This is a genomic window from Halolactibacillus halophilus, from assembly GCF_900115605.1.
GTDB classification, from domain to species: domain Bacteria; phylum Bacillota; class Bacilli; order Bacillales; family Amphibacillaceae; genus Halolactibacillus; species Halolactibacillus halophilus.
On the sequence record NZ_FOXC01000025.1, the window covers coordinates 1 to 40,952 of the forward strand.

At 35.8% G+C, this 40,952-nt stretch carries 58 protein-coding genes, 14 tRNA genes, 1 rRNA gene and 3 pseudogenes; 67 read left to right on the forward strand and 9 right to left on the reverse strand.

Annotation, left to right across the window (positions count from 1 at the left end):
- Positions 1 to 214: 214 nt before the first annotated feature.
- From rrf to BM098_RS09080, 15 genes are all read left to right on the forward strand, one after another.
- Positions 215 to 329: ribosomal RNA gene (gene rrf, locus BM098_RS09010) — 5S ribosomal RNA — on the forward strand.
- An 11-nt stretch (positions 330 to 340) separates the two neighbouring features.
- Positions 341 to 415, forward strand: a tRNA-Asn gene (locus BM098_RS09015).
- Between the two features lie 4 nt (positions 416 to 419).
- A tRNA-Ser gene (locus BM098_RS09020) sits at positions 420 to 512 on the forward strand.
- A gap of 18 nt (positions 513 to 530) precedes the next feature.
- A tRNA-Glu gene (locus BM098_RS09025) sits at positions 531 to 605 on the forward strand.
- Positions 606 to 614: 9 nt separating this feature from the next.
- Positions 615 to 690: transfer RNA gene (locus BM098_RS09030), tRNA-Val, on the forward strand.
- A gap of 19 nt (positions 691 to 709) precedes the next feature.
- Positions 710 to 786, forward strand: a tRNA-Met gene (locus tag BM098_RS09035).
- An 11-nt stretch (positions 787 to 797) separates the two neighbouring features.
- Positions 798 to 874, forward strand: a tRNA-Asp gene (locus BM098_RS09040).
- Between the two features lie 25 nt (positions 875 to 899).
- A tRNA-Phe gene (locus BM098_RS09045) sits at positions 900 to 975 on the forward strand.
- A 7-nt stretch (positions 976 to 982) separates the two neighbouring features.
- Positions 983 to 1,068, forward strand: a tRNA-Tyr gene (locus BM098_RS09050).
- Between the two features lie 31 nt (positions 1,069 to 1,099).
- Positions 1,100 to 1,170 (forward strand) — tRNA-Trp (locus BM098_RS09055).
- A gap of 21 nt (positions 1,171 to 1,191) precedes the next feature.
- A tRNA-His gene (locus tag BM098_RS09060) sits at positions 1,192 to 1,267 on the forward strand.
- A 32-nt stretch (positions 1,268 to 1,299) separates the two neighbouring features.
- Positions 1,300 to 1,374: transfer RNA gene (locus BM098_RS09065), tRNA-Gln, on the forward strand.
- 5 nt (positions 1,375 to 1,379) lie between these two features.
- Positions 1,380 to 1,454 (forward strand) — tRNA-Gly (locus BM098_RS09070).
- A gap of 18 nt (positions 1,455 to 1,472) precedes the next feature.
- Positions 1,473 to 1,546, forward strand: a tRNA-Cys gene (locus BM098_RS09075).
- A 6-nt stretch (positions 1,547 to 1,552) separates the two neighbouring features.
- A tRNA-Leu gene (locus BM098_RS09080) sits at positions 1,553 to 1,636 on the forward strand.
- 144 nt (positions 1,637 to 1,780) lie between these two features.
- Here the strand turns inward: BM098_RS09080 and BM098_RS09085 are convergent.
- The 4 genes from BM098_RS09085 to BM098_RS09100 all read right to left on the reverse strand — a co-directional run bounded on the left by BM098_RS09085 (position 1,781) and on the right by BM098_RS09100 (position 4,463).
- Positions 1,781 to 2,878, reverse strand: a complete 1,098-nt coding sequence (locus tag BM098_RS09085) for a tyrosine-type recombinase/integrase (RefSeq protein WP_089832578.1) — start codon at positions 2,876 to 2,878, stop codon at positions 1,781 to 1,783.
- On the reverse strand, positions 2,871 to 3,353 hold the full coding sequence (locus tag BM098_RS09090; RefSeq protein WP_234987467.1) for an ImmA/IrrE family metallo-endopeptidase: 483 nt from the start codon (positions 3,351 to 3,353) through the stop codon (positions 2,871 to 2,873). The genes BM098_RS09085 and BM098_RS09090 overlap by 8 nt, the downstream gene beginning before the upstream one ends.
- Before the next feature lie 83 nt (positions 3,354 to 3,436).
- Complete coding sequence (locus BM098_RS09095) at positions 3,437 to 4,141, reverse strand: restriction endonuclease (RefSeq protein ID WP_159430155.1); 705 nt, start codon at positions 4,139 to 4,141, stop codon at positions 3,437 to 3,439.
- Between the two features lies 1 nt (position 4,142).
- Positions 4,143 to 4,463, reverse strand: a complete 321-nt coding sequence (locus tag BM098_RS09100) for a helix-turn-helix domain-containing protein (protein ID WP_089832582.1) — start codon at positions 4,461 to 4,463, stop codon at positions 4,143 to 4,145.
- 154 nt (positions 4,464 to 4,617) lie between these two features.
- Here BM098_RS09100 and BM098_RS09105 point away from each other — a divergent pair, with 154 nt between their 5' ends.
- The 34 genes and pseudogenes from BM098_RS09105 to BM098_RS13995 all read left to right on the forward strand — a co-directional run bounded on the left by BM098_RS09105 (position 4,618) and on the right by BM098_RS13995 (position 20,908).
- Positions 4,618 to 4,839 carry a helix-turn-helix transcriptional regulator gene (locus tag BM098_RS09105; protein ID WP_089832584.1) on the forward strand — a complete coding sequence of 74 codons (222 nt, stop codon included), beginning with the start codon at positions 4,618 to 4,620 and terminating at the stop codon, positions 4,837 to 4,839.
- A 12-nt stretch (positions 4,840 to 4,851) separates the two neighbouring features.
- A complete protein-coding gene (locus tag BM098_RS09110) occupies positions 4,852 to 5,178 on the forward strand; it encodes a DUF771 domain-containing protein (RefSeq protein WP_089832586.1) in 327 nt (108 codons plus the stop codon).
- Positions 5,179 to 5,181: 3 nt separating this feature from the next.
- Positions 5,182 to 5,409 carry a hypothetical protein gene (locus BM098_RS09115; protein WP_089832588.1) on the forward strand — a complete coding sequence of 76 codons (228 nt, stop codon included), beginning with the start codon at positions 5,182 to 5,184 and terminating at the stop codon, positions 5,407 to 5,409.
- A gap of 1 nt (position 5,410) precedes the next feature.
- Complete coding sequence (locus BM098_RS09120; RefSeq protein ID WP_089832590.1) at positions 5,411 to 6,361, forward strand: DnaD domain protein; 951 nt, start codon at positions 5,411 to 5,413, stop codon at positions 6,359 to 6,361.
- 9 nt (positions 6,362 to 6,370) lie between these two features.
- Entirely contained in the window at positions 6,371 to 7,174 is an 804-nt protein-coding gene (locus BM098_RS09125) for an ATP-binding protein (RefSeq protein WP_089832592.1), read from the forward strand.
- Between the two features lie 205 nt (positions 7,175 to 7,379).
- Complete coding sequence (locus tag BM098_RS09130; protein WP_089832595.1) at positions 7,380 to 7,760, forward strand: hypothetical protein; 381 nt, start codon at positions 7,380 to 7,382, stop codon at positions 7,758 to 7,760.
- A gap of 4 nt (positions 7,761 to 7,764) precedes the next feature.
- Positions 7,765 to 7,983 (forward strand): hypothetical protein, encoded by a 219-nt coding sequence (locus BM098_RS09135; RefSeq protein ID WP_089832597.1) that lies wholly within the window; start codon positions 7,765 to 7,767, stop codon positions 7,981 to 7,983.
- A complete protein-coding gene (locus BM098_RS09140) occupies positions 7,980 to 8,315 on the forward strand; it encodes a hypothetical protein (RefSeq protein ID WP_089832599.1) in 336 nt (111 codons plus the stop codon). Before BM098_RS09135 ends, BM098_RS09140 begins: the two co-directional genes overlap by 4 nt.
- Positions 8,312 to 8,449, forward strand: a complete 138-nt coding sequence (locus BM098_RS13460; protein ID WP_159430156.1) for a hypothetical protein — start codon at positions 8,312 to 8,314, stop codon at positions 8,447 to 8,449. The genes BM098_RS09140 and BM098_RS13460 overlap by 4 nt, the downstream gene beginning before the upstream one ends.
- Positions 8,450 to 8,459: 10 nt before the next feature.
- The gene (locus BM098_RS09145; RefSeq protein ID WP_089832602.1) at positions 8,460 to 8,747 is read left to right on the forward strand and encodes a hypothetical protein; all 288 of its coding nucleotides are present in this window, start codon (positions 8,460 to 8,462) and stop codon (positions 8,745 to 8,747) included.
- A gap of 358 nt (positions 8,748 to 9,105) precedes the next feature.
- Positions 9,106 to 9,438 (forward strand): hypothetical protein, encoded by a 333-nt coding sequence (locus BM098_RS09150; protein WP_089832604.1) that lies wholly within the window; start codon positions 9,106 to 9,108, stop codon positions 9,436 to 9,438.
- A gap of 3 nt (positions 9,439 to 9,441) precedes the next feature.
- Positions 9,442 to 9,579 carry a hypothetical protein gene (locus BM098_RS13465; RefSeq protein WP_159430157.1) on the forward strand — a complete coding sequence of 46 codons (138 nt, stop codon included), beginning with the start codon at positions 9,442 to 9,444 and terminating at the stop codon, positions 9,577 to 9,579.
- On the forward strand, positions 9,570 to 9,701 hold the full coding sequence (locus BM098_RS13865; protein ID WP_261766442.1) for a hypothetical protein: 132 nt from the start codon (positions 9,570 to 9,572) through the stop codon (positions 9,699 to 9,701). The genes BM098_RS13465 and BM098_RS13865 overlap by 10 nt, the downstream gene beginning before the upstream one ends.
- Positions 9,702 to 9,713: 12 nt before the next feature.
- The gene (locus BM098_RS09155) at positions 9,714 to 9,872 is read left to right on the forward strand and encodes a PTS ascorbate transporter subunit IIC (RefSeq protein ID WP_089832606.1); all 159 of its coding nucleotides are present in this window, start codon (positions 9,714 to 9,716) and stop codon (positions 9,870 to 9,872) included.
- A 2-nt stretch (positions 9,873 to 9,874) separates the two neighbouring features.
- A complete protein-coding gene (locus BM098_RS09160) occupies positions 9,875 to 10,075 on the forward strand; it encodes a hypothetical protein (RefSeq protein WP_089832609.1) in 201 nt (66 codons plus the stop codon).
- Between the two features lie 85 nt (positions 10,076 to 10,160).
- The gene (locus tag BM098_RS09165; RefSeq protein ID WP_234987468.1) at positions 10,161 to 10,328 is read left to right on the forward strand and encodes a hypothetical protein; all 168 of its coding nucleotides are present in this window, start codon (positions 10,161 to 10,163) and stop codon (positions 10,326 to 10,328) included.
- Between the two features lie 76 nt (positions 10,329 to 10,404).
- Positions 10,405 to 11,544: a hypothetical protein gene (locus BM098_RS09170; RefSeq protein WP_089832613.1), complete on the forward strand. Its 1,140-nt coding sequence runs from the start codon at positions 10,405 to 10,407 to the stop codon at positions 11,542 to 11,544.
- Between the two features lie 17 nt (positions 11,545 to 11,561).
- Positions 11,562 to 13,115, forward strand: a complete 1,554-nt coding sequence (locus BM098_RS09175; RefSeq protein WP_089832615.1) for a fibronectin type III domain-containing protein — start codon at positions 11,562 to 11,564, stop codon at positions 13,113 to 13,115.
- A 157-nt stretch (positions 13,116 to 13,272) separates the two neighbouring features.
- Positions 13,273 to 13,722 carry a hypothetical protein gene (locus tag BM098_RS09180; protein WP_089832617.1) on the forward strand — a complete coding sequence of 150 codons (450 nt, stop codon included), beginning with the start codon at positions 13,273 to 13,275 and terminating at the stop codon, positions 13,720 to 13,722.
- 7 nt (positions 13,723 to 13,729) lie between these two features.
- Positions 13,730 to 14,005, forward strand: a complete 276-nt coding sequence (locus tag BM098_RS09185) for a hypothetical protein (protein ID WP_307725240.1) — start codon at positions 13,730 to 13,732, stop codon at positions 14,003 to 14,005.
- 24 nt (positions 14,006 to 14,029) lie between these two features.
- Positions 14,030 to 14,191, forward strand: a complete 162-nt coding sequence (locus tag BM098_RS13595) for a hypothetical protein (protein WP_186819692.1) — start codon at positions 14,030 to 14,032, stop codon at positions 14,189 to 14,191.
- Entirely contained in the window at positions 14,178 to 14,567 is a 390-nt protein-coding gene (locus BM098_RS09190) for a hypothetical protein (protein ID WP_089832620.1), read from the forward strand. The genes BM098_RS13595 and BM098_RS09190 overlap by 14 nt, the downstream gene beginning before the upstream one ends.
- A 97-nt stretch (positions 14,568 to 14,664) precedes the next feature.
- Positions 14,665 to 15,018, forward strand: coding sequence for a hypothetical protein (locus tag BM098_RS09195; protein ID WP_062323314.1), 354 nt, complete (start codon positions 14,665 to 14,667; stop codon positions 15,016 to 15,018).
- The gene (locus BM098_RS09200; protein WP_089832623.1) at positions 15,018 to 15,662 is read left to right on the forward strand and encodes a zonular occludens toxin domain-containing protein; all 645 of its coding nucleotides are present in this window, start codon (positions 15,018 to 15,020) and stop codon (positions 15,660 to 15,662) included. Before BM098_RS09195 ends, BM098_RS09200 begins: the two co-directional genes overlap by 1 nt.
- Positions 15,634 to 15,999 (forward strand): hypothetical protein, encoded by a 366-nt coding sequence (locus BM098_RS09205; protein WP_089832625.1) that lies wholly within the window; start codon positions 15,634 to 15,636, stop codon positions 15,997 to 15,999. The genes BM098_RS09200 and BM098_RS09205 overlap by 29 nt, the downstream gene beginning before the upstream one ends.
- The gene (locus BM098_RS09210; RefSeq protein ID WP_089832627.1) at positions 15,971 to 16,240 is read left to right on the forward strand and encodes a hypothetical protein; all 270 of its coding nucleotides are present in this window, start codon (positions 15,971 to 15,973) and stop codon (positions 16,238 to 16,240) included. Before BM098_RS09205 ends, BM098_RS09210 begins: the two co-directional genes overlap by 29 nt.
- 2 nt (positions 16,241 to 16,242) lie before the next feature.
- Positions 16,243 to 16,608, forward strand: a complete 366-nt coding sequence (locus tag BM098_RS09215) for a hypothetical protein (protein ID WP_089832629.1) — start codon at positions 16,243 to 16,245, stop codon at positions 16,606 to 16,608.
- Position 16,609: 1 nt separating this feature from the next.
- Positions 16,610 to 17,329 (forward strand): M23 family metallopeptidase, encoded by a 720-nt coding sequence (locus BM098_RS09220; protein ID WP_234987469.1) that lies wholly within the window; start codon positions 16,610 to 16,612, stop codon positions 17,327 to 17,329.
- Positions 17,330 to 17,341: 12 nt separating this feature from the next.
- Positions 17,342 to 17,485 carry a hypothetical protein gene (locus tag BM098_RS13600; RefSeq protein WP_186819691.1) on the forward strand — a complete coding sequence of 48 codons (144 nt, stop codon included), beginning with the start codon at positions 17,342 to 17,344 and terminating at the stop codon, positions 17,483 to 17,485.
- 147 nt (positions 17,486 to 17,632) lie between these two features.
- A complete protein-coding gene (locus BM098_RS09225; RefSeq protein ID WP_089832633.1) occupies positions 17,633 to 18,172 on the forward strand; it encodes a recombinase family protein in 540 nt (179 codons plus the stop codon).
- Between the two features lie 216 nt (positions 18,173 to 18,388).
- Positions 18,389 to 18,946, forward strand: a pseudogene (locus BM098_RS09230) (ATP-binding protein); the annotation flags it as partial.
- A gap of 78 nt (positions 18,947 to 19,024) precedes the next feature.
- Positions 19,025 to 19,231 (forward strand): annotated as a pseudogene (locus BM098_RS09235) (transposase); the annotation flags it as partial.
- 970 nt (positions 19,232 to 20,201) lie between these two features.
- Entirely contained in the window at positions 20,202 to 20,603 is a 402-nt protein-coding gene (locus BM098_RS13755; protein ID WP_261766443.1) for a transposase, read from the forward strand.
- Complete coding sequence (locus BM098_RS13995; RefSeq protein WP_089832636.1) at positions 20,603 to 20,908, forward strand: hypothetical protein; 306 nt, start codon at positions 20,603 to 20,605, stop codon at positions 20,906 to 20,908. The genes BM098_RS13755 and BM098_RS13995 overlap by 1 nt, the downstream gene beginning before the upstream one ends.
- Positions 20,909 to 20,943: 35 nt before the next feature.
- Here BM098_RS13995 and BM098_RS13760 read toward each other — a convergent pair.
- Positions 20,944 to 21,084, reverse strand: a pseudogene (locus BM098_RS13760) (cupin domain-containing protein); the annotation flags it as partial.
- 82 nt (positions 21,085 to 21,166) lie between these two features.
- Between BM098_RS13760 and BM098_RS09250 the strand changes: the two are divergent.
- The 3 genes from BM098_RS09250 to BM098_RS09260 all read left to right on the forward strand — a co-directional run bounded on the left by BM098_RS09250 (position 21,167) and on the right by BM098_RS09260 (position 23,758).
- Positions 21,167 to 22,174 carry a tetratricopeptide repeat protein gene (locus tag BM098_RS09250; protein WP_089832677.1) on the forward strand — a complete coding sequence of 336 codons (1,008 nt, stop codon included), beginning with the start codon at positions 21,167 to 21,169 and terminating at the stop codon, positions 22,172 to 22,174.
- A 52-nt stretch (positions 22,175 to 22,226) separates the two neighbouring features.
- Positions 22,227 to 22,817: a hypothetical protein gene (locus tag BM098_RS09255; protein WP_089832638.1), complete on the forward strand. Its 591-nt coding sequence runs from the start codon at positions 22,227 to 22,229 to the stop codon at positions 22,815 to 22,817.
- Positions 22,818 to 23,122: 305 nt separating this feature from the next.
- Positions 23,123 to 23,758, forward strand: a complete 636-nt coding sequence (locus BM098_RS09260; RefSeq protein WP_089832640.1) for an ECF transporter S component — start codon at positions 23,123 to 23,125, stop codon at positions 23,756 to 23,758.
- Positions 23,759 to 23,854: 96 nt separating this feature from the next.
- Here BM098_RS09260 and BM098_RS09265 read toward each other — a convergent pair whose 3' ends face one another.
- Positions 23,855 to 24,667, reverse strand: a complete 813-nt coding sequence (locus BM098_RS09265; protein ID WP_089832679.1) for a Cof-type HAD-IIB family hydrolase — start codon at positions 24,665 to 24,667, stop codon at positions 23,855 to 23,857.
- Positions 24,668 to 24,895: 228 nt separating this feature from the next.
- Between BM098_RS09265 and BM098_RS09270 the strand changes: the two genes are divergently transcribed.
- Complete coding sequence (locus BM098_RS09270; protein ID WP_089832642.1) at positions 24,896 to 25,771, forward strand: radical SAM/SPASM domain-containing protein; 876 nt, start codon at positions 24,896 to 24,898, stop codon at positions 25,769 to 25,771.
- A gap of 45 nt (positions 25,772 to 25,816) precedes the next feature.
- Positions 25,817 to 26,503, forward strand: a complete 687-nt coding sequence (locus tag BM098_RS09275; protein ID WP_234987471.1) for an SDR family oxidoreductase — start codon at positions 25,817 to 25,819, stop codon at positions 26,501 to 26,503.
- Positions 26,504 to 26,589: 86 nt separating this feature from the next.
- On the opposite strand, the gene BM098_RS09280 is transcribed toward BM098_RS09275, so the two are convergent.
- A complete protein-coding gene (locus BM098_RS09280) occupies positions 26,590 to 26,832 on the reverse strand; it encodes a hypothetical protein (protein WP_089832646.1) in 243 nt (80 codons plus the stop codon).
- 236 nt (positions 26,833 to 27,068) lie between these two features.
- Here BM098_RS09280 and BM098_RS09285 point away from each other — a divergent pair, with 236 nt between their 5' ends.
- The 13 genes from BM098_RS09285 (at position 27,069) to hpf (ending at position 37,545) form a co-directional block, all read left to right on the forward strand.
- A complete protein-coding gene (locus tag BM098_RS09285; protein WP_089832647.1) occupies positions 27,069 to 27,740 on the forward strand; it encodes a response regulator transcription factor in 672 nt (223 codons plus the stop codon).
- Positions 27,740 to 29,059 carry a sensor histidine kinase gene (locus BM098_RS09290; protein WP_089832649.1) on the forward strand — a complete coding sequence of 440 codons (1,320 nt, stop codon included), beginning with the start codon at positions 27,740 to 27,742 and terminating at the stop codon, positions 29,057 to 29,059. The genes BM098_RS09285 and BM098_RS09290 overlap by 1 nt, the downstream gene beginning before the upstream one ends.
- Before the next feature lie 49 nt (positions 29,060 to 29,108).
- A complete protein-coding gene (locus BM098_RS13470) occupies positions 29,109 to 29,279 on the forward strand; it encodes a hypothetical protein (RefSeq protein ID WP_234987472.1) in 171 nt (56 codons plus the stop codon).
- A 17-nt stretch (positions 29,280 to 29,296) separates the two neighbouring features.
- Positions 29,297 to 29,962, forward strand: a complete 666-nt coding sequence (locus BM098_RS09295) for a zinc metallopeptidase (RefSeq protein WP_234987473.1) — start codon at positions 29,297 to 29,299, stop codon at positions 29,960 to 29,962.
- Positions 29,963 to 30,150: 188 nt separating this feature from the next.
- Positions 30,151 to 30,828: a cobalamin B12-binding domain-containing protein gene (locus BM098_RS09300; protein ID WP_089832653.1), complete on the forward strand. Its 678-nt coding sequence runs from the start codon at positions 30,151 to 30,153 to the stop codon at positions 30,826 to 30,828.
- Between the two features lie 86 nt (positions 30,829 to 30,914).
- Positions 30,915 to 31,826, forward strand: a complete 912-nt coding sequence (locus BM098_RS09305) for a GGDEF domain-containing protein (protein WP_089832654.1) — start codon at positions 30,915 to 30,917, stop codon at positions 31,824 to 31,826.
- Positions 31,827 to 32,117: 291 nt separating this feature from the next.
- Positions 32,118 to 33,212, forward strand: a complete 1,095-nt coding sequence (locus BM098_RS09310; protein ID WP_089832656.1) for an ABC transporter permease — start codon at positions 32,118 to 32,120, stop codon at positions 33,210 to 33,212.
- Positions 33,212 to 33,892: an ABC transporter ATP-binding protein gene (locus BM098_RS09315; protein WP_089832658.1), complete on the forward strand. Its 681-nt coding sequence runs from the start codon at positions 33,212 to 33,214 to the stop codon at positions 33,890 to 33,892. Before BM098_RS09310 ends, BM098_RS09315 begins: the two co-directional genes overlap by 1 nt.
- Before the next feature lie 156 nt (positions 33,893 to 34,048).
- Complete coding sequence (gene flaG / locus BM098_RS09320; RefSeq protein WP_234987474.1) at positions 34,049 to 34,459, forward strand: flagellar protein FlaG; 411 nt, start codon at positions 34,049 to 34,051, stop codon at positions 34,457 to 34,459.
- 14 nt (positions 34,460 to 34,473) lie between these two features.
- Positions 34,474 to 35,985, forward strand: a complete 1,512-nt coding sequence (locus tag BM098_RS09325) for a flagellar hook-associated protein 2 (protein WP_089832662.1) — start codon at positions 34,474 to 34,476, stop codon at positions 35,983 to 35,985.
- 40 nt (positions 35,986 to 36,025) lie between these two features.
- Positions 36,026 to 36,421: a flagellar export chaperone FliS gene (gene fliS / locus BM098_RS09330; protein WP_089832664.1), complete on the forward strand. Its 396-nt coding sequence runs from the start codon at positions 36,026 to 36,028 to the stop codon at positions 36,419 to 36,421.
- On the forward strand, positions 36,421 to 36,774 hold the full coding sequence (locus tag BM098_RS09335) for a flagellar protein FliT (RefSeq protein ID WP_089832666.1): 354 nt from the start codon (positions 36,421 to 36,423) through the stop codon (positions 36,772 to 36,774). Before fliS ends, BM098_RS09335 begins: the two co-directional genes overlap by 1 nt.
- Positions 36,775 to 36,990: 216 nt before the next feature.
- Positions 36,991 to 37,545 (forward strand): ribosome hibernation-promoting factor, HPF/YfiA family, encoded by a 555-nt coding sequence (gene hpf / locus BM098_RS09340; protein WP_089832668.1) that lies wholly within the window; start codon positions 36,991 to 36,993, stop codon positions 37,543 to 37,545.
- A 489-nt stretch (positions 37,546 to 38,034) separates the two neighbouring features.
- On the opposite strand, the gene BM098_RS09345 is transcribed toward hpf, so the two are convergent.
- A complete protein-coding gene (locus tag BM098_RS09345) occupies positions 38,035 to 38,826 on the reverse strand; it encodes an aspartate dehydrogenase domain-containing protein (protein ID WP_089832670.1) in 792 nt (263 codons plus the stop codon).
- Between the two features lie 117 nt (positions 38,827 to 38,943).
- On the reverse strand, positions 38,944 to 39,744 hold the full coding sequence (proC, locus tag BM098_RS09350) for a pyrroline-5-carboxylate reductase (protein WP_089832672.1): 801 nt from the start codon (positions 39,742 to 39,744) through the stop codon (positions 38,944 to 38,946).
- Positions 39,745 to 40,952: the final 1,208 nt, after the last annotated feature.

Genomic DNA, 40,952 nt, shown 5'->3' on the forward strand with positions numbered 1-40,952 from the left:
TGACATGTGCAGCTGACGAATACTAATCGATCGAGGACTTAACTAAATTTTTGTTTGATGATTGTTTACTTCTTATCTAGTTTTCAGGGTATAATTTTTCGTGAGAAAAAAATATAAAAAAGTTAATTTTTTATAAAAAACACTTGCAAAACTCTGAAAAACATAATATAATATATCTTGTCCTTGTGACAAACAAAGACAAAGCGATAAAAGATCTAGTGACAATAGCGAAGAGGTCACACCTGTTCCCATGCCGAACACAGTAGTTAAGCTCTTCAGCGCCGATGGTAGTTGGGCTTAAGCCCCGCGAGAGTAGGACGTCGCTAGGCATACTATCCATTCCACAGTAGCTCAGTGGTAGAGCAATCGGCTGTTAACCGATCGGTCGTAGGTTCGAATCCTACCTGTGGAGCCAAAATGGAGAGCTGTCCGAGTGGCCGAAGGAGCACGATTGGAAATCGTGTAGGCGGCGTTAAACCGTCTCGAGGGTTCAAATCCCTCGCTCTCCGCCAGATAACTTTTACACTTATGGCCCGTTGGTCAAGCGGTTAAGACACCGCCCTTTCACGGCGGTAACACGGGTTCGAATCCCGTACGGGTCACCATTATATGTTGGAGGATTAGCTCAGCTGGGAGAGCACCTGCCTTACAAGCAGGGGGTCGCAGGTTCGAGCCCTGCATCCTCCACCATTTACAAACTTTATATCGTCGCGGGGTGGAGCAGTCTGGTAGCTCGTCGGGCTCATAACCCGAAGGTCATAGGTTCAAATCCTATCCCCGCAACCAAAAATTAATATGGTCCGGTAGTTCAGTTGGTTAGAATGCCTGCCTGTCACGCAGGAGGTCGCGGGTTCGAGTCCCGTCCGGACCGCCACTTAATTTATTAAGTGCCCATAAATGGCTCGGTAGCTCAGTTGGTAGAGCAACGGATTGAAGCTCCGTGTGTCGGCGGTTCGACTCCGTCCCGAGCCACCATTTATTTGGAGGGATAGCGAAGTTGGCCAAACGCGGCGGACTGTAAATCCGCTCCCATCGGGTTCGTAGGTTCGAGTCCTACTCCCTCCACCATTTTTTTTAAGAAAAAAATCAGTAATAATATAGGGGTATAGTTTAATGGTAGAACAGAGGTCTCCAAAACCTCCGGTGTGGGTTCAACTCCTACTACCCCTGCTTTATAAAAATTATATTATGGCGGTCGTGGTGAAGTGGTTAACACATCGGATTGTGGTTCCGACATGCGTGGGTTCGATCCCCACCGGTCGCCCCATTTTTGTTTATAAAGATTTAATTATATATTGTTGGGCTATAGCCAAGCGGTAAGGCAACGGTTTTTGGTTCCGTCATGCGTTGGTTCGAATCCAGCTAGCCCAGCCATTCTTGCGAAAGTAGTTCAGTGGTAGAACATCACCTTGCCAAGGTGGGGGTCGCGGGTTCGAATCCCGTCTTTCGCTCCATTTTTTTATTTGGAGAACGGCGGTATAGCCAAGTGGTAAGGCAGAGGTCTGCAAAACCTTCATCACCGGTTCAAATCCGGTTACCGCCTCCATAATATGCCGGTGTGGCGGAATTGGCAGACGCGCGGGACTCAAAATCCCGTTCTTTCACGAGAGTGTCGGTTCGACCCCGACCACCGGTACTTTAGCGTTATTTTAAGTTAATTTAAAAAATATCAAAACCCTTAGAAATGTTGTTATATCAACGTTCCTAAGGGTTTTTAATTTTGTGGCGTTGACATAGAATATCATACGTTTTTAAAATTTACTACACATTTACTACACATTTAGTATATGTTAATTGCTATTTTTTCATCTTCTTCTCTTAGTTCTTTCATCAGGTGCGCATATCGTTTATATGTGATTTCAGTTCCTGCATGTCCCAAGCGTTCACTTACATAAATGATTGACGTTTTCTTATAGATCAGTGCGCTTGCGTGTGTATGTCTTAGTTCATGTGCAGTAATTTGTTTCTTGATTCCTGCAACTATTAAAGCCTTTTTCAATGTTTTATTGATGATCGTATTGCTAATCACTCTATATTTTGATTTCACACTGAAAAAGACTAATCTATTAATATTATCGGGCATCTTCATAAATAGTTTTTTAAATTCACGCATCACGTCAGCATCAATCTTTATTGTTCTCACTGATTGTTTATTTTTCGTTTTCCCGAATCCTTCAGTCATTTTGTTAGAGTAGCCCCACACTTTATTAATACTTATCGTATTACTATCAAAATCAAAATCATTTCTTGTTAGTCCTACAAGTTCTTCAAAGCGCATACCTGACACCAATAAAAGCAAAACGCCATAATAACTTAAACCTCTATTAAGATTTTTCATAAGTGTTTTATATAGTTTTTCGCTATCTTCAAACTCTAAATATTTTTCGCTTTTATCCTTAGACTGTTTTCCCGTCAAAATGACTTTATCCGCAAAGTTGATTCTAATTATTTCATCTTCAACAGCATGATCAACAGATGCTTTAATATGTCCATGAACTTTTGAAATGGTTTCTTTAGCATACTTCTTTCCGTATTCATTTAAAAATACCTGATAATCTTTTCTTTTTATTTCTTGTATTGTTGTCACTTCACCAAAATGTTCTTTGATATATCTAAGACTATCCTTGTAGTGGTTTAACGTTTGTTTTGATACGTTTGTCTTATATATACTATACCAATCTTCAAAATACTTTGAAAAGGCTATATGTTCATTTTTGATACGTTGACCAGTATTTAATTTGTATTCAATTTCATCAGCCGCAACCTTTGCTTCATGTTTTGTTTTAAATCCTGCTTTTCTTATTGGTTTGTATTTACCGTCAACATAACGACTAATAATGTATTGCCAACTAGCCCCACGCTTTACGATACTAGCCATATACATATCTCCTTTCAAGTGAATTTCTCAAGATACCATCTAGCCGATCACTTACGACTTGTTCAGACACGCAAAACGCTTGTGCCATTCTTTTAATCACAAATGGATCATGTAGATCAAATAGTTTAATCATGTGATAGGGAATAGCTGCATACCTTGTAAATCTTACTGCATCATATTCTTGTAGTTGTATAAATGCACTTGCCAAAAACAGTTGTGATCCATAATGTCGTAAGATATGACAAAGTTCGTGAAAGTAATGCTCACGTTTTAAATGTTCAGGCAAGCTAGCATCTACATTAATCATTCTAAACCGTCCATTTTCAAATGCAAATGTTTTTTTAGTGGTATAAGTCAAGTTAATGCCAAAACCGTCTGAAATAGCTTGTAAATCAATTTGGTAAGGTTCTAGTATGCCTATTGACTTGTAATAGTTCGATATTGCTAGTTCTGTTTCAAATGGTTTATAGTCCAATTTAATCACCTCATAACCATTATACGAACGTTTGTTCTTTTTATCAAGAAAAAAATTACAACCAAAAAGATTGTAATTGAAATTTACTTTATGTACTTTAGTCTTTTAGCTTCTTGATCACGCCATTTTAGCAGCGTATTTTCTACCCAAAAACCATCATGTGTATCTATACGGTTGTCACCTGCTTCACGCATTGCGGCTAAAGATATATCTGACGTTGTAATAAGTCTTGCAAGCATACATTTGTGATTCTTTTTAGCAGTGTTCAATTCTCTAATTATTTTAACGTCAACTTGTCTATGTTTAGCGTACATTTTAATTTGTACAGCTTCATCAGCCTTATCTTTATTATTGTATATGATTAGATCTATACCACCGTCAGCGCCTTCACCTGTTTCTCTAGGATTTTGTCCTTTAGATTCATAGTAATAGTAACAAAGTCTTTCAAATTCCCGCCATGATAACTTTTCAAAAGGTAGTGTCATAACTTCTTTTTTACATCTTAATTGATTGTGATTTTTCTTAGGTGCGTTGTTTGTAGCTTTTTTATTTGTTTTTTTCTTAGTTGTTTCCTTATTTTTCGTTTTATTTTTCGTTGACTTACGTTTTGTCTTTTTAGTCGGGATCATTGCTTTTACTGATTCACCAACGATAAATGATATAGCTAAAGCGCCACCAATAAAATACATGATGGGAATAAAGCTAAAAAAATTACGCACCATAATCAATAAAAGAAAAACAATTAATGCTATTGAGTAACCTAACTGATCTTTATCCTTTTTCGTCATTTCACTTCTCCTTTTGTTGCGACTTCCATTTAACATATTCAATGTGTTCTTTAATGTCAGCTAGTTCCTGTTCAGTCAATCCCTCTAAATCAAAGAAAAATAGGCTATCATCTTTATCATCACGACCATATAAATAATCAATGGACACTTCAAAGAAATCAGCTAATTTCATTGTGGTTTCCATATCAGGCTTTCTACTTCCTGTTTCATATCCTGAAATGGTCGATTCAGCTAGGTTGAATTTTTTACCTAACTCTTTCATGGTTAATTTCTTTCCTTGTCTTAAAGATCTAAGCCTTTTACCAAATGTTTTTTCATTCACAATAAACCCTCCTATATATATCTATTATACTTTTCAAAATGCAAAGGTTAAACTTTTTTAAACAAACTTTGCGAAACGGGTTGACACTTTGCGATGTGTGAAGTATTATAAATTTATAGCAACGCACATTGCAAAGTTAATAAGGGGTGATTAAATGAGTTTACTTAGACAAGCAAGGTTAAAATCAGGTTTAAGCATTGAAAAAGCTGCTAAAAATCTATCTATATCAGCCGGTTACTTATCACAAATAGAAAATGGTAGAAGAAATGTAGGAACTGAAACAGCTATCAAGATTTCTAGGTATTACAATCTTAAAATTGAAGATATTTTTTTAGCTTCACGCTATGCAGTTCGTGAAGTTGAAGAAACAGCATAGGAGGTTTTAAACATGCAAGAACTAGAAGTAAGTCTATCTATACCTATACCCTCTGAAATGGTACTGATAAGCAAGATTGAATTAAAACAGTTAAAAGATACTGCTTTGGCGGGTGTCTATTGGACTATGAAAGATTTGGAAAAACGAACCGGAAAGAAACAAACATGGTTAAAAGAGAACATTCTTTATCAACCAAGATTTAAAAAGCAACTTGATCTTGAACACGGTGGATTTGTCTACTATCCGAAAAATCAAGGCGAAAAGTGGACGTTCCAAGCTTCAAAAATGGCTGATTTCTTAGATAAGAACTTTAAAAAAATTCATTCAAAGGCGGTATAAAAAATGGCTGAAAAATATGTAACGTTTACCGGTCAAGAAACTTATTTTACTAACAACGTTAATCAGGTATCAAAATTAGAAAGAGTTCTTAGAGAACAAAAGATAGAGTACAGAACAATTCTTTATATCAACAACAAGCCAGTAAATTATGACGTAGATCAAGGCTTTGTTCAAATGGATAAAGAACAAGAAATAAAAATAATAAACCAAGCAATGAAAGGGGTTTTATGAAATGAGTAAATTTAGAATGGTTAGAACGGAATTTTGGGAAGATCCTAAGGTAGTTGAAGAACTAACGCCAGAAGATAAATATTTCTTCTTATACCTTTTGACAAACTCAAAAACAAAACAAATAGGTATCTATCAGATCACCAAGAAACAAATGGCGTTTGACACTGGTTATTCTATTGAAAGTATCAACGCATTATTAGATAGATTCATTAATCATCATAAATTGGTTGTTTATAACGACAAGACAAGAGAAATAGCCATAAAAAATTGGGGTAAGTACAACTTTAATCGTGGTGGTAAACCAATTATTGATTGTGTTAATTCAGAACTACAGCAAGTAAAAGATAAAAAGCTAATTTTATTTGTTGGTAGAAAAGTTGAAAAGCAAGAAATTAGAAAAATTTACGAATGGTATGGCGATACGGGTAACGATACGGGTAACGATACGTCAAATAAAAAACGTAAATCATCAAAATCCAGCAATGATACGGGTTCTCACGATACGTATAACGATACGTCAACGACAGGTGGACAAGAACAACAACAAGAAGAAGAAAAAGAAGAAGAAAAAGAAGAAGAAAAAGAAGAAGAAAAAGAAGAAGAAAAAGAAGAAGAAAAAGAAAAACAACAAGAGGTAAACGCACTTACAATGTTTTGGGATAAAAACGGTTTTGGTGAAGATAACTATTTTGCTAAAGAAACGTTGTTGTCGTTTGAAAATGAATTTGATTTTGATGATTTTGATGAAATGGCATTTAAGGCAATGAACATAGCATGTGAAGCTGATAAAAGAAACATTGGTTATTTACGTGGTATCTTGAAAAACTGGAACAAACAAGGCATCAAGAACTTACAACAGCTTGAAGAACAAGCAAGCAAACAAAGTTATAAGCAACAAGATAAAAAGCCGCATGATCCTTCTATGGATCAATACACAAAACTTTTAGGGTAGGTGAGTGATATGCAATCAATAAAGCAGGTAATGAAAGAAATAGTTGTTGTCGTTGATAAAAAGACTTGTGACGTTTGTCAAAGTGAATACAACATTTACGAGCGTACAGATCGTGAAGGTGAGAAACATGTACATGGCATGTGTATGACATGTGAGAATAACAAGCTAAAAGACACTTTACCGAAAAAGGAAGATGTTGAAGATTATAAATTTAACAACTGGATCATCAATCATGAACACATTGAAAAAAGCATTGATCAAGCAGCATTTGAAAGCTATCAACCGCAAACAGATAACCAACGTGAAGCACTAAGATTATGTAAAGGCTATGTGTCTAAGTTTAATAATTTCTCCAAGAAACATAGTCTAGTTTTTAAAGGTGATGTTGGTTTAGGTAAATCACACTTAGCCGCATCAATCTTAAAAAAATTAAGAGAACAAGGCTATAAGGTCATGTTTTTAACAACAACAGACTTAATGAACATGATTAAATCAACGTTTAACAAGAATAGTTCACAAACTCAAGATGACATTATCAAGCGTTTAGAATTACTAGATTTACTTGTTCTTGATGATGTAGGCGCTGAATATGTTAAGCGTGATGCATCAGGATTTGAAACGTGGGCGAGTGAAGTCTTGTTCCAAGTGATCAACTCACGTCAAGCACTACCGACCGTTTACACAACAAATTACAGTGCCGGTGATTTCAGTGAAAAATATGGCAAGCAAGGTAAACGCATCTTGTCACGAATGTTAAATAGCGCTGAAATTATAGAGTTTGATGGCATGGATCAACGCATAAATAATTTTTGAAAAGGGAGATTAAGAAATGAAATATAATTGTGAACACTGTTCATCAAGAAGCAAAAGTATAGAGTCAAGTGACAGCAAACTAAGTGTCTATATTTACGATAACAGATTGATGATAGATCACGAAGAAGCAGAGTTTATGGAAAGTATATATATTAATTTCTGTCCCGTTTGCGGAAAGGAAATTATATAACAAGGAGATGAAGTAATGAATGAACACTATCTAGCAATGTTTGAAACAGAAAAGGAAATGTGGGAGAACTTAGACGAGCGTTTGAAAGATTTTGAACTGTATCACATAGATCACTTAGATCAATTTGATTCGCTTTGTATCATGCTTGATCACGAATACGAGGAATATTATATCTTTCAAGATGAAACAGACATAGAAATGCATTTTGAGTTTTGGGATCGTATTGATCCAGATGCAAACGATAATCAGGGCGTTGAAATGTGGAAGTTCAGACGACAAGAATATTTTGATCGCAAGCCGATGATGAAAAAAGCTTATAAGCATTTCAAGGGGATTTGGTACAAGAAAGAATTAAGTGTTGAAGCAGAAAAAAAGATTGATTTAAGAGTGGGATAATCACATGAAAATTTATAAATGCATACATGAATTTACAGTAGATGCTATTGATGTTGATGACATAGAAACAGGTAAAGAAGTTTTAGTTGAAAAAGGAACAGTGTGGGAAATGCAAGAAGAATCAATGATGAATGATGTACGTTTAGAAAAAATTGATACGTTTCATTGGTTAGAGATTAACGAAATAGATTTAGAATGGAATTTCGAGGAGTTGGAAAAATGACAATACCGGTATTAGTTTTTGAGAGTAAGCGAGAAAAAGGGCGTTATCTAGCAAATGGCATAGATTGCGCTGATACAAGTCACATTGACGGTGATGTTAATGATTTAGAACTTGCGATGATGATATGGCGGCTAGATCATCAAGTGCCGACAAAAAGAGATCTACAAGAAAATATAGATTTATCACGTGAACATAAAAAGCGTATGCATGAACTATATGGCGATCAAGCTATTGTGAATTTTGATATGGATTTGTGGTTAGAACTGTATGATCCAGTGGTTAGACATTTAGACATTGACACATTTAAAAATGCAAGGGAGTGGGATCAATGACAAGCGTTGTTGTATTTAAGCCAAAAGAAATTAAAGACACGAGAACCGTTTTTGAGAAGTACCCGGAATTATGTGTGGCAGTTGGATTTTTACCGAATCAAGCAAATGAAGATGCTTTAAAAAAATCTGTTTAGGGGGATAAAGATGTTTATTGAATCATCAAAAGCGAGAGGGAATCACTATTGTTACGTCAAGAAGTATGTACCAATCGAGCGAATGAAGTACCGTGAAACATTGTATAGCTTAGGTAAAATAGAAAATGCTTTGAAAGAATTAGAAGCCTGGGAAAATGACTTAGATCATGTGCCTGAAACTGTTTTGAGTGAGGGAATCACACACAAACAGATTAAAATATGGCGTATGAAATTAAATGACAAGTTACATAAAATGGAAGGAGGCCATTCAGTAAATAAAAGTAAAATAATTATTTGAATGGTGCAGTATAGCAATATATTTATATATATTATTATATGCACTACAAATATAAGAGTAACGGGGAAAAAAGAGTAAATAAGCGCACGTTATTAAGTCGCTTTTTACTCTTTTTTTCTTTCGTTTTGTTAAAAACATTTGAAATGTTCATGCTTGATTCTTGATGGTGGGGTAGGTTGCACCTTTTATAATTTTGTCGAGTGATGAAAAAATGACTTTTAAACTTTAAAAAATGTTTTGGCATAAAATCTAAATGTTTTGGCATGTTTTGGCATAGTTTTTATCAAAAAGGGGTGGTAAGGTTAAGTCAATCAATAATTAAAAACGGTTGGTGATCAAGTTGAACGAGGAAACAGAATTGCAGGAAACTGACGAAACAGGTCAAGAAACTGAAACAGAATTGACAGAAACAACAGATACACCAACTGAAACAACGACAGATGAACCAGTTGACGAACAGACTGAAGAAACGACAGATCAAACAGTTCAAACGACTGAAGCAACAAGCGAACCGGGAATAGATGAACCGCAAGTTGTTGTTCCGGTCGATACTAGAGAAATGACCGTTGTAGATTCCAATGCCGGAACAATCAACGTGATCCATGAAGTAACGATTGGTGATCTGTTAGTGTCAACAGCGTTGTTTATTTTAATTATTTTTATGCTGATAGATCGAGTGGTTAGGAGGTAAAGCATGTATCAAGTATTAGACTTTACCGGCAAAGAAATTTTTCTAGCGTACGTAGTGATTATTTCAGCGAGTTTGTTTTTGTACCCACTCACAAATATTATTATCGGTTTACTTGAGGGGGTTGCTGACAGGTGGAAATAGGCGGTCTTATGGCTGAAGCGTTTAAGATTTGGTTAGGCAATCCGGACATTTTAAGTGTCTTGCTTACTTTTACAGTATTTGTGTCGTTGCTGCTTACGTTAATAACAATCATACAAAAATAGTTAGGGGTGATCATGTTGAATTTATCAGGCGTTTGGGATTGGACATTTTTCTGGGATACATTCGGTTTTATTTTAAGAACAGTCGCAAACTTCTTAATGATCATCGTTGGAATTATTGCGGTAGGTATGTTGTTAAACGTTGTTATTAAAGCAGTACGAAACGGGCGATAAAAATGAAGATAGAATTTTTTACAGATGCAAGACTTAGTGAAATGTGGGGCTATATTAAGATGTTGCTTGAAATGGTTGCGCCAGGCGTGATGATATTTTTCGCAATTGCGACAGCGGGGCTACTTATCAGCATAATAGCAAAGTCATTCAGACAAGCATCAAAAGAAAAAGATGGTCATGATTATGATTATCAAGAATATTAGTTATTAGTTATTATTAGGCACAGTCCTATAATATAAATTTTTTAACAAAGGGGTTTTAAATAATATGGAGGAGGTAACAGACACTATGTTTACAGGAGTAACTTTACCATTTGATGTATCAGAACTTATTACAGCAGCAACCGAATTACTAGGATTGATTGGACCATTCGTTCTATTAGCAATTTCATTCGTTGTTGTGCCTAAACTAGTACGCCTAATTAAAGGCGCTTTAGGCAATGGCGGTAAGAACTAGTATTTATCACATTATAAAAAACGGGGTAGGTAGTGTAAATGCTACCCGCCCCGTTTTTTAGTTAGAAGGTGATTGAGTGAAGAAGGTTGTTTTGATTGTTGCGTTGCTGATGATGATTTCAATTTCAAACGTATCGGCTGCATCAGTTACGTTACCGTACTATGGTACAACAAGTGAATCAGAAAAGTTTATGTGGGCAGACCCGAATAAAGGAAATGATGAATTTACTTTTGTTGAATACACAAGTAACAGTAATAACGCTGAAATACTTATGTATGAAACTGTTAGCGGTTCAGCATCACTGATAGGTTCACAATCTTTAAGTAATGGCGTTAATTCGTTTAACTTTCCGGCAAACGTATCAGCAGTTAAATTAAGGTCAAATGATGGTGGAGAAGTTTATTTAAATTACATGGAATCAAATAACCCAATATCAACACAAATATATTTTGAAGAACCAACAACACAACCCGACCCAGAACCAGATCCGGAACCAGACCCAGGAAAAAGTGATTGTAGTTGTGTCGTTGATATACCGGGTTGGGATAACATGATGGGAAAACTCGATGAAATTAAAAGTGCGATACCACCCGCACCAGATTGGCAGCAAGTATCTGAAACTATGCGTGATACAATCGTTCCCGCTTTTCGTGATGAAATGGAGGACATGTTAGGTACAGCGCCTGAACCACCTGAACAGCCTATATTTAACAATCCTTTAGAAAGTGGTATAGACGAACCAACAGGTAGTTTACCAAATGATTTTGAAGAATCAGGCTTTACCGCAAACGATTTAAAAGCAGATGCGGAAGAAATACAGTTTCAAGAAGATCCGTCAGGTGGATTTGAACTACTTGATCCAGTTGGATCACTACCAACACAAGAAGAATTTAAAAAGAACATACCAAGTGAACAAGACTTGCAAGCGCCTGAAGTTCCAGACGTGACCGGTACAGCGCCAGAACCACCCGCACAAGAGAACATTGCACCAGAACCACCTGACGTAACAGGAACCGCACCAAGTCCAAGCGTGGAAGATAACATTGCGCCTAGTCCAAGTGGGGGCGATAATGTTGCACCAACGCCAGGAGATAATACAGGAACAGCGCCTTTACCAGGTGAAGATACCGGAAACGCACCAGTTCCAAACGATGAATTAACAAAAGCACCTTTACCGAGCAAGGATCTAACAGGTGCGCCAATACCTAATAAATAATAGAAAAGGGTGATAAAGTGAAAAAGAAAGTGTTTGTTTTAATACTAGCGTTGTTTATGTTGTTGCCGGTTTCCGGGGTGTTTGCTAGTGATTACAGTTATTCAAATGGATTATTAAATATAAAAGATGTTAATGTTGATGGTTTGAATATAATTTTTGACGATAATTTAAATAATTACTATACCTTAACGCCAAGAAGATATGATTTTTCGAATTTATCTAAACCAATAAAATTAAATACTGGTGCAGTTGTTCAGTTTGAAATATCAATAATTGGGAGTAATCCAAAAGGATGGATAAATTTTTATGCGGATAATTCAAGTTTATATAAAATAACATTAGCTGATTTACCATCAGTTAATGGTAAAAATCAATATATTATTACAAGAGATTTGAGTAATATAAATAGAATTAGATTTGGTGGTGAAAATATTAGAATCCATGAGATGGATTTTTTTGATGAATTGCAACTTACACCACCAAAAGATATAGAAAATTTAACAACAATTCAAACATATCTACAAGCTAGTTTCACTTATGATTTACCGACTGATGAGGATTTTTCACACGTTAAAATCTATCAAGATGATGTGTTAATAGCTGACAACGTGACTGATACAAGTTATACAGTCAAAAATCTTGATTATGGCGGAATATACAACTTCAAATTCACAACAGTAGACGAAACAGGAAATGAAAGTGAAGGCGTTACTGAAAAAGTGACGATTGCAACGCCAGAACTTGAAGAAATTAAACAAGTAAATGCTGAAGCATCACACGACAGAGTAGATCTATCATGGTCGTTACCTGAAACAGAATACTTTGAACACGTCAATATCTATCGTAAAAAAGTGAGTGACGTTCAGACATTTAGCTTATTATCAGTTGATGAATATGATCCACTCTTTGAAACAAACGGAACATACTTTAATGATTTAACAGTTGAAGAACAAACCACGTATGATTACAAACTTACAACCGAGTTTCAAGGCTTAGAATCGGAAGGCGTGACAGTGCAAGCGACAACTTTAGTCGCACCGCCACCAGAATTGGGTGGTCAGGATTTTGAAGAACAAGAAAACGGTGATTATTTAGTGACATGGCAACAGCCTGAAACCGGTCAAGTGAGAATTTTGGTTGATGGTCAAGAATATGTTGTTGTGCCTGCTACTGATAAGCAATATACGATTCCTGCCGCTGAAATGAAATACAGCGCACTAGGTGATCCATTAGTTGGTTTACAAACAATCGGTGATAACGGTGAAGAATCTGAAGTAGAACAACAAGAATCAAACGTTAATTTACCTTTTGGCATCAATGAACTTTTAACAACAAGTGCCGGCTTATTAAGAGTTATCGGTAGTTTAATCTTATTAGGTCTATCGTTTATCTTAGTTCCTAAATTTATCAAAGTAATTAAACAATCACTAAACAACAATAATAACGCTGAAACAGAACGAGAACAAAGAGTGTCAGAACGTGCGTATAGAGAACCACGAGAAACAAGGATAAGTACACGAGAAGGACGAACGTCAACACGAGTTCAGAGGGATTACAGAAAGGGTGAATGATAATGAATACAGAATTGTTAAGTCAGATCATTCAAGTTGTATTTGAGGGGCATTTGAAATATATTGCCCCTTTCCTTTTCCTCTTAATGATCACGTTATTTAGTCAAAAACTAATTGATTTGATGATGGGAATCTTCAGTAAAAGGAAGTTTTATTAATGGGGATTTTAGGCGATGCATTTGGAAAACTATTTGATTTATTTTGGAGTTTTGGCGAATGGCTAATAGGCGGCATTGCTTCACTCTTTCAATTTTTGATTGATCTAATAGTTAATTTTTTTACAGTCATATTTGATGTGATACGTGCTTTACTCTATATCGTTTACATGATTGGGGTACTAGCAGTAAAACTGTTTGAAGTGTTATTTGAGATTGGTTCATTACTTGTGTCGTTGATCATTGGATTTGGACGAACTTTAGGCAGTCTAGCATATACGCCACAAAGTTCAGGCGGACATGGTTACAGTGACACAATCAGCAAGCTATTTCATGCATTAGAACCAATGCAACTAGATGTTATTGCTTATGTTCTTTCATTTGGTTTATGGGTTATTACAGCAGTGACAGCGATTAAATTGATTTCTAGTATTAGAGTAGGGGGCGAATGATTTGAACGTGTATGAAGTATTAAAACAGTTTATTGATACGATCTTACAGCCGCCAATTTCATTTTTAGATTTAGCTATTGAAAGATTACAAGGTGTGCAACTAGTAACAGCACAAGGTTTAAATATAGGTCAATATTTTAAAGTGTTTGGTGATCTACCTAGCGAATGGCAGATGGTTGTCACCTCTCTTTTGGCATCTACAGTGCTGCTAGGTACACTCTTGATGGTTAGATCCATTATGAGATTATACTTTTCTGTTAAAGATGGCGTGAAGTGGTGGTAAAAAATTTGAAAGGAATGATGTTAAATGTTTGATGCATTTGTTTATATGTTTTTTCTAGGAAGTGGAACAGCTTTAGGAGTTGCGTGTATCGGTTTTCTATCCTGGTTCTTAGTAAAGAAAATCAATCAACCAAAAACAAAGAAAAACAAGAATCGCAAAGGTGGTAAAGTAAATGGCATTATTTAAACGCAAGCAAGATGATGAAGAATACAACATTGAAACAACAGATCTATTGATAGTATTTGATAACGATAATCGTACTAGCGATATAAAACAGATTGATTACATTGATGATGAAAGTGTGACAGTAGAAGGCGCTTATAAAGTGCCGATAAAAGACTGTGAAATATCGGTAGGAAAAGAAGGACGTAACTTCTTTTACCGGGCACCGCAACAAAGTATAAACGAGGTTGAACGTTTAGCACGACTAGAACAAAACATTGTACTAAGTCAAATTACAAGTTATCGTGAACCGGAAATGCCAAACGCAACAGATTTAACCAAGATTATTTTAATGGGATTGATTGCAGTAGCGTTTATCTCAATTATCTTTATTGCCTAGCGATTTCAGGCAAAATCACATGTTGTCAGAAGCGATTTTAAGCAAGTTAAATATTGATAGACGGGGGTTTGATGGTTAAATGCAAAATACAAATGGTATGAATAACGTTGATAATGCGAATAAATTACAAAGTGCGATTAGTGATGATTTATTCCCGCAAGTTCAACATATATCGGACGTAAAACAAGTAATAGAAGAAATGACTACAAAATCACAAGCACTAAGAGAACCACAAGTAAAAGCTATTCTCTACTTAAAGCGACTAGGTGAAAACAAATATTTATATCCTGACAAAAATCCTTACAAGGAAATCACCGATTACATTACTAAGCAAGGTAAAACAGATGTTGCTGATCCAGACTACTATCTTGATACTATTGAAGCACTAATACCAAAGCCGCCAAAACCAATCGTGATGGCGCCAGGAGATGCGAAAGGTGGTAAGAAATAATGGCACACCATATTTTTATCCAGGGCGCACTTGGTTCAGGTAAAACGTTCATGATGTCGTTACTTGCTCACTACTGGAAAGATAAAACACAAGCAAATGGCGGACACGTTCAACTTTTTAGCAACTATGAACTAAAAGACAGCAAGCCTATGCGAGATTTTGAAACGTGGTATGACGTTGCTCAAGCGCAAGGATCTATTGTGTGTTGGGACGAGGCACAAATGGCGTTTAGTAACCGGAAATGGTCTAAGTATGGGGCAGGCGTTGCGACTGAAGTATTAATGTTTACACGTAAAATGCAATCGGTGCAGATCTATTGTTCACCGAGCATAAATAACGTTGATAGTCGTATACGTCAGATTGTAGAAATATTAATAACGGTTCGCAAGATAGGCGATAAAGGTTTTGAATTGCACTTCAGGGATTTTCAGACGGGCGAATTTATGCATAAACAGTTCTTGCCTATGTGGAAAGCGAAACGGGTCTTTAGATTAAACTTATACGATACTTTCAATATGGTTCAGGGCTTTCCTTTACCGCAAACAGAACGTGAAGGCACTGAATTTTTCGCAACACTAGATGAGATCCATAACAATGCGAGGGGTAAACGTAAAAATGGACGTAAACAAAGTATCAGTAGTTAAACAAAACTACAATGAAAAAGACCCAAGAAAACTAGCGTATCTTTACCCGTCCATTAATATTGTTGTTTATGCTAAAAAAGTACAAGAGTTTTGTTTTTATCAGTCGTTAGATGTTGCCGAGGATTTAGCGAACCGACAAGGATATTTGTTGTTACCTTATTCGTGCATGCATTGGACACGAGCAAAGAACTATGCTGATGATCGCAAAGTAAAGATAGGACGTAAATCCTTTTTTATGATGAAGCCGCACGAACTAACGAAAAACGAGATCAACAAGCTATATGATTATATATGGGAGGAGTTAGGTCATGAACCAAGCTTTAGTAAACAAAGTTAGTCAAGACACTGATAAAATTTTAAGTTTTTGTCAGCTTTTAAAAGTCGCTTTACAAGATAAGTTTATCAAGCATGATTTAACAGATAGCGAATTCGCCCACATGATCAATCTTTTAACAGTGATCAACCACCGAGCGCTAGAAGTTAATTTTGAAGTAAAAGACTATATACGTGACTACAATCGTAAAATGCATATCTATCAGCCGGAACAAATACAGAAAATCATTGATAGGAGGATTTAAGCATGTATGAAATCATCGTGTCAAAAGGTGAAGCAGCATCTTTAATGCTTGCTATGGCACAATCACGACAGAACGTAAAAAAAGCGTTTAAAAAGACCAGGAAAAACGACTTACAAACGTACGATAGCTTAAAAAGTCATTTAGAAGCCAATACAAACGATTTAGATAGTTTGAATGACATAACACCAACAAGATTACTAATGACCCGTGACGAGCTTATTTTAACGTCAGATTTCATTGACTGGTATGTGTCAGGTGCAAAAGAAGTTATAAAAGAAGCGTTTAATAAAGTCGATGATAAAAGTCAGGAACAATTTGATAATATGCTAAAAATTAAAAATAAAGTTGGTGAGTTGCTTGCTAAATAAAGTGACGTTGCTAGTGATCACTGTTTTATTGCTTACAGGTTATCCAGTTCAAGCGGATAACCTGCAACAACTAGAAAAATACCAAAATGAACTAGAAAACGTACAAGAACAGCTATTAATCTATCAAAATAACGAATTAAACGAACAAATGAAACAAGAGATGATCCAGTTAAACAAGCGAGTATCTGAATTAAAGGGATATGTTAAAGCGTACGAAATTGCACAAACAAATATCTTTATCAAACAACAACTAGTGAAGCTAGATCCTAACGCAAAATTATTCTTTCCGGCATCAACAACAAGAATCACGTCCTATTTTGATAATAACCGTAAGCACCCTATCACTGGTGAGAATAAGGCGCACATAGGCATTGATATTGCGATGCCAGGTAATCAATATATCTATGCTGCCGAAAACGGTAAGGTGATTGACGTTTATAAAGAGTATGACGGTCGTATGAATGGTTACGGTGATGCAATCATGTTGCAGCATCAAATAGACATAGACGGTGACGGACAAAAAGAAGTAGTAACAACGTTTTACGCTCACTTAATGCCTAACACAACACAAGTAACAGAAGGTGATGTGGTTGATCGTGGTGAGTTAATCGCTCAAATGGGTACGAGTGGTATCAGTACAGGGCAGCATTTACATTTTGAAGTTCATATTGGCAACTGGTCAAAACAAAATGCAGTAGATCCAATGTTATTTTTAAATTAGGGGGTGAAAGATATGAGTATAAACAAGTTTAGATCATTACTTTATAAAACAGCAAAGTTTCTAGGCGATGTGAATGCAGTGAGAAAAGGCAAGATCAAGCAGCGCATCAAAAATAGAATCGTTGGTAAGTACGCAAGTAAACGTATGTTTAGGTAAGGGCGATGATGTTCGTCCTTTTCTTTTACATGGAACGGTGTCAAAACTTGAAAGTTATGACACTAGTTTAATGAAGTAATTAGAATCAGTGTTTGACTTGTGTCATAACTTAGTGTCATAAGTAAACGATGAAATGAGGCGGTTAAAATGAAATGTGGTTATGCTAGAGTGTCAACTCTACAACAAGATCTAAAAGGACAAATAAAACAGTTAGAAAACGAAAATTGCGATAAGATATATAAAGATAAGTTCACTGGAACTGAAAAGGATCGTCCTGCTTTTAATCAATTGCTTAGTGATTTAAGTTCAGGCGATACACTTATAGTGACTAAACTTGATAGGTTCGCACGTTCAACCGTTGACGGTATCCAGACAATCAGAGAACTGTTTGACAAAGGTATTAAAGTCCATGTTTTAAATATGGGATTGGTTGAAGATACACCAACCGGAAGATTAATATTTAATATCATGACTTCATTCGCTGAATTTGAACGGGATATGATTGTAGAGAGAACGCAAGAAGGAAAAACACTTGCTAGAGAACGTGAAGGATTTAGAGAAGGTAGACCGAAAAAATACAGCAAGAAACAGATTGATCACGCACTAGAATTAAAACGTAAATACTCTTATAAGCAAGTTGAGGAACTAACGGGAATAAGTAAAAGTACATTGATCAGACACAAATAAAAATTTACTACACATTTACTACACATAAAATGTCCTATACGTTGATATATCAAGGTCTAGGGGTAAATGTTAAGTCCTGACCACCGGTACTTTAGCGTTCTTTTAAGTTAATTTAAAAAATTTCAAAACCCTTAGAAATGTTGTTATATCAACGTTCCTAAGGGTTTTTAATTTTGTGGTTTTTTGTCAAATAGGGTTGGTGAGAAGTTTTGGCTCTATACTGAAGGATTAGATGTCTTCGACGTCAATGATTTGCCTTCTCTTAGTATGAAGCAGCTGAATCAATTAAAAGAAATGACCTGGTTAGATGAGAATTATAACCTCATCTTTCTAGGTCCCTCAGGTGTAGGGAAAACACATTTATCCGTCGCCTTAGGTTTAGAAGCCATCTACAATAAGTAACGCGTCGCTTTTGTCACGATGGGCGAGTTAATCCCGTTATTGAAGACAGAGACGTATATTAAAAAGTCCCAGATGTGCTTGAAACGCATCCGAGAAGCAGACTTAGTGATTATGGATGATCTCATGGCCATGGATCAACATGAAGTAAATTTATTATTTCACTTGATCAACCATTTATACGAGAAAACATCCATTATTCTTACGTCAAATAAAGACCCTGAAGAATGGGGCCGTTTATTAGGTGACCAAGGCATTGCGATGGCTATTCTTGACTGGTTCCTCCATCGTTCAGAGGTTATTCAATTCCAAGGAGAAAGTCATCGTTTGAAATACCGCGAAACTTTATTTGACTCGAAAACTGTTCAAAATTAACACGCAAAAATTGTTCAAAAGTTCTTGACGGTGACACTATGATCCAAAGTATGAATCATTAAGGTGCACACGACCTAAAGAATATGGAAAACTATTTCTAAACGTCGCAGTTCTGTTGAAAGAGTAAATGGCTATCTTAAGGATTTTTTCCAGCTCAATAATGTTCATTACCGTACAGGAAAACGTGCAAAAGCTCACTTTGATTTAGTGACGCTTATTTATAATGCATCAAAACTAGCAGCAGATTGTTTAGGCTCATTCCTAAAGCAATATCAAATAGCATAAAAATTTTTTAAGACAAATATTGAAATTCTGGTCGTGTTTGATTTTTTAAAAAGAGTAATTATGAAATTGATTCACTTATATTTTCTTTTGTTAATGAAAAATTAGCAAAAGGCAACAATAAATATTCAATAGTTATTGATCTATACCTTTTTAGTTTTTAGTTATTTAAAAAGAATAACAGGTAAAATAATATAACAAAAGCGACGACATATAAAAATACTATAAACAAAAAAATAAATAACAAAAATACGAAATTTATATAATATTTTTGTTTTAGATAAAAACTTAAAAATAAGCTACTAAAACTAGCTGATACAAGCAGCCATATTAACAGATCATCAGTTTTTATAGGTCCTATAAAAAAAAGGGTCAGTGTTACTATTAAAAAAAATAGACTCAGACTCAAAAAAGGGTTAAATATTCTCATTAAAACCACTCCAAATTAAGATAGTTGCTGCCTAAAAATACAAAGTAATAACATTTATGGAAATGTTAAACAAAAATCCGTGTCTCCATTTTACTTGGAGAGTTGGTAATGGTGGGGTGTAGGATTCATGAAATTATTATTTCCTTCTTTTCATCACCATTATTATGCCGATTTCTTATTTTATTTGCATATATTTCCAATAATAACATTATTTAATATCATCGTCAAGAACTTTTGGTTTCGGGAGTTTGACACCTCATTTCTCTAAAAACTCGCTTAGGCTTTGGCACGGCTTATTTTTTATGATGAATTTTTAATTTTATATTGAGTACTATATTATAATAAGTGTAACAAACACTGAAACGAGGCGTTGATGATGCGTATTAAAAAAGTGTTTCTAAAAATTCTGTTCCCTATTCGGTCATTGAAAACAATGGCAAATCGACCACACGCGTTACAGAAGCTTTTAAAGAGGATTGTGACCATGATTTTGCTGTTTCTCCAACAACGGTTCAACATGAAATTAATAAGTCGAGTCAAGAGATTCAAACGTATGATCGGACGTTACCTGAGAACCTTTCTTTTGATGAATTTAAGGTCGCTATAGAACAGATAACTTTTATCTATATTGATTTGGCTTCTGGTGATCTCTTAGATATACTCCCACAACGTGATAGGCGCACGATTCGCAACCACTTTACGACGTATTTTACTTTTAAACAGCACAAGAGAGTCAAGACGGTGACGATTGATATGAATGCGAGTTATCAAGGCGTGATTAAGGACCTGTTTCCTAATGCTAAAATCATTATCGATTCCTTTCACATCGTACAATTGATGACGCGAGTAATGAACAAAACGCGTGTAATAATTATCCGAGCATTCAACACATCAAACGGCGAAGACAAAAGAAATACCGTCGGCTCAAGCGATACTGGCGATTAATGTTAAAACCTAGCGAGGACCTTTCAAGTACAGAGTATAAGCACTATACCATGTTCGGGCAACTGCTATCTAAATCTGTTGTGGATACTATGTTAGCGTATTCTGATGAACTAAAAGCAAACCATAACTTAATCCAACAATTATTTAAAACTTTTGATGGTAGGAATTATGACGATATCGAAGAGATCGTGAAGGGAAAACTGGACGATAATATTTTTAGTTATATGAAAACGAGTATAAAGACGTTAAAGAACATTTACCCAACATCCAAAACAGTGTTGAAATTTCTCGTCAACACTATTTGATAAATAACCTTAATTTTGTAAGTTTTACATATAATAACATTTAAATGAATTTCTAAACCAATACCCTCACCAACATCGATACTTATCAATGTTATTTGAAGTCGCTTATCAGTCTATAAAACGGTCTGAAGTGTTTGATTTTGTCTGATTGCCTGGTTGATTTTTATCACGAAGGGATAGCGTGTCATGAAAACGACTGTTATTAACCCGTGAATTATGCAATACTTTAAGTAGATTTGGAGAAGAAAGGTGTTAGATATGGATTCAAAACAATTATTACTAAAAAATGGATACAAAGAAGTGGTAAAATTACTCAATCATTTAACGTTAAGCTCTAATTTTAGTAAAGATTTACGGGCTATTTTTAAAATCTGTGTGACTTCCCCAGAAGATCTTTCGGATAATATTTATATTCTATATAGACAGTTAATGAATCTTGAAACATTTGACGAACACTATACTGAGCTGATTGTTCGTGACTTAAATACTGTCCTTTTAGAAATGTTGAACTCAAACAATGCATCAGTCAATTTATATTTAAGTAATGACCAAGAGGAAAAAGCAATAGCATTATATCAACAAGCGGTAAATGGTCATGCGGATGCACAAGTAGCCCTCGCTCATTTTTATAAATCGATTGATTGTGACAAATGGGCATTTAATTGGTTTAAACATGCAGCTGAACTTGGAAATGCGGAAGCTTTTTACTGGTTAGGAAATGAGTACTTTGTCGGTCAAGTCGTCGATCATAATCTTGAAGAAACGTTCCTTAACTATAAAAAAGCAGCTGAATTGGGACATGGAGATGCCTTGAATAATTATGCGGATATGTACTTACGAGGTGAGTACGTAGAAAAAGATGAAGAAAAGGCGCTTAAGATTTTTAAACAAGCTGCTGATGAAGGTGTGCCAGAAGCAATGTATACGTTAGGTTATATGTATGAGAATGGCGTCGGTACAGAGATAAATCCTGTTCTATCAAGAGAGTGGTTTATTAAATCGGCGCATCATGGTGATGATTTTGCGGCGAATAAATTGGGTCACGAAGCGATTGAATTAGGGAAGAGTATAGAAGCCCTTACCTGGTATCAACTTGCAGCTGAACGCGGCGATTCATATGGTGAATATAATTTGGGTCATTGCTATGAAAATGGGATTGGCACGCAGGTTAATATGAAAAAAGCTAAGTATTGGTATCGTCTTGCTGCACTAAAAGGGGATCGACAGGCAAAAGATCGAATAAAAGTGATTGAAAAGTTATTGTGAATACTTAACCTAATGACAAATGCCACTGTGATTTTTGAGAGGAGAAGTTTTGATGAGACGATCTAATGAGAACCCGCAAGAAAATCAAACAGTCAAGAAAACAGCATCACAGATCCTATTACTTTCAATTTTTGCGATTATAATTTTGTTAGGCGGCTATATGACTATAAAGTTCCTAGATGTCGATAATAATGAGGGCCGTGAAACAGCTTTAAAAGAGCTACTTACTATCCAGTTTTCAACGGCAGATAAGATGCTGATTCAAGCATTAGAATCACCTGATAGTCATATGATTATTGATGATCATGGAAACATCGAGTTAACAAATGATACGCCACTTAATCAATATTTAGACGAACATTACCACATCCTTCTTGCTGATAGTTATTATGAAGAATATATTACAAAGTATCTTCTTACCTATCCAGTCCTTTCCTATTATAATGAGATTGACTTAAACATCAGTAACATAACGATTGAAAAGCAAGAAGCAGAAGGGGATTACCGTTTTACCGTTCATATAGATGACGGTGTTAATCAACAAGGTGAATTAACAGGTCGGGCACATGTAACAGCTGATAAAAAAATTGATTATCTAGATATAACGACAGATGACACATTCTTCTTGAACGGTTTATATTAATTTTAAAATGATTTTAAGATTAATCATTAGCAATCTCTTTACTTTGCATTATGTTCAATCTCTTATCATAAAATGGGTGCATTGTTTGTTGGCCTCAAGGTATCACATTCGCATTAATTTTAAAAAATATGCACGGAATACAAGATAAGAGAATTGTTAGGTTCAGAGTGAACAAATATAAAGAATTTGTTTCAATAAAGAGTTGATTAATTTTCAAATTCCATTAAAATAAGTAGAGGATGTCTCCAGTCAAGACAACTGTCAAATTGAATGGGACAATGAGTTTTGTTAAAGGGGTGAACAATATGAATATTAAGCAATTTACATTGACCGCTATTTTTCTATCTATTATTTTACTTTTTGCCTTTACACCGATTGGTTTTATTCATTTAGGTGTAATAAAAGCAACCTTGATTCATATTCCAGTCATTATTGGTTCTATTATCCTTGGACCTAAAATCGGAGCATTTTTAGGTTTAGCGTTTGGGACAACAAGTGTGATTAACAATACACTAGCACCGACACTGCTTTCATTTGCTTTCTCACCAGCTATTCCAGTACTAGGAACTGATCGAGGAAGTTTTATGGCACTAGTAGTAGCCATTCTCCCGAGGGTGATTATTGGTATCTTACCGTATTTCTTTGTGAAAGGTTTTAATAAACTTATTACCTTAAAGAAGATCAAAGAAAAAACAAGTTTATTTTTAACAGGACTTGTAACAACAATTATTCATACCTTTTTAGTCATGGGCGCGATTGCGGTTGTCTTTTATGATGCGTATGCACAAGCGATTGATGTCTCATCTGTTAGTGGGGTTATTGTGGCTGTTTTTACTGTCTTTTTGTCTAATGGTATTGGAGAGTCGATTGTTGCTGCTTTTATCGTGATGACGGTCGTGCCACCACTGCTTAAAATTTCAGATCAATCAAAATCAAAATAAACAAGTTAATCATGAAAAAGTGCCCGTTAACTCATTGAACAGTGTCAATGGTTAACGGGCACTTTTATAGTCAGGTGTTTAAATCATTGTTAATTTTTAAACTTCGCCGAAAATGAATTTTCCAACAACGTGAGCGACGCCATCTTCCATATTGGATTTTGTCACGTAGTCACTGATTGCTTTAATGTCCTCAGGTGCATTCCCCATCGCCACACCAAGACCAGCAAATTCAATCATAGATTGGTCGTTATAGCTATCGCCAATCGCAATCACTTCTTCACGTTTAATTCCTAATTGTTTAATTAAGTGATCAATCGTGGTGCCTTTTGTTATACCTTTTTCTGTGAATTCTAAGAAATAAGGTTTTGAACGAAGGACACTGAAACGTTCAGATAGTTCTTGCTGCAGTCTTTTTTCTAATGGTTTTAATTTCTCCGGAGCTTCTACCATCAATACTTTCACCGGAGGTACTGGTACGGCTTTTACAAAATCATCGACTACGGTGATTGGTAGACCTGTAATGTCAGCTTCGATGGTTGTATATTTATTATTTTTTTCCGTAATAATGTTGTCACCAACATATGTATGAATAAAGACTTGCTCTTTTTCACTTAAGTTTTTTAAGAAACGTACATCGTCTAAAGTTAACGTACTAGAGAAGATATCTTCATTTGTTTGACAATTCGTAATCCGTCCACCGTTAAATGATAATAAGTAACTTCCGTAATCAGGCAAATGTAACTCATCACCTAAATCGCGCATCGCATACGTTGGTCGCCCAGACGCAAGGACAACTTTAACGCCAGCATCTTGTGCTTTAAATAACATCTCTTTTGTGTGTGGTGAAATCGTGTGGTCATCTCTTAGTAAGGTGTCATCTAAATCTAATACAATCATTTTATAAGTCATTGTGTTATTCGCCCTAAACAAGCGGCATCCCCCTTTATTGTTGATAGTTCCCATTCTACTAGAAACTCATGACGAATGGTAGAGTCTATCAACAGATTAAAGCCTAATTGTTCACAAAAACACCGTGAATCACAGTGTTAAATCCTTTATAATGAATAAGAACAAAGATGTTAGCGGAAGAATTTAAAACAGATAAGTATGAATACATCATAGAATAGGATGAGTTTATTGCCACGATTTAAAAAGTTTTATCTAGAGATTACCAGTGTGTGTAATTTAGCGTGTACATTTTGTCCGGAAACATTACGTCCTAAAGCGTTTATTTCAACAGATACATTTAAACAACGTCTAGAAGCTATCAGACCTTACACTGATTATTTAAACTTTCATGTGAAGGGCGAGCCGCTTCTACATCCCAAACTCAGTGAGTTATTACAACTTAGTCATCAGTTCGGCTTTAAAGTCAATATTACGACGAATGGAACGTTGATTAAAAAGAAACAGCAACATTTGCTTAATCAGCCAGCACTCAGACAGCTCAATTTTTCATTGCATAGCTTTGAAGGTCAACCATTTAAGATTGATGGAGACAAGTATTTAGAGGATATCTTAACGTTTGTGACAACGTTAAAAGAAACAAGTGAGACAATTGTCTCGTTTCGGCTGTGGAACTTAAAGAAAGATGAAGAAACTGAAGCCATCCGTCAGTCTAACGCAAATATTCTCCGTCGTCTAGAAGAGACATTTAACGTGACAGAGCCTTTAATAGACCGGTTATCACCGACACAAGGGATTAAACTAGCAGAAGGGGTCTATTTAAATCAAGACTATCAATTCACCTGGCCATCACTTGATGAAATAGAAGACGATGGGGTTGGTTTTTGTCACGGTTTACGTAATCAAGTGGGTATTTTAACTGATGGGACCGTCATACCTTGTTGTTTAGACGGAGAAGGTGTGATTAACTTAGGTAATGTGGATGACACAGCCTTTGGTGAGATTATCACCAATGAACGTAGTACCAACATCATTGATGGGTTCTCAAGGCGCGAAGCAATAGAAGAGCTATGTCGTAAGTGCGGGTATCGTAAACGCTTCGGGTGAGGATGTTTTAATCCTTTCTATAACGGTAATAGTACATATTAGACGATGACTTTTAGAAAGGATGATTCGATGAAAGTACTAGTAGTAGGAGCAAACGGTCAAGTTGGTCAACATGTTGTTGATCAGTTACACGCCGCACCAAATGTCACTGTTAGAGCGATGGTGAGAAAAGAAGACCAACAAAAAGCATTATTACAACGTGGTATTGATGCCGTGTGTATTGATTTAGAAGACGATATTGCAAATATTAAACGCGCCTATCAAGATATTGATGCTGTTATCTTTACAGCTGGTTCAGGTCCGAATACTGGCGCAGATAAAACAGTGACAATTGATTTAGATGGGGCGGTTAAAACAATCGAAGCTGCAAGACAAGCAGGCGTTAAACGTTACGTCATGGTCAGCTCATTTGATACGACCCGTAAAGCAATTCAAGCGGCACCTGAAGGTTTTAAACCGTATGTCATTGCAAAGCACTTTGCTGATGATTGGTTGCGCAGAAGCGGCTTAGATTATACTATTGTTCATCCTGGTCGACTCACAAATGATGAAGGAACGAACCAAGTACAAATTGAGGAAACAGTCGATGCAGGTGACATATCAAGAGGAGATGTTGCGACTGTTCTTGTTGAGACGGTTCAAAACGATCATTTAATTGGTCGAGAGTTTCAAGTTATTGGTGGTAAGACAGCGATTAAAGATGCAGTAAAAACGTTTAAATACAGTGTTTAAAAAAGACAGCCATACCTGAATAAAACAGACAAAAAAGCATGCGTTTGTAGCGCATGCTTTTATCTTTTTATAGTAAGCTAATTATTTTAGCAACAAACTTCTTCATCATTCATATCAACAAGAGGTGTTTCAAAGTCACCGGCTTTGATTTGGTCAATCAGCGATGTGACATAACTTTTTATATTTTGAGATTGGTTGTCAATGTCAGATAGATTAAAATAGATAAAACCTTTATCATGATCAAGACAAGCAATCGCAATGTCATCTTCCAGTACTTTTGTTGTTACAATTCGACAAGATTTCCCCTTCGGTGCCAATTCAGTTCCCAAAAGAAATACCCCCTTCATTTTTAGTCGTTATTAGTGTAGCACAAACACGTGTGGATGTTTAGTACCTCAGTCATACTTTCTTTGTATGGCTTTTATTCATTTTTGCGATGAAGAGGTATGTTAGTGTTTTAAGTGACAGGTTAAGAGCGTATCCGCTATACTAGGTTATGTGTAAAAATTAAAAAGTATCCAATATAAAATGACACTATTTTAACAGTGAGGAAAGGGATTTTAGCATGATAACTATTCTTGTGGCCGATGATGATCAACACATTAGACAATTGATTCGCTTATATTTAGAAAAAGAAAATTTTCATGTGCTTGAAGCGATAGATGGTGAAGAAGCGCTTAACAAGTTTGAACAAAACCGTATTGACCTAGCAGTCATCGATGTGATGATGCCACGTGTGAACGGGATAGAACTCATTGAATCGATTCGTCTATTTAGCGATTTGCCGATTTTATTAGTAACGGCCAAAGGAGAATCGGATGATAAAGTGATTGGTTTTGAAGTTGGGACAGATGATTATTTAGTGAAACCGTTTGATCCAATAGAACTTGTCTTACGTGTAAAAGCTTTGCTTAAACGCCATCATGTTCTACATGATAAAAAATTAGAAGTGAATAAGACATCACTCGATTTAGAACAACTGACCGTGACGACAGAACAATCTGTCATTCAACTGAAGAAAAAAGAAATGGCCCTACTTTTTACTTTAGCAGAAGAAAAAGGGCGCATTTTAACCCGACAACAACTGCTTGATAAAGTCTGGGGATATGATTATGACGGGGATGAGCGTACTGTAGATGTTCATATTAAACGTTTAAGAGAAAAGCTCCACAACCTTCAATCCTTTAAAATTGTAACTGTTAGAGGACTCGGTTATCAGCTAAAGGATGGTTTTTAATGCGCGAACATCTTTATTGGAAATTTGTTTTAACGTTTCTTATCGGTGTCTTGGGTAGTTTAATCTTGTCCTACTATATCACAACAAGAATTGCAGGAGATGTGGCTGATTATGAGGATGAGTTATCGGAAATAAAGCAAGGGGTCATTCATGTGTATCAATTAGCTGGTGATGAGGATAAGGAAAAAATCATTCCAATATTAACTGATTTAGGAATCGATGCCACCGTGCAAAGTGTAGATGGCTTATCACACGCTTTAACAGCATCAGAAATTAACCAATTGCTTACGGAAACAACCGACGATCATTTCGTCATAAAGGATATTCAAAGGTTAACGAAAGATATGTACATGATGATTGATCCTGAAATAGGGGAAGTACTACACGTCCATATCGATCTATCAGATGATTTAGCGAACCGGCGTCAACTTATGATCCGAACGCTTATGTTTGTATTAGTAAGCGGTAGTATTTTTATCTTATTTGCTTCGCGCTACTTTGTGAAGAGCATCAAAAAGTTAACAGTTGCCGCAAAAGAAGTGACCCGAGGAAATTTTGATGTTGACTTAAAAACAGAAAGAGAAGATGAGATTGGTCAATTAATGGTATCTTTTGATGAGATGATTCAGACATTGAAATCAACTGATGAGTCAAGAAAAGCTTTTGTTTCTAATGTCTCTCATGAAATCCAATCACCTCTAACATCAATTAAAGGCAACACAAAAGCAATTCAAGATGGGGTTATTCACCCAGAAGATGAGGCGAAATATTTGGCGATCATATATCAAGAAACAGATCGTCTCTCGCGCTTATCAACGCATTTGTTAAAGTTACAAAGTTTAGATGATGACCACTTTACATTAAATAAACAAACGTATCGCCTGGATGAACAAATTAGGTCAATTATTTTAACAACCGCACCACTGTGGCAAGCCAAAGATTTGATGGTTAATGTTGATTTAGAGCCGCTCAGTTTAGAATTAGATGAAGACCTTATGGAGCTGGTTTGGATTAACTTAATAACCAATGCAATTAAGTTTACTGATGTAGGTGGTACGATTGATATCAACTATTATTTAGAACATGACCGCCGCGTGATTCGTATTCATGATACTGGGCGCGGGATCCCTGAAGACAAGCTCCCGTATATTTTTGACCGCTTCTACAAAGTTGATGATGCCCGTTCAGAAAAAAATGCAGGCAGTGGACTCGGTCTATCGATTGTCAAAAAAATTATTCATTTACATGACGGTGACATTCACGTTGTTAGTGATCACCATCAAGGCACAACCTTTTTTGTACGACTTAAAAAATATTAATGGGTTCATATTCAGTTCACATTGTTGAGGTATACTATCCTTAGTAACGATGAAAGGAAGATGCCAGATGTGTGACGAGACGATTCAACAAACACAATTATTAAGAGGCTTTACGATTCAGCCATCAAAATTAGAACGTTTGATGCATCAATTAAAGACATTAGGTGTAAAAGCAGAGATTGTAACATATAAAAATAAAGCAAAAGGACGTGACAAATAATGTTTTTCTTCCACCCCATGGATTTCTTAATATTCATCGCTTTTGGTATTGCGATGTGGGCACAATCAAAAGTGAAAGGAAACTTTTATAAATACAGTCGGGTGCAAGCATCGGCACAATTAACTGGTGTTCAAGTCGCTCGACGTATTTTAGATAAGCACGGTTTATATGATGTCACAATTGAACGATCAAATCGAGGTGATTTATCCGACCATTACGACCCACGTTCAAAAACAGTGAGGTTATCGGGTCCAATTTATAGTGGTGCTTCTGTTTCATCATTAGCTATTGCGGCACACGAGGTTGGCCATGCGATTCAGCATGCGGAGAGTTATAGTATGTTGAAGTTTCGTTCAGCTTTGTTTCCGGCGGCAAATATCGGTTCAAGAATGGCACCGTGGCTATTGATCCTTGGTTTCTTTACATTTGAGCCATTGATTGGTGTTGGGATTGGCTTATTCTCAGCCGCTGTGTTATTTCAACTGGTGACGCTACCGGTCGAGTATGATGCCTCTCACCGGGCGAAAGTGGAGTTAGAAGAATTGAACTTCGTTTCACCACAAGAAAAAGTAGGCGTTGGTAAAGTATTAAATGCCGCAGCTCTAACGTATGTGGCATCAGCCGCCATTGCTGTGTTACAATTACTTAAATTTATTATGATTTTTGCAGGTAGTGATGATTAATTTTTAAAGACACTCCAGATGATAGTATTAAATTATCGGGAGTGTTTTTTTATATACATTTTTACATGTTGAGGCAGTTCGTTTTAGTCGAACTAAAAGAGGGAATAGACTTAAGTAATATGACATATTAACTATGAGGGTTGAAATGTTGTTTTTTGTTATATAATAGAAATAAAGTGGTGAAGAAGATGAAAGCCATGTCCGCGTTAGAAGTAGTCAGAGAAAAATACACAAATGCGTTATTGAATGGTCATACGCGGGAAGCTTATGACATTATTAAAGAAGCTTTAAGTAATCAATATTCCCTAATCGATGTCTACACAGTGATTACAGATGCGATGTACAGCACTGGTGACTTGTGGGAGACAAATGATATTTCAATTGTGCAAGAACATGTGGCAACAGCTATTACCCAATTTGTTCTGACCCAAATTAGTGCTGAGTCAGTAAAATCGTTTCAAATGGACAGTAAGAAAGCGGCTGTCTTTTCGGTTGAATCAAATACACATTATCTCGGAATACAAATGATTAAAAATCTCTTTAATATTTATCAAATGCAAACGTTTGAGTTTGGACCGAATGTTCCTAACAGTGATCTCATTGAACGTATTCAAGCGCTTAATATTGATGTTGTCGCTTATTCAGTCACAATGACAGAACATATTGATAAAGCAGTAGAATTAAGTGAAACACTAAAAATGTTAGACCCAGAAACACGTCCAATCGTTATAGTAGGTGGGTATGCGTTTCACTGTGATGAAACGTTACTCAAACAAGTGTTTTACGACCATTATTTTAAAACGATTAAAGACTTGAGTGGTTGGTTAGAAGAAGGAAAAGAATTTATAAAGCATACAACAGCATAAATTTCGATTTATGTTTAGAATGATTCAATAGTAAATGAATGAAGTAAACGCAAGGCGTTTTAATGATTGTTTAGGTGGTGCAACCAATGGGGGGAAGAGAAGCGGAGAGCTTTTTACAAGCGATTAGTGCAGTGGACGTGACAGGGGTCTGTGTCAATACGAATGGAGAGATTCTTTATGCGTTTGGTAAGGACATTAAAGTGTCACCAGACCAAACGTTGATATTTGATAGTGTTGATAATTACTCTAAGAAGCGGCTTAATAACATTCTTGATGAAAATAAATCATTAGGTACAACTGATATCTATTTGAAAGTACCAGGTGAAAAAGCGCGTGCCTATTTTTTAAAGTATGTAAAAAATGACGACGGTTATTGGCTTATTTTTATCCCATATCCAGATCAATATAGAAAAATGGTAGAAAACATGTTTAATGCCAATTCAGAATTAACCCGATTATTCGAAGAAAAACTGAGTTTAGAGATGGAATTGAAAATAAAAGTAAATGAACTGAAAGCCATGAGTATTACCGATCCTTTAACAAAACTCTATAACAGACAATTTTTTTATGAATATCTTGAAGAATTAGTTAAAGAAGCATCATGGCAGGCTGTGACCTTAATTATGGTGGATTTTAACGATTTTAAACAAGTCAACGATAAGTTTGGACATAAGGCAGGTGATACACTTCTGATTAACTTCGCGGATATGATAAGAAAATATTGTCATAAAGGCTTTCGCTTCGGTGGAGATGAGTTTGTGATTGTCTCATTAGATAAAGATGAAGCAGCCATCCATCAACATTTAGATTCCATAAATGAAGCGTTCAAACATAAGACAAAGATTGTGACACTCTCGTATGGGATGGCCCGAATTAGTCAAGATCAAAAGCAGCAACTAACTGATAAAATTTTTGTGGATGAGTTATTAAAAGAGGCAGATAAGAGGATGTATCAATATAAACGGGAAATTAAAAAGAGTCGAGAGAGTTATAGATGAAAAGACATCACACGTAAATACAAACGAATCCGAACATGACGAAAAAATAGTCATGTTCGGATTTTTTAATCTTTAAACTAAGAATTCGTTCCATTTAGACATATACAAAGATACTGATGGAGAGTAAATCAGTATCTAAAACAGTTCTAATGACTTATTGGTCAATATAAATGACAAAAGTATAAGTGATTGAGGTTTTATAATTGCACTTTAAAAACTAAAAGGTTAAAATATTATACATAAAGATATTGCTCAATAACACACAAACGGGTTTTAAGGGAGGAAGATTTTATGTTTCACTTAGCGATAAAAGATATGCGTTTTTCTAAAGTAAAATACGGCTTGATCGCTTTAATTTTATTTTTGATCGCGTCACTTGTCTTAATTGTCAGTGGATTAGCCAGAGGTCTATCTGATGATAATATTTCCATGCTAGCTGAATCTGAAGCAACGGAATTTTATGTAAGTACAGACAGTGAAAATCAGTTAGACCAGTCCGGTTTTTTAATTGAAGATTTAGTTAATGACGTGCCGACAGAAGAAGGCTGGCAACCACTTATTACTCATCCGGTTCGCTTTGTGCACGAGGGAAAAGCGGATGAAAAGTTAGCGGCTACAATGATTCCAGTAGATAGAGACGCTAAATTATATCCAGGTGTGACCGGTGGAGAAGATTTAACAAACGACGCCTCACTTAACATTATTGTCGATCAAACGATGAAGGCCGATGGGGTGTCATTACAAGATACCCTTTATGATGAAGCAACAGATTTAACGTTTACCGTGGTAGGTTTTACTGAAGGACAAACATACCGACATACGCCTGTTGTTTACGTATCAGAAACAGTATTTTACGCTGAGGAGATCAGTCCGAATCAAGTAGCCAATACAGTCGTCATATTTGAAGGAAATGACACGTTAAAAGCTTCAATTGATAGCATATTAGAAGAAGGGGAATGGGTTGATAAAAGTGCGGTGATTGATGCGGTGCCAGGACATTCTTCAGAACAAATGTCACTGAATATGATGATTTTCTTCTTAATTGTTATTTCGGTCTTTGTGTTAGCTGCCTTCTTCTACATCATTACGATTCAGAAATTAAAACAGTTCGGAATTTTAAAAGCTATTGGTGCGAAGAACCGTTTCCTTATCGGTTCAACTTTAATGCAAGTGGTGATTCTTTCTGTATTTAGTCTCGGTATCTCGGTATTGTTTACCTACTCGATGACCTTTATCTTACCAGAAGGCATGCCATTTCATTTCAATTTAGGGACCATTAGTATGTATAGTGGTTTGATGTTTTTAGTTTCGATTTTAGGTGCGTTACTATCGAGTCGCCGAATCGTAAAAGTTGATCCACAACAAGCGATGGGAGGGGCTGAATAATGACATTACCATTAGAAGTTAAGCAAATAAATAAACGTTTTAAAGACGGTGAGACATATATTGATGTACTAAAAACCATTGATTTCAAAATCAAGAAAGGTGAATTTGTCGCCATTGTTGGTCCATCGGGTTCAGGTAAAAGTACGCTTCTTTCCATTATTGGTGCCCTTCTATCAACGGATGAGGGAAATGTATTGATTAATGGAAAAAGCGTTAAAAACTTAGATGAAAGCCAGCGGAGTGAAGTTAGATTGAATGATATCGGTTTTATTTTTCAAACAGCTGAACTTTTACCATACCTTCATGCGGAAGATCAATTAGATTTGGTCGCAAAGCTTAATAACATGGATAAAAAAGAACGAAAAGAGCGAGCAAAAGCATTGCTTACGGATGTAGGATTAGAAAAAAGACGCAAGCATTATCCGCATCAGTTGTCTGGTGGGGAAAAACAGCGAGTAGCTGTTGCGAGAGCCTTTATGAATGATCCGGCCCTTATCCTTGCCGATGAACCAACCGCGAGTCTAGATGAAGACAGGAGTCATGAGATTGTTTCGCTTATTAAGCAAGAAGTAAAAGCAAAAGATAAGGCCGCTATTATGGTGACGCACGATGAAAGTTTACTCACTTATTGTGACCGGGTCTTTCGCATGAAAGACCATCACCTAATTGAAGATAAGTAAGACAAATGGATGAGGGCTATGCTCTCATCTTTTCTTTTAAGAACTTTTTGCATAGCCGTGATTTAATATTTGACTGATGCTGCCGATATAATGGGTGAGAAGCGTTCGTGTAATTAAATGAGTTAAGGATGTTTAAAAAAATCTGCATACATATGTATGACAGCTAATAAAAAAGGAGTTGACATATCAATGGAAGTCAGTCGATTACAGTCGAGTCCTCCACGTACTGTTCAACCTAACGAAAATCATCAAACACGTCATGTTGAACAATCATTCGTGATTGAGACAGATACACATCAAGATGCAACTAAACATATGAAAGATAGAAAAGAGCAACCACTTGCAAGAGTTGAAATGGAAAGTATGGTTGATGGGATGAATAAGTTTTTAGAACCTTCAAAAACATCCATTAAATTTGAACTGCATGATAAGCTCGATCGGTATTATGTTAAAGTAGTTGATAGTGAAACAAAAGAACTTGTACGAGAAATTCCACCAGAAAAAATGCTGGATATGTACGCACAAATGGCAGAGTTTATGGGCTTTCTCGTCGATGAAAAAATATAAAAGAAGGTGATGTTATGCGTATTTCAGGATTCGCATCAGGTATGGATATAGACCAAATGGTCAAAGACTTAATGACAGCAGAACGGATGCCACTAAATCGTGTTGAAGCAGATAAAACACGTCTTGAGTGGACACGTGATGCTTACCGTGACTATAATGTCAAATTAAAAGAGTTAGATGACTCACTACTCGACATGCGTTTATCGAGTTCGTTAATGACGAAAGAGACGTCATCATCAAACAATGCGGTAACCGCAACAGCAACGTCTAGAGCCTCTAACGGTAGCTATAAAATGGAGGTAACAGAGCTTGCAACGTCAGCGATTAATGTAAGTCAGAATGTGTTAACTGCTACAGGTAAAGAGAAAATAAACCCTTTTCAAACAATTAAATCTCAAATAGAAGACCCTGATGGCAGTCGCTTAAATGGGGTTAGTACATTTGATGAAGTGAATGAACTAACATTCACAACTTCTAAAGGTGACTTCACTTATAATCTTACCGAAGATGATACCTTAGATACTATTTTGACTAAGATTACAAATGAAGATAATGGCGTTCGAGCATTCTATGATACCACTCAAGATAAGGTTATCATGGAGAGTGATATAGCAGGTGATAATCGTCCTGGTGAGAAAGAAATTGATTTTGCGGATGGTTCTGGGTTGTCTAAATTATTTGGGATGTCTTCTGCAGGTGAGATAGGTGGCACCGATGCAACCTTCAAATACAATGGTGTTGAATTAACCTCAAAAACAAACCAAACAACATTAAATGGTATTACCTTTACTTTTAATAATGTAACCGCAGATACACCAGCGTATGTCAATATTAGTGATGACACAGATGCTGCAGTTGATAAAATTGTGAAGTTTGTTGATCAATATAACTCGCTTGTAGATGAAGTAACAAGTAAGACAAGAGAAGAACGCTACAGTGATTATGATCCTTTAACATCTGAAGAAATGGAGTCAATGAGTGAGCGTGAAATAGAACTTTGGGAAGAAAAAGCCCGCAGTGGTTTGCTGAAAAACGACTCAATTTTGATGGATGGACTCTCAAAAATGCGCCAAGCATGGATGGGTTCTGTTGAATCTGATGGTAATTTTAAACACTTATCATCTATTGGTATTAGTACGACGAGTGACTACATGGATGGTGGAAAGCTTGTTATTGATGAAGATAAATTACGTGAGGCATTAAGAGATGATCCGACATCTGTGGATTCGCTCTTTACCAACAGTAGTGATGGTGCTGATCGTGGTATCTTTAATAAGTTAAACGATGCGATTGATCAAACGACGACTAGAATCAATGACAAAGCAGGACGTTCAACAAGCCAAATTCAACAGTATTCACTTGGTCGTGAATTACAAAACATGAATACACGGATTGATAACTTCAATCGTCGTCTTGTTCAAGTAGAAGATCGTTATTGGAGCCAGTTTACCGCGATGGAATCAGCAATTCAAAAAATGAATGAACAATCTAATTATATGTCTCAACAAATGATGGGCGGACAATAAGAAAGTTAAAGGTTTTAAATAGAGAGGATGTCATACTTATATGATGCAGCAACACCAAGCCTACAAAACAAACTCGGTAAATACCGCAACACCACAAGAATTAACCCTTATGTTGTATAATGGGTGTTTAAAGTTTATGAAACAGGCAAAAAAGGCGATGGAAGAAAAAGATATTCCATCGAAAAATAATAATATTCAACGTGCGCAAGACATTATTAGTGAGTTGATTATTACGCTTGATCATGATGCACCAATCGCCAAAGATATCTTGCCACTATATGAATTTATTAACCGTCGGTTAATTGATGCAAATATTAAAAATGATCCAGAAATTTTAATGGAAGCTTATACTTTGGTGGAAGATTTTAGAAACACTTGGAAAGAAGTTATGAAACAAGCGAAGACGATGCAATATTCACAGGGTGCGAAGGCCTAATGTCTAGATTGAATGAACTGGAACAGTTTACGACGACGTTCAAGGCGAAGTTAGAAGTACAATCTCAAAAAAAGAATAAAGAAGATTTGATTTATCTTGTGAATAAACATTTAGACGACCGTCAGAAATTATTAGATCAGTTAGCTGGTCCTTATTCTGATGAAGAAAAGCAGCAGTTAGAACGCATTTTAAAGGACGATCAAGCTATGCAAAATCTATTAGCTCAAGTGCTCGAGTCGATTCAAAATAATATGCGGCAAGCAAAAAAACAAAAAACATCTAATCAACAATATTTAAATCCTTATCAACAAGTGGCTACGAATGATGGCACGTATTGGGATAAGAAAAAATAGCATCAAATAGTACTCGATAGAGCCTTGTCTAGTTTTAAATAGACAAGGTTTTTGGGTTTTGATAATTATGGATGAAAATGTAATGTCAAGAAAGTCAGGGTATTAAAGGTTTTTTGAAAGAATATTAAAAACTTTAAAAAACTTTTACATTTCATGTTTATAAAATTTCACCCAGGGGTAATTATGAAGTATAGATATAGAAAGGAGGACACTTACATGAAATACAACATTCGAGGAGAAAATATTGAGGTGACTGGCGCAATAAAAAGCTATATCGAGAAAAAGGTGAGCAAATTAGAACGCTATTTTGAAACACCTCCCACATCAGATGTGAATGTGAATTTAAGTGTCTATAATGACGAACAAGAGATTGAGGTTACCATTCCGATGCCAAACCTTTTACTAAGAGCAGAGGAAAAGAACACTGACTTATATGCGGGGATAGATCTAGTCGTAGATAAGTTAGAGCGTCAAATCCGTAAATACAAAACTAAAATTAACAGAAAAACGCGTGCTAAGGGTGCGCCTAAACATATCTTTGCTGAGATGGAAAAAGATTTGTTAGCGAATGAACCTGAAGATGATGATGAAGGTATTGAAATCGTCCGTACGAAGCGATTTAATCTTAAACCGATGGACTCTGAAGAAGCCGTTTTACAAATGGATATGTTAGGACACAGTTTCTACGTATTCACTAACGCTGAATCAGGAGATACAAACGTTGTGTATCGTCGTCATGATGGTCGATACGGCTTAATTGAACCAAATTAAAATGAAACGAGCAATCTATATAAAGAAAAAAGACAGCCATGAGTGGGCTGTCTTTTTTCTTGTGCACATGACATAAGTGGAAAGTGACTACTCTAACCGAGGAGGCCTCTGTTTTAAATCAAAAACTTGTAGTGATATTAACCGAAAACGCTTTAGGAACGCTGAAAACGGGGAAGAAGCACATATATAATTGTAATATCTGATGATAAAATACTTAAATTAGCTGCGAGTAGGAAAGGGGATCGGATTAGCTCAAAAACACTCGCCCTTCAACGAGCACTATAAAATGAGCAATTTATTGAAGTGGGTATTAGAAATTTAACCCTTCGTTTAAAAACAAGTCAATGTAGCTTTGTATATAAATTAAAACGATATTATGGATCCGTTTTATACGGTGATGTGAGAGGTTGGTAGGTGATCGAATCACCTACCTCCTACTCAATTGTGGGTGAAAAAACGATAGAATGAAATTCCTTTATTTTAATTTAATTAAAAAACCACCGTTGATACAGCATTTTTAAGAATCGTAACTACGCTCCAACCTGCAATACTATAATCTTGCGACATAATGCTTAAATCTAGTTGAATATCATCGCCTGTGACTTCAATTCTATAATCATCGCCTGAGAAGTCCGGAGTTGCATCGATATGAAACGTCGTATTTTCAAGACCTGCACTGGCATTTGCTGTTGAAAAAATCACGTTAAATACATAGGGATACGCTTCTATAATATCTTTGGCTGATCCTGAGAAAACTCTTTCTTTTTTTGTAATCCCCATTAAATTTTCTTTGTAAAATGGAGTATTTTTTATGAAATTTGGTGATTTCTTAGAAGTTATCGTAACTTCTATAGGTGTTTTACTCATTAATGAGGCTGTTTGTAAAAGGCTATATGCTCCAGTTGCACCACCTGGTAAATATATTTTTACATCATTTTCTTCAGCTGTTATTTTAAGTTTTTCAAAGAATTTAGTATCCGCTAAAGGAGCAGCTGAAAGAATAATAATATTAGAACTACGACTTAATATGGTTTCGGCATAATCCACAACGGCTTGTCCCGCTGCCGCTTCTGGTACAAAGTCAGGTTTAAGATCCATTAGTTGATCGATAGTTGAACAAGCAGTTGCACCATACTGATGGGCAAACATTTTTGCACTTTCTGAATTTTTTGCTAAAACACCAACTAATTCATATTCTGGCAAAACACCATTGATTACAGCATCTGCTACAATTTTATTTAAATAGCCACATCCTAATAACGCTAAACGTTTTTTCTTCATTATATACTTCCTTTTTTATGTTTTATTATAATATTTTACTTAAATTGATAAACGATATCTGATGTAAATAATCAATTGCATGGGACATGAATAATATTTTAAGTTATTTATTGAAAATTATTCGCTTAGTTTTCCTTGTTCAATTGATTTTTTATAAACTGCCTGCATAGATTGGATAATGGCTGTTCTGAATCCAGTTTCTTCTAATTTCAGGATAGCTTGTATTGTTCCTCCACCTGGTGAAGTAACTGAATCTTTTAAAACCGCGGGGTGATCGCCAGTTTCTAATACCATTTGTGCTGCACCTTTTAATGCTTGTGCGGCGAGCTTATAGGAGACATCTCGGTTAAGACCAAAAGAAACGGCTGCATCTGCCATAGCTTCCATATAAACATAGGCATACGCTGGTGAGCTACCGGCAATGGTGATAAAGGCTTCGATATCTGTTTCATTTATCTTAATATATTTTCCAAATGAAGAGAATATATTTTTGACTTCCTCATGATTTTCTTCTGTAATTTCTCCTTCTCTAAAACTATAGGCTGTCATGCCTTCATTTACTAAAGCAGGTGTATTTGGCATCGTTCTCACTACTTTAGTGTCTTGTCCTAGAAAACCTTTAATTGACTGAATTGAAAATCCAGGAGCAATCGTCACAATGATGTGTTCATCCGTAATGAATGGTTTGATCTCTTTAAATACTTGTTTATAAACTTCAGGTTTAACGGCCAATATAACATATTTACCAAGATCAAAAATTTCTTTGACTGAGTCTACAACCTGAACTTTTTCCTGATCGATGTTCGCTATTTTTTTCTTATCAATATCATAAGCGTATACATCAGCATTTTCAGCTTTGACTAACCCATTGATCATGGCACTTCCCATATTTCCAATTCCTATAAATCCTATTTTCATTGTATATTCTCCTCGTATAATAAATTTATGGTTAAGATCTTGTTTTTGATCTTAACTCTCCAATCACTCATAAGTGATTGAGAATCTTCCTCATGGATAAAAAATTAGAAATTAATTCTTTTTAACGATTTCATAATAGTACTGTTACTCCGGGTTCTCCTTGTATAAAGAAGAAGTATATGGAAGCAAGTTGTAAATAATAAAAGACTTAATCTCATTGTAGCTAAACTACTTTTAAAACATGCTTACCCTCATAAAGTTGAAAATACAACCTCACAAGCCGAATAGCGTTGACCTGTCGTCTAATTAGATGTATGAATCTAATAGTGCTTAGCAGCTACAACAGTTACACGTTAAATTCAATAGTGTACAATCTTTTGTGTGAACAATCCTTTTTCTCAAAATAAACTAACATACTTTCTTGATTACGAATATTATGAGGTAAAAAGCATCAACTCGGGTAATTATCGTAACGGTGTCTTTGAACAACAGGCGGATGGTCGAGATAATGGTTCTTCTAGTACCATTCGCTTACGGATTGGTATAATGATAAGTTCTCAGGGGCGGCGGGGGGGACCCGCATCCCTGAGAACTTAGAAACAATCCCACGAGGTTGAGTGGCTACACTGTGGATGAGCGCTTAAATATAATTCTAATTTTATAGAGTAACTCTGGAACTACAATGGAAGGGTTTACAAAAAATCCATGACATAACAAAAATAACACTATTTTATATTAATGTCAATATTTAATAATTGGAATGTATACACGTACGTTTTTTAGCTGAATACTTCCAAATTAAACACATACAAAAAAGAAATCCCTCTTGTAAAATGTAAGCACTAAGCTAACATTTACGGAATGAAGCACCTCTCATAAATAATAATACCATGCTTAGAACATTAATTCAAAATTTTCATACAGAAGGACTTTAAACTATTCTAGAAGAATTCTAGTATAAAGAAAAAGTACGTAAGTACCCTGTCAATGTTATTCTAACTTATCTCATTTATCGCATTAAGGCGAGAAGACACCTTCCTCAAGTGCGTCAGCACTAGGTGGGTGATGAATCGTTTGTTTTGAATATTTTTGAAGTGACAAACATATATTCCGCATGGTATAATTAAATCGCTAACAATGACCGTCACAAAAAAAGAGAGGGTGTGTATCATGGGCATGAAGGCCATTTTTTCAAATCGCTTATATAA

Bases quoted from the DNA above. Each gene is read 5' to 3' on its own strand.
- BM098_RS13470 (WP_234987472.1), top strand. From the start codon at position 29,109: ATGAAAGGAAGATGCCAGATGTGTGACGAGACGATTCAACAAACACAA.
- BM098_RS09105 (WP_089832584.1), top strand. From the start codon at position 4,618: ATGAGTTTACTTAGACAAGCAAGGTTAAAATCAGGTTTAAGCATTGAA.
- BM098_RS09180 (WP_089832617.1), top strand. From the start codon at position 13,273: ATGGGGATTTTAGGCGATGCATTTGGAAAACTATTTGATTTATTTTGG.
- BM098_RS13595 (WP_186819692.1), top strand. From the start codon at position 14,030: ATGTTTGATGCATTTGTTTATATGTTTTTTCTAGGAAGTGGAACAGCT.
- BM098_RS09345 (WP_089832670.1), bottom strand. From the start codon at position 38,826: ATGAAGAAAAAACGTTTAGCGTTATTAGGATGTGGCTATTTAAATAAA.
- BM098_RS09310 (WP_089832656.1), top strand. From the start codon at position 32,118: ATGTTTCACTTAGCGATAAAAGATATGCGTTTTTCTAAAGTAAAATAC.
- proC (WP_089832672.1), bottom strand. From the start codon at position 39,744: ATGAAAATAGGATTTATAGGAATTGGAAATATGGGAAGTGCCATGATC.
- BM098_RS09120 (WP_089832590.1), top strand. From the start codon at position 5,411: ATGAGTAAATTTAGAATGGTTAGAACGGAATTTTGGGAAGATCCTAAG.
- BM098_RS09210 (WP_089832627.1), top strand. From the start codon at position 15,971: ATGAACCAAGCTTTAGTAAACAAAGTTAGTCAAGACACTGATAAAATT.
- BM098_RS09225 (WP_089832633.1), top strand. From the start codon at position 17,633: ATGAAATGTGGTTATGCTAGAGTGTCAACTCTACAACAAGATCTAAAA.
- BM098_RS09315 (WP_089832658.1), top strand. From the start codon at position 33,212: ATGACATTACCATTAGAAGTTAAGCAAATAAATAAACGTTTTAAAGAC.
- BM098_RS09300 (WP_089832653.1), top strand. From the start codon at position 30,151: ATGAAAGCCATGTCCGCGTTAGAAGTAGTCAGAGAAAAATACACAAAT.
- BM098_RS09160 (WP_089832609.1), top strand. From the start codon at position 9,875: ATGAAGATAGAATTTTTTACAGATGCAAGACTTAGTGAAATGTGGGGC.
- BM098_RS09155 (WP_089832606.1), top strand. From the start codon at position 9,714: ATGTTGAATTTATCAGGCGTTTGGGATTGGACATTTTTCTGGGATACA.
- BM098_RS09115 (WP_089832588.1), top strand. From the start codon at position 5,182: ATGGCTGAAAAATATGTAACGTTTACCGGTCAAGAAACTTATTTTACT.
- BM098_RS09260 (WP_089832640.1), top strand. From the start codon at position 23,123: ATGAATATTAAGCAATTTACATTGACCGCTATTTTTCTATCTATTATT.
- BM098_RS13600 (WP_186819691.1), top strand. From the start codon at position 17,342: ATGAGTATAAACAAGTTTAGATCATTACTTTATAAAACAGCAAAGTTT.
- BM098_RS09290 (WP_089832649.1), top strand. From the start codon at position 27,740: ATGCGCGAACATCTTTATTGGAAATTTGTTTTAACGTTTCTTATCGGT.
- BM098_RS09130 (WP_089832595.1), top strand. From the start codon at position 7,380: ATGAATGAACACTATCTAGCAATGTTTGAAACAGAAAAGGAAATGTGG.
- BM098_RS09250 (WP_089832677.1), top strand. From the start codon at position 21,167: ATGGATTCAAAACAATTATTACTAAAAAATGGATACAAAGAAGTGGTA.
- BM098_RS09110 (WP_089832586.1), top strand. From the start codon at position 4,852: ATGCAAGAACTAGAAGTAAGTCTATCTATACCTATACCCTCTGAAATG.
- hpf (WP_089832668.1), top strand. From the start codon at position 36,991: ATGAAATACAACATTCGAGGAGAAAATATTGAGGTGACTGGCGCAATA.
- BM098_RS13465 (WP_159430157.1), top strand. From the start codon at position 9,442: ATGTATCAAGTATTAGACTTTACCGGCAAAGAAATTTTTCTAGCGTAC.
- BM098_RS09190 (WP_089832620.1), top strand. From the start codon at position 14,178: ATGGCATTATTTAAACGCAAGCAAGATGATGAAGAATACAACATTGAA.
- BM098_RS09205 (WP_089832625.1), top strand. From the start codon at position 15,634: ATGGACGTAAACAAAGTATCAGTAGTTAAACAAAACTACAATGAAAAA.
- BM098_RS09145 (WP_089832602.1), top strand. From the start codon at position 8,460: ATGTTTATTGAATCATCAAAAGCGAGAGGGAATCACTATTGTTACGTC.
- BM098_RS13460 (WP_159430156.1), top strand. From the start codon at position 8,312: ATGACAAGCGTTGTTGTATTTAAGCCAAAAGAAATTAAAGACACGAGA.
- BM098_RS13995 (WP_089832636.1), top strand. From the start codon at position 20,603: ATGTTAAAACCTAGCGAGGACCTTTCAAGTACAGAGTATAAGCACTAT.
- BM098_RS09265 (WP_089832679.1), bottom strand. From the start codon at position 24,667: ATGACTTATAAAATGATTGTATTAGATTTAGATGACACCTTACTAAGA.
- BM098_RS09335 (WP_089832666.1), top strand. From the start codon at position 36,421: ATGTCTAGATTGAATGAACTGGAACAGTTTACGACGACGTTCAAGGCG.
- BM098_RS09215 (WP_089832629.1), top strand. From the start codon at position 16,243: ATGTATGAAATCATCGTGTCAAAAGGTGAAGCAGCATCTTTAATGCTT.
- BM098_RS09275 (WP_234987471.1), top strand. From the start codon at position 25,817: ATGACTTTTAGAAAGGATGATTCGATGAAAGTACTAGTAGTAGGAGCA.
- BM098_RS09305 (WP_089832654.1), top strand. From the start codon at position 30,915: ATGGGGGGAAGAGAAGCGGAGAGCTTTTTACAAGCGATTAGTGCAGTG.
- fliS (WP_089832664.1), top strand. From the start codon at position 36,026: ATGATGCAGCAACACCAAGCCTACAAAACAAACTCGGTAAATACCGCA.
- BM098_RS09125 (WP_089832592.1), top strand. From the start codon at position 6,371: ATGCAATCAATAAAGCAGGTAATGAAAGAAATAGTTGTTGTCGTTGAT.
- BM098_RS09295 (WP_234987473.1), top strand. From the start codon at position 29,297: ATGGATTTCTTAATATTCATCGCTTTTGGTATTGCGATGTGGGCACAA.
- BM098_RS09095 (WP_159430155.1), bottom strand. From the start codon at position 4,141: ATGACGAAAAAGGATAAAGATCAGTTAGGTTACTCAATAGCATTAATT.
- BM098_RS09140 (WP_089832599.1), top strand. From the start codon at position 7,980: ATGACAATACCGGTATTAGTTTTTGAGAGTAAGCGAGAAAAAGGGCGT.
- BM098_RS09085 (WP_089832578.1), bottom strand. From the start codon at position 2,878: ATGGCTAGTATCGTAAAGCGTGGGGCTAGTTGGCAATACATTATTAGT.
- BM098_RS09200 (WP_089832623.1), top strand. From the start codon at position 15,018: ATGGCACACCATATTTTTATCCAGGGCGCACTTGGTTCAGGTAAAACG.
- BM098_RS09195 (WP_062323314.1), top strand. From the start codon at position 14,665: ATGAATAACGTTGATAATGCGAATAAATTACAAAGTGCGATTAGTGAT.
- BM098_RS09325 (WP_089832662.1), top strand. From the start codon at position 34,474: ATGCGTATTTCAGGATTCGCATCAGGTATGGATATAGACCAAATGGTC.
- BM098_RS09135 (WP_089832597.1), top strand. From the start codon at position 7,765: ATGAAAATTTATAAATGCATACATGAATTTACAGTAGATGCTATTGAT.
- flaG (WP_234987474.1), top strand. From the start codon at position 34,049: ATGACAGCTAATAAAAAAGGAGTTGACATATCAATGGAAGTCAGTCGA.
- BM098_RS09165 (WP_234987468.1), top strand. From the start codon at position 10,161: ATGTTTACAGGAGTAACTTTACCATTTGATGTATCAGAACTTATTACA.
- BM098_RS09285 (WP_089832647.1), top strand. From the start codon at position 27,069: ATGATAACTATTCTTGTGGCCGATGATGATCAACACATTAGACAATTG.
- BM098_RS09255 (WP_089832638.1), top strand. From the start codon at position 22,227: ATGAGACGATCTAATGAGAACCCGCAAGAAAATCAAACAGTCAAGAAA.